The organism is Proteiniphilum sp. (assembly GCF_034331125.1).
GTDB classification, from domain to species: domain Bacteria; phylum Bacteroidota; class Bacteroidia; order Bacteroidales; family Dysgonomonadaceae; genus Proteiniphilum; species Proteiniphilum saccharofermentans.
Window position 1 is genome coordinate 123852 of record NZ_JAXQGC010000004.1, and the last position, 57033, is coordinate 180884.

The window sequence follows — 57033 nt, forward strand, 5'->3', positions numbered from 1 at the left end:
TTGCTCATTTAGCTTAACGAAAACGTTGATATTTTTAAACAATTTCCAAGCTGACAGTGTTTACAAATTGAGAAATTTGATTTCTCCAATTAATCAAAAAGTATTAATATTAAAAACAATTAATTATGGGTTGGTTATGGTGGATTATTGTAGGTGCTGTTGCCGGCTGGCTGGCGGGTAATTTGATGAGAGGCGGAGGTTTCGGTTTTCTTGTGAACCTCCTGGTAGGCATCGTGGGTGCCGTTATCGGAGGCTGGGTTTTCGGCCTGTTGGGAATCAGTACCGGAGATGGTATTATAGGCAGTCTTGTTACCGCGCTTGTAGGTGCTATATTGCTGCTCTGGGTCGTTTCTCTCTTTAAAAAGAACGGGTGACGGGATCCCTGGAAAATAATTAGAAAAATCGATGTGTTTTATTCGCATATCGGTTTTTCTGTTTAAAAAATAACCCAATCTATCTGATAAGTATATATATCATTGTGCCTTATGCAGAAAAAGTCGGTCGGTATCTTTTCCGGATCATTTAACCCCATCCACATCGGACATCTCATTCTGGCAAATTACATCTGTGAGTTCACTGATCTGGATGAGGTCTGGTTTGTGGTAAGTCCGCATAATCCGCTAAAAGAGGCAAAAGACCTCTTGGATGATGATCTGCGTCTGGAGATAGTACGTCTGGCACTGGAAGAATTCACTCTTATGAAGGTTTCCGATGTGGAATTTCATATGCCTCGCCCTTCCTATACCATAGATACCCTGACAAAATTGACGGGCGAATATCCTGATAACGTTTTTACACTGATTATAGGTGGTGATAACTGGAAGCAGTTCTACAGATGGAAAGAATTTGACCGGTTGATTAAAAATTACCAGATCTTTATTTACCCACGACTGGGTGAAGAGGTGGTGATTCCCACAGAATTACAAATATCTGCACGGCTTATTGATGCTCCTGTCGTGGAGATATCTTCTACTTTTATCCGGGAAAGCATCAGGAATGGGAAGAATATGCGCAGTTTCCTCCCTCCCAAAGTATATGATTTTATAACCAAAAAGGGGTTGTACCGTTAAAACTGGGTTACTCTTCCTTATCGTACCTAATCTTGTCCAGGATGACAGGCAAGATGGAGATGTCTACTCCTGCTTCTTGTAACTCATCTTCATCTTCGGCGAGCATCGTCTCGAATGTTTCAAAATTGCCTGCTTTCCCGAGTGACAGTTTGTATAGCTCCACCGATCTTTTTGTCTGTTCGAGACATAGTGCCACATGGCCGGCATTGAGATAGTCATGGGCATTGGGTTTTGTTTCCAATATGCGGGCGTAATATCTTTCGGCTACATCGAGTTTACGTGAAAGGAAAGCGCACCAGGCTATGGAGCGCCATGCCCGGGTATTGTTGCTGTTGAGCATCTCCACCTTGAAGTAATAGTTAAGTGCTTTCTCATACTCTTTCAATTCAAGATAACAGTGCCCGATGTTAAGCTGTATATTGAGATCGTCGGGACGGAACTGTTCCAGACGGCGGTAATATTCGAGAGCGGTTATGGGTTCTTTCAGTACCCTGTAACAATGCGCAATCCGTTGCAGTACCCATGTGTTGTTTTCTTCTATCAGATCGGCATGCAGGTAGGCTTCCAAAGCTCCTTTCATATCGGCCATCATCTGTCGGCAATAGCCGATCTTCTGCCAAATTTCGCTCTTGCCGTTCCTTGTTTCTGCGAGTAGGGTATAGGCACTGAGTGCTTCAGTGAAATTATTTTTCTCGAAATAGTAAAGCGCTATTTTCTCTAAATGGTTTGGCTGCATGACTACCGGTTGAAATGCGGGTAACCGGTGATAGTTGAGGGGCAGCTCGAAAATATCACGGAATTCGGCACGACGGGGAAACAGTTTAAAGAAGCGGTATAGATCCTGGATATACTGCTTGCTTATTGTCTCTTCCTTTTGGAAAGGCTTTAGCGCCTCCTCTTCGGCCTGCATATTCTTCAGTTCTGCACTTTCGGCTCCCAGTTGGGAGGCCATCATCTTCCGGTAATTCTCGGGCATCATCATGATGCTGAGGCAGAAAGAGTATTTATCGGAATTGCAGATAAGTGACGATCCCGAAAGGGCTTCCACGAGGGAATCTCTTTCCGACCGGTTGCTAAAGAGTTGTTGTACGCTGCTGTGTTGGGGTGTGAACGGAAGAAACCAATTGCTCATCTGTTGAAAGAAAGGGTAGGATTTAAGGTTCGAAAAAGTAGAATGGAACACGTCGGCACCCTCTAACTGTAATTCGGTAAACTCTTGTAATTTGTCCGTCAACCCGGTTTCATCCAGTATCTTCTGCCATTCGGGATTCTTCTCGTCAAACCCGGTCTCACCCATCCATTCGTCCAGTTTTATCTTCTTTCCTATCATCGGGCTCAGCTTCATCATTTCGGGAATAATCTCTTCGGTCAGCTTTTTTGTGATTTTTTCCGTCTCGTGTGCCTGGATGAAGCCAATAATAGCTGCAATAAAACGACGGCCAAAAGTCTTGTCATCGGACAATAACTTCAGGCGGTCGCTGCATCCGGAATACAATTCTAACCGTGAGCTATATATCTGGAAAATGGGTATGATGCCTGTCACCGCCCGGATTGCAAGTTCTGCCTCCGGGTGGTTGCAGAGATCAAGCAGGAATTCAATCTTACGCGCATCGAAGCGTTGTAGGATATTCATCATCAGTGCCGGGATAAACAGCGCTTTATCCTGTTGCGGGACTGACTCGTCTTCCATGAAATGACGGCAGGAGGCGATGAAATCATCGTTTGCCCGTGGAGAGACAAAAATTGTATAGAACAGGTCTTGTTGGGTATTTTCGTGGGTGATTGTTGTTTGCCTTATGCGTGACTCCTTTTCGGGGCCATCCTCCAGCAAGTCGATGAAAGAGATGGTGTCTGCCTGTTTGGTGATGATGCTCCTATACTCCTCCATGGTTATGGGAGTACGCACCCCCATCAATCTTATTTTATCGAAAAAGAGAGAGGTGCTCTCTTGCAGGAACAATTGTTCTGCAGCATCTTCAGCCACAATATATATGTCGCGGATCAATTTATTGTAAATACGTTGCTGTTCCGGGTCTTTTTTACCTTCAATCAGGTAGTGGAGCATAAACCGGTAATTGGTGGTCAGTTCGTTTATTTTTTCTGTCACCGCCCAATTCTGTTGTATGGATGAAAGCTCCTTGACACCCTCAAGGGCATCTTTGAGTTGCTTTTGTTCGATATATGAGTAGATGATTGCCAGTTTTTTTCTTATTTCGGATGAATTCATACGATTATTTTATTTTTTCTTGTCGGTGTATGGAACTCGCCGATATTGACTCCGTCGATTACAAAGTAATTCATGAACTCGGGAGAGAACGGTTATCATGCTCGTTTCATAATTGGATTGAATTTGTTGTCTCTTTGATGATCAGTGTCGACGGGAGACAGTCAGTCCATGGCAGTGGAGTACAAATCAATTTACCCCATCCTTCCGTACCGATGATAACAAGATCCTGATCGCGGATAAAGTCGCATCCTATCTTCTTGTTATTGTCCCATAGGTAGATACGTCCTTCTGTCTTCTTCGTGATGAACTGGTAGAGTTTTTGCATCTTCGCTTCCGATTCAATAATACCAATCGCATCCCAGATCATAATCTTCACATTCTCCCGTTGGGCGATCCGATAAAGATAAGTGAAGATATGTATATCGGATTTTTGCAGAATGGGAATAAATATTTTCCTGAACTGCATAGAGCCGTTATCAAAAAACAGGCCTGTAGACACGCTCTCCCGGTTGAATAGTGCGTTGAGGTTTTTCAACGTTTCGGCTTCCCTCTCCTCAAATTGCTCGAGTATGAAGATCTCGGAATGCGTGGGATCACTTTTGAGTTGACCATATTTTTTTACTAATCCGGGATCAAACTCTTTATTATTTATACCCAGTAAGATCAGATTTGATTCCTGCTCCTCCGAAATCCTTATAATATCGGCATAGTAATCGTCGGTAGATTGAATGAACAGACGCAGGGTGGTCTTATCCCTTTCCTCCGTGGAGAGGATATCGGAGATAATCCTATGCTTATATTCGTCCATCCCTTCGCTGAGTCGTATTTCCTCCGATTTATCAATAAAATAGAGGAGCGTGATGGACGACTTTTCCGATTTCGACCGTATAATCCGGGTGGCCAGCCTGCTCAATACTTTACCCGTTTCCAATGAAGAGAAACAGATCAATGCGCTATTGTTTTTTTTCATTTCCGCCTCGCCGTCGAAGCGATTTGATAACATATCTGCAAAATCCATACCACCCTGTTTTTAGTGATCAAATTAACTGTTGATAATTTCGCTGTCGAGCATCGAGTCCTTGTACCCAAGGAAATAGAGGATACCGTCAATACCTACCGTGGAGAGCGATTGTCCTGCATTTCGTTTTACCTTTGGTTTGGCATGAAAGGCGATACCCAAACCGGCTATTCCCAGCATGGGCAGGTCATTGGCTCCATCACCCACCGCCACCGTTTGGCGAAGGTCAATCCTTTCCACCTGCGCTATAAGCCTTAATAATTCCGCTTTTCGTTTACCGTCTACAATATCTCCCAAATAGTTCCCGGTGAGCTTCCCATTCTCAATTTCAAGTTCATTGGCATACATGTAGTCAAACCCGAATTTATCCTTCAGGTAGTTACCGAAGTAGGTAAATCCTCCTGACAATATGGCGGTTTTAAACCCTACTTTTTGTAATACTTTTACCAACCGGTCTACACCCTCGGTGATGGGGAGATTTTCCGCAATTTCTTTCATCACTGAAACATCCAGCCCTTTAAGCAATTTTACCCGTTGACGAAAACTTTCATTGAAATCTATTTCACCCTGCATGGCCTGCTCTGTGATGGTCTTTACCTGACTGCCCACACCTGCCCTTTCAGCCAGTTCATCGATCACCTCCGTTTGAATGAGTGTGGAGTCCATATCGAAACAGATAAGCCTACGCATACGCCTGAACATACTCTCTTCCTGGAAGGAAATGTCGAAGTTGAGTGTAGAGGCTAGTTCCAGAAAGGCTTGCTGCATCTGTTGGCGGTCGGTAGGCGTACCCCTTACCGACAATTCTACACACGACTGGGGCGCGCGCTGTTTCTCGTCGAGTGGGATACGGCCGGTCAGGCGCACTATATTATCGATATTGAGATTTTGTTCTGCTATGATTTTCGATACGGCTGCAATCTGTTTGGCAGTGAGTATCCTTCCTAAAAGGGTGATGATATAGCGGTTCTTGCCCTGCAGGCCCACCCAGTTGGAGTATTCTTCGTCAGAAATAGGAGTAAATCGGACATTCACATCCATCTCGTAGGCTTTGAAGAGCAGGTCCTTCATTATTTCACCGGAAATATTGGTCTTCGACCTGAATAGGATACCTAATGACAAATTCCGGTGTATATCCGATTGCCCAATGTCAAGAATAAATGCACCATGTCTGGCCAGAATTTCTGTAAGGGCAGCGGTCAGGCCTGGTTTGTCTTCTCCGTTGATATTGAGTAAAATAATTTCTGATTTTTCCATTATTATGATAATATTGTACTGTTATGGCATTGAACCTCGTTGCCGGTCTCTTTTCCCGTTTCAAATAACAGGCATGGATACCTGGGAGTAAATATCTTCAATGTCTTGTTTGCTGATTTTCTCAAAATCCTCTTCTCTTACACATATCACCAGTCCTGCCATATCAAGCGCACCGGGGCTGATAAGCAATTGTTTTTTCCCTTTTTCGTAATAATGCCCCGGACGGTGTGCTTTACGCGGAAAGACGTGGAGTTTATATTTATTATCTTCCGTAAAGGCGATTACATTCATCATGGGTTCCGCCTCTTCCGGTTGCAGTTGATGCAGGTATTGATATACATCCTCAAAAAGCTCTTGTGCTTCACTTCTTTTTTCACTTTCGATTTGCAGGCATGAACGAAGTTCGTTATCGCCTTGCATGAGCAAAGGAACTTTGAGTCCTGCCTGTAAATGGAAATGATCGGGTGCTGATGCGCCACATTTCGGGCCATTGTAAAAGATCAGATAATCGGGGAGTTGTTCAGCCAGTGTGAGCATGTCTTCCGTTTTTTTACGGATACGTTGGGGTACATGTGAATGGAGGGGGATTGTAATATGATTCCTAAGTATGGGAAACGGATTGCAGAGAATAATATATTTTTCCATGAACGGAATCCCTCTTTGTTGAGGAGGTCGGTTGCTTTCACATAAAAAACAGGGCCTCTTTTCAAGCGCTTCCTTAGTGATAGACGCTGAAGTAGAGACCATCCGTGCAGGATTGAACTGTAGTTTTACCTGGTAATCACCTCCCCATGCAAACTCTCTTTCCCGCAGATTATCCATCTGTAAAATACCATTTTTTAATTGCTCCCAGTCTGCCTGTTGTGCAGAAAATAAATGGCTTATTTCCGTTTGAAGATCCATTCAGTACTGATTTTTATAAAAGCAAAGATAAGGATATTTTCTTTTACTCTTTACGGATGTGGGAGGAAATAAAAATAGTGGGATTACTCTTTGATTATCATCCTAATTTTTATACCTTTGCGTTGTAATAACAAATAGTCGGAATCAAAACCGGATCAATAAAGGACTACTCAGCAATGAAAATTTCGAATCATATCTTTTTTTGCTTGCTTGCCTTTTTCATTTTCTCCTGCACGGAGGCTACGGAAAAGAAAGGGCGTGTGGCGGGTAAAGGAGGGACTGAAACGGAAGCAAACATGGCAGACAGTGGACAGGAAACTATCTCGGGTGAGGAGAATTTCGATCAGTTTATCCGTAAATTCAGTACCCAGGAGTCTTTCCAGTTGGAACGGATCAAGTTCCCGATCAACGTGATTGTCCCTGATGATGAAGATGAGGGGATGGCTCCTATGGAGGAGACAATCGGGAGATATGAATGGGAATTGCTCGATCTTACCTATGATAGTACTTACCTGACACGTCCTTACGATCAGTATTATCAAGGCGTGCGCTACGGGAAAGATACCGCTGTGGTGGAGATCCGAGGAATCAACAATGGTATTTATGCCGATTACTACTTTGCATTGATTGATAGAAAGTGGTATCTGGTAACACTTTATGAAGCGTCATTTTAACATCTCATCTCCGAAACTGAGCGGTAACAGGTCTTTTGCACTCCCGAGCATATAGACGCCCTTGTTGCCGTACATCAATACCTTCATAGGCTCCTTGAAGCGGTTCTCCGCCTCCAAGAGCACCTGTCGGCAACCACCGCAGGGCGTGATCACATCGTCGGTGAAGCACCCATTATGCCAGGCCGCTACGGCGATGGCTACAATTTTCTGATCAGGATAGGAGGCATTGGCAAAAAAAACGGTGGTCCGCTCAGCACACAATCCCGATGGGTAAGCTGCATTCTCCTGGTTGTTGCCTGAGATGATTTTGCCATTTGCCAACAAAACTGCGGCACCTACCCTAAACCCTGAATAGGGAGCATATGCATTTTTTGTGGCCTCTTTTGCCGCTTCGATAAGTTTTTTTTCCATTTCGGAGCATTCCTCTAAAAGATAAACAGCTATCTTTGTGGCTAAATTGATTTCTTTCATAATGCAAAATTTGTTTCGCAAATATAGATATATTTTACCGCTCTTTGTCGTTTTCTCCTTTTTATTTGCTCCTGCACATCACCTTTCAGCACAGGCCAGGGTGAGTACTTATGAGAATTACATTCGTAAATACAGCGACCTGGCGATAGAGCATATGGAGAAATATAAAATACCTGCATCCATTACACTGGCGCAGGGAATACTCGAGTCGGGAGCGGGAATGAGTGACCTGGCTCGCCGTTCTAACAACCATTTCGGGATTAAATGTCATCGCGGATGGGATGGTGGAACGGTATATGCAGCCGACGATACGCCCAATGATTGCTTTAGGAAATATAGAAATGTTGAGGATTCTTATCAGGATCACTCTGAGTTCTTGGCCTATGGCAGCCGTTATAAAACCTTGTTCGATCTCTCTGTTACTGATTACAAGGGATGGGCAAGGGGGCTTCAAAAGTTGGGTTATGCCACCGACAGGGCGTATGCCAATAAGTTGATAAAACTGATAGAGGATTATGAACTCTACCGTTTCGATGATAAAAAATACCGGAAAGGGGTCAGTCGGAAGGAACGGGATGAGCAACGCAAAAGAGAAGTGGCACGGGTAACTTGGACACATCAACCCTATATCACTCACGGTCTGGTATATGTGGTCGCGGTTGATGGTGATACATTCGCCAACATAGCCCGGGAATTCGGATTCAAGGAAAGAGACCTGTTGAAATTCAACGAAGTTCCTGAAGATTTTCCCCTGAGTGAAGGAGATATTGTATATTTCCAGAAAAAGAAAACACGTGCCGATAAGCCCTATGAATTCCATACCGTACAGGTAGGGGAATCCATGTACAGTATTTCTCAAAAATATGGTATTCAACTGCGTAATTTATACCGGCTTAACAAGAAGAGTTACGAATATATTCCTGAAGAGGGAGATGTGCTTAAATTGAGGTGAAAAGGAGAAAAAGTGCTTTGCACATAATTAACAATAACAACCGAACAACAATAGAATAACAATAGAAATATGCAATACAACACACAATTGAAAAAGCTGGCACTGCCGGAATATGGGCGTAATATCCAGAATATGGTGGATCACTGCGTGGGAATTGAAAATCCCGAAGAGCGCAAAAGGTGTGCCTATACCGTTATCGATATTATGGGGAGTATGTTTCCTCACCTTCGTGATGTGAACAATTTCAAACATATTCTGTGGGATCATCTGGCCATTATGTCCGATTTTAAGCTCGATATTGAATACCCCTATGAAGTGATTACCAGGGAGGAACTGAATACCCCTCCCGGACATCTTGATTATAGCAGGCCTACAATGCAATATCGCCATTATGGCAAGATCATGGAAAGAATGATCAAGATCGCCGCCAATATGGAGGAAGGGGAGAAGAAAAATTATCTGGTGAAGCTGTTACTCAGCCAGATGAAGCGCTCTTATTCCCAATGGAACAAGGAGGCGGATGATCAGAAGATATTTCACGACCTCTACCTACTATCGGAAGGCAAAATAAAGATTGACTCGGAAGAGTATGTGATTCCCGAGGTGAAAGTAAATACCAACCGGGATAAGCTGAAAAATATCAAATATCAACGTAGAAAATAAAAAGGTGATTTCCAGGAAAGATATCCTTCAGGTTGGGAGTACACAGAAACCATACGGGATAAAGGGTGAAATCATTATCCGGTTCCGTAAGGCTGAGTATGCCGATATAGATACGGAATACTATTTTCTGGAGATAGAGGGTATTCACGTACCCTTCTTTGTGGAGGAATTTACCTACTCAACCGATGTAACAGCCCGGGTGAAGTTCGAAGATGTCGACGATGAGACAGCGGCGGCACGATATGTCAACACAGATGTTTATCTTCCACGCGACCTGGTGAAATTACAGGCAGAGCAGGAGACGACCGATTGGGATTACTTTACGGGTTTTACAGTCATTGATCAGCATGGAAAGCGGCTGGGTATTATAGAAGAAGTGGACAATTCCACCATGAATGTACTCTTCGTGGTGAAAAATGATCAAAAGGAATATCTGATCCCGGCTACCGAGGATTTCATAGAAGCTATTGATGAAGAGGAGAATCTGATAGAGATGTTTCTTCCGGATGGACTGATCGAAGAGTGAATCCGGAAAGCTGCTAATAATCGTGGCTCTTCCGCAGATTAGGGAAAAAACCACACCAAATTTTTATTATCTTTGCAGGCTTTATAGTAGATAAGCAATCCCGATATGGAAGATGGAAAACGAAATATTGCCATTTTAGGTTCAACAGGTTCAATCGGCACGCAGGCGTTGGAAGTTATCTCCCGTCACCCGGACCGGTTTGGAGCTTATGCGCTGGTTGCCAATAACCGGGTTGAATTACTTATAGAGCAGGCTAGGATTTATCTCCCCGAAGTAGTGGTAATTGCCAACGAATCGAAATATGATCAATTGAAAGATGCGTTGAGTGACCTGCCCATTAAGGTGTGGTGTGGAAGCAAGGCCATCGAGCAGGTGGTGCAGGACGAACCGATCGATATGGTACTTACAGCTATGGTCGGTTTTTCGGGTCTGCAGCCTACAATAAATGCGATAAAAGCCGGAAAGACCATTGCTCTGGCCAATAAGGAGACATTGGTCGTAGCCGGAGAATTGATCACTTCGTTGGCACTAAAGCATAGAACACCTATCCTGCCGGTAGATTCGGAACATTCAGCTATTTTCCAGTGTTTGAACGGTGAGGGTGATAACAAGATCGAAAAAATATTGCTTACCGCTTCGGGAGGACCTTTCCGCACTTTCTCAAAAGAGCGGTTGCTACATGTGACCCGGAAAGAAGCGCTGGCTCATCCTAACTGGAGCATGGGTGAAAAAGTGACTATCGACTCATCTACCCTTATCAACAAAGGGTTAGAGGTGATTGAGGCGAAATGGTTGTTTGGGGTGGAACCGTCTCAGATTGAAGTACTCATACACCCCCAGTCCATCATTCACTCTATGGTACAGTTCGAAGACCGTTCTGTGATAGCCCAGTTGGGAGATCCCGATATGCGTATGCCTATCCAGTATGCCTTTTCATATCCGGTCAGGCTCAGGTCGGATGTCAGGCCGCTGGATTTCCTCGAATTGTCGCAGCTGACATTTGAAACGCCCGACACGGATAGATTTCCCGGTCTTTTGTTTGCTTATGAGGCGATTGCAGCAGGCGGGAATATGCCCTGTATACTGAACGCTGCCAACGAAGTGGCGGTGGAACTGTTCTTACAGGAAAAAATAGGCTATATGCAAATGAGCCATTTGATAGAAAAAACCATGCAGAAAGTATCGTTCATGCAATCACCGTCGTTAAGTGACTATCTGCAAAGCGATGCCGAAGCAAGAGTAATAGCAAGAGAACAAATAATTGAATTTACTAATTGATAAAAGTAGCACCACCGGTAAGGTGTGTGCAATAATAACTGAATGGAGACATTTTTAATTAAGGCGTTACAACTCATCTTGAGTTTGTCGATATTGGTGGTTGTACACGAGTTCGGACATTATATCTTTGCGAGGATGTTCAAGATAAGGGTCGAGAAATTTTATCTTTTCTTTGATCCCTGGTTCGCACTCTTCCGCTACAAACCCAAAAACAGCCATACCGAATATGGTATCGGTTGGTTACCCCTGGGTGGTTATGTGAAAATAGCAGGAATGATCGATGAGTCGATGGACAAGGAACAGATGTCGCGTCCCGCAGAGCCGTGGGAATTTCGCTCTAAACCTGCAGGCCAACGACTGCTGGTAATGGTTGCAGGTGTAGTTTTCAACCTGTTGCTGGCATTTTTTATCTACTCTATGGTGCTCTTTACCTGGAATGATACCTATCTTCCCCTGAAAAATGTGACTCAAGGGATGGAGTTCAGCCAGGCGGCACACCGGGCAGGCTTTCAGGACGGGGATATTTTGCTCAGGGCCGACAATAAGGAACTGCAACGCTTCGGTGTGCGTACACTGCTTGATGTAGCCAATGCAGAAAAGGTGACAGTATTGCGTAATGGTGAGGAAGTGCAACTGACCATGCAGGAAGGATTGATGGAAAACCTGCTGAAAGATAAAGAAGGGTTTGCCGTTGAGAGGATACCTGCCGTTGTATATCAGACAATGGAGGGAAGTGCCGCCGATCGGGCGGGACTGACTACCGGTGACAGTATTGTGGGGGTGAACGGTATGGCTACACCGGTTTTCAGTGACCTGCGGGCGGTCCTCGACGACAATCGCAACCAACAGGTTACGCTCGATTATTACCGGAACGGAACATTACAAACCGCAACTATAGAGGTGGATTCAGCCGGAACTTTAGGTTTCTATGCAATGGGATTGGGACAGGTTTATCAGACCGTTACGATTGAGTATGGATTCTTCGAGTCATTCCCGGCAGGGGTCAGATTGGGTATACAGACATTGAAGGATTACGTGGCACAGTTCAAATATGTGTTCACCAAAGCGGGTGCTTCTTCTTTAGGCGGATTCGGAGCGATCGGAAACCTCTTCCCTGCACAGTGGAACTGGCAGGCATTCTGGATGATGACCGCCTTCCTGTCGGTGATCCTTGCCTTTATGAATATACTGCCTATTCCGGCACTCGACGGAGGCCATGTGATGTTCCTTATTTATGAGGTGATCACCCGGCGGAAGCCCAACGAGAAATTTATGGAGTATGCCCAGGTGGCAGGTATGATCCTGCTTTTAGGATTGGTGCTGTATGCAAACGGTATGGATGTGGTCAGGGCTATTTTTAATTAGTGCTTTCGGATGATTTAGTGGTAAACAATCAAAAAAATCATCATAACTTGTCCCGGCTTGTCGGGATCATCAAATCAATGTAAGATGAGGGTTTCGGAATTAATTAACAATACAGGGAAGACTGCTTTTTCGTTCGAACTATTGCCCCCGTTAAAGGGAAACAGTATTCAGCAGGTGTACAATGCTATCGACCGCCTGAAGGAGTTCGACCCAAAATATATCAATATAACTACACACCACAGTGAAAGTATTTATAAGGAAGATGAGAACGGTACTTACCGGAAAGTGAATGTACGGAGACGTCCCGGATCAGTAGCTATCGCTGCAGCAATACAAAACAAATACGGGATACGGGCAGTGCCTCATATCATCTCCCAGGGTTTTTCGAGAGAAGAGACCGAATATGCATTGATCGACCTCTCCTTTTTGGGAGTTACCGATTTACTGTTACTTAGGGGTGATACAAAAAAACTGGATGCAGAACAGCGGAAAATGGACTGCCATCAACATGCTACCGGTCTTCAGGAGCAGGTGAATAACTTCAATGAAGGGATTACATTTGACGGATCCTCGTTCACTCCCCCTGAAGAGCCTTTCTCTTATGGTATGGCCTGCTATCCCGAAAAACATGAGGAGTCGCCCAATATGGAGTCGGAGATCTATTATACCAAAATGAAGGTGGATAATGGTGCCGAATATCTTGTGACTCAGATGTTTTTCGATAATAGCAAATACTTTGACTTCGTGAAACGCTGTCGTGAAGTAGGGATCAATGTACCTATTGTTCCCGGGATCAAACCAATCCACCTGAAGAATCAACTTACGGCACTGCCCCGTATCTTCCGTTCTGATATTCCCGAAGAACTGGCTGTAGCGCTTCGTAAGTGTAAAGATGATGATGAGGCAAAAGAGGTAGGTGTGGAATGGTGTATTACGCAGTGTAAGGAACTGATCCGCAATCAGGTTCCCAGCATTCATTTCTATTCATTGATGGCAACAGAGAGCGTACGTAGGGTAGCAAAGGAGATATACTGATGTATTTTCGCGATGTCATAGGGCTCCACGATGTAAAAGAACACCTGATCAATTCGGTGAGGAAGGGATTTATTCCTCATGCCCGTATCTTTTACGGACCGGAAGGAGTGGGGAAGTTGCCCCTGGCCATCGCTTACGCCAGATATCTGAATTGCAGCAACCGGGGTGCCGAAGATGCTTGTGGTGAATGTCCGTCGTGCCATAAATTCGACAAACTGGCACATCCCGACCTACACTTTGTATTTCCCGTAGTGAAATCGAAAGTGAGTGACCAGTACCTGCCTCAATGGAGGGAATTCTTGTCGGAGCATCGCTATTTCAATCTGAACGACTGGCTTAACTTTATTGATGCTCAAAATGCGCAGGGAATTATCTATTCCAAAGAGAGCGATGAGATCATCCGCAAACTCAATCTTAAAGTGTATGAGGCACCATACAAGATCATGGTCATATGGCTACCGGAGAAAATGCATGAGGCGTGTGCCAATAAGTTGCTGAAGCTGGTTGAGGAACCACCCGAGTATACAATTTTCCTTTTGGTTTCAGAGGATAGGGAAAATGTACTGCAGACCATCTGGTCGCGCTGCCAGCCGCTGCATATCCGTGCCATAGAAAAAGATGAGATGGTGGTGGCATTGCAACAGAAATTCGGATTGGACAATGAAAAAGCTCGCTCAACGGCGCATATAGCCAATGGAAGTTTCACCAAAGCTATCGAAATAATACAGGCATCCGAACATACCGAATACTTTTTTGAACTATTCAGGCAGATGATGCGCAACGCTTTCTCCGGCAAAATTAAGGCCATTAAAGAGATTGCTTTTGAGATTGCCGGGATCGGCCGGGAAATGCAGAAAAGCTACCTGCTCTATTCGTTGAGACTGTTCAGGGAATATTTTGTGAGTAATCTCCAAGAACCGGGAATGGTATACCTGAACAATGACGAGTGGCAGTTCGGCGAACGGTTTGCCCCTTTCATCAACGAAAAAAATATAGAATCTTTGAGCGAGGAGTTTTCTCTTGCTTACCGCCAGATAGAACAAAATGGCAATGCTAAAATTATTTTCCTTGATCTTTGTCTGAAAGTGACGATGTTTTTAAGAAAATAATTTTGTAACTTGCGTTCAGATTTAGGATTTTAGTTTTTAGATTTAGGAATTAGCAGCGCAAATTTTTATTGCGTCGATCCCTGATCCATTCAAATTTAATTCTCCCGCCAGGAAAAACAAGGCGGTTTATATATATGGACAAAGAACAATTAGCAGACAGATTAGCGGATATAGCGCCATTGAGTGCTACTACTATACGAAATACAAAGAGTTGCCGGGGATGTACCCGTCACAATAACAAACTTCACGTTTACGACTGGTTACACGATTTTCCCGAACTGCAAAAGGCCACAAAGATGGTGGAGGTGCAGTTTAAAAATACTCGTAAAGGTTATTATATCAACAGTAATGACCTTCAACTCGAACAGGGTGATGTAGTGGCTGTAGAAGCCTTACCCGGACACGATATTGGTACTGTGACACTGACCGGAAAGCTGGTCGAGTTGCAGATGAAGAAAAACAACTTCAGGGATGATGTCAACGGGGGACTGAAACGGATTTACCGGATAGCTCGTCCCGCCGACCTGGAGAAATATGAGCAGGCAAAAGCACGAGAACAGTCTACCATGATACGCTCCAGGGAAATCGCCGAAGAACTGGGGTTGAAAATGAAAATCGGTGATGTGGAATACCAGGGCGACGGGAACAAAGCCATTTTCTATTATATTGCCGATGAGAGAGTAGATTTCCGCCAACTTATCAAAGTGTTGGCTGCGGAATTCAGAGTGAAAATTGAGATGAAACAGATAGGCGCACGTCAGGAAGCCGGTCGTATCGGCGGAATCGGTCCGTGCGGGCGCGAGATGTGTTGCAGTCGCTGGATGTCGAGTTTTGTATCGGTCTCTACCTCTGCTGCCAGATGCCAGGATATATCTATCAATCCCCAGAAACTGGCAGGGCAGTGCGGAAAACTGAAGTGTTGCATGAACTATGAAGTGGATGCTTATGTGGAGGCACAACGTGCACTGCCTTCGCGTGAGATCGTGCTGGAAACAAAAGATGCCAGCTATTACCATTTCAAAACCGATGTCTTCGCCGGTAAGATCACCTATTCGTCAGATAAGTACAATGCCGCCAATTTAGTGACTATTGACAAGGATCGTGTGTTTGAAATCATCAAAATGAATAAGAAAGGGGAAAAACCGCTCAAACTGACTGTGGAAACCGAGGAAAAATCCGGTAATAATGGAGCGTATCCCGGAGATATTCTCGGAGACCAGAGCATTACCCGTTTCGATGGCCAGGGTGAAAACCAGGGTAGGAGAAGGAGGAAACCCCGGAAAAAACGCCCCGATAATTTTTCAGAAAACAGAAAACCCAGAAACAGAAAATCTCCGGGTGAGGACAAAGAGTAATATCTTTATACTATTTGCCGGCCTTCTTCTTGCTATTTTTGTCTCCTGTTCGGGAGGAGAGGCCTATTCCCGGTTTCACCATATTGAAGACGGGAAGTGGTATCGTGACTCTGTGCTTGTTTTTAAGATTGACTCATTGCTACCTCCTCCCGCTGTGGAATATAATGTGACGGTGGAGCTGACGACCAATCGCAGTTACCTTTACCGGGATCTCTGGTTATTTATAGATCACAACCTGACGGATTCTCTTTTCCATACCGATACCCTTCGTTGTATCTTAGCCGATGAACATGGGAAATGGCTGGGAGGTAGCGTCGGAGGATTGAACCAGTTGTCTTTGCCTTACCGTAGTTTCATTCCACGGGATTCGGCCTGTAACTACCAACTTGTAATCCGCCACGGAATGGAGGAAGAGTTGTTACGTGGGGTGGAAAGAGTAGGAATTAAGATGGCAGGGATGAATGGAAGTTATCGATAAATGTAATTCATTCGTGTTATGGAGATTGTAGTCCTGGGATCAGGTAATGTGGCTACCCATATGGCCATGGCGCTAAATAGAGCGGGTCACAAGATTGTACAGGTGTATAGTCGAACTATAAAGAATGCGGAACAGCTTGCCTCTAAGGTTGGGGCCGAGCCGATCAGTGGCTTGGATGCTATCCATTGCTCTGCCGGGCTTTATATTTTTTCAGTAAAGGATGATGCCCTGCCGGATATCGTATCTCAAATGCCGCCGACTACAGGTGTATGGGCACATACGGCGGGAAGTATCCCTGTCTCGGTACTTTCCCCGCATAAGGAAAGGGGAGTGCTTTATCCGTTACAGACATTCAGCAGGGACAGAGTATTGAATTTTAGGGATATTCCACTCTTTATAGAGGGGGAGAGTGAAGAGACAATTGCTCTATTGAAGGAATTGGCTGGAACGATATCCGGAAACGTCCATCTGCTTTCCGGCGATAAACGGCGTTTCCTTCACCTTGCAGCCGTTTTTGCCTGTAACTTTACCAATCACATGTATGCGCTTGCATCAGAAATAATGGTTGAAGAGGGAATTTCATATCATTTGTTGAATCCTTTGATCACTGAAACAGCTGCCAAAGCGACGAAGATGGATCCCCATACAGCACAAACAGGCCCTGCTGTCCGGTTCGATGAAAAAGTGATCCGGAAACATCAGGAGCTGTTAAATGACCCTCAGAAGAGGGAAATTTACGCCCTGCTGAGCAGAAGTATCCACAAGACTCATCAATAGAAACTTTTGCATCATCAGGGTAACTAAAGCGGAGGCCTTTAGTTACCCGAATAAACTATTAACATAAGATGAAAAATTAACATAGAAAAATTGAGTTGTTTGAAAACAACTGTTACTTTTGTAACAGACAATTAAAAAACCACATCTAATAATGGGAAAAGTCAAGGGTTATGTGGAGGTGAATACGGGTCGCTGTAAGGGTTGTAATCTCTGCGTTGTATCGTGTCCTACCGATACATTAGATTTACAGCCGCGCGAAGTGAATGACCGCGGATATCATTATGCCTATATGAAGAGTCCCGATGATTGTATCGGATGCGCGAACTGTGGATTTGTATGTCCGGAAGGATGTATTACAGTCTATCGGAAGAAGATGGTGTGATCATTTTCCGAAAGAGAACAGTAACAAAACTAATATTATGTCAGAAGAAATTTCTTTGATGAAAGGAAACGAAGCCATTGCCCATGCTGCTATACGCTATGGGGTAGATGGTTATTTCGGTTATCCTATCACCCCTCAGTCGGAAATAATAGAGACACTCATGGAAGCAGCTCCCTGGAAAACGACAGGAATGGTGGTACTACAGGCCGAAAGTGAGGTGGCTGCTATCAATATGGTGTATGGTGGAGCTGCCTGCGGTAAATATTCTATGACCAGCTCTTCCAGTCCGGGTATCAGCTTGAAGCAGGAAGGTATCTCCTATATGGCGGGAGCAGAGTTACCCTGTCTCATCGTGAATGTACAACGAGGCGGTCCCGGTCTGGGGACGATCCAGCCATCACAGGCCGACTATTTCCAGACGGTGAAAGGGGGTGGACATGGAGATTACAAGTTAATTACCCTTGCCCCCAACTCTGTGCAGGAGATGGCTGATTTCGTAGCGCTCGGTTTCGAACTGGCGTTTAAATACCGCAATCCGGCCATGATACTGACCGATGGTGTGATCGGACAGATGATGGAGAAGGTGAGGCTTCCTGAATTCCGGCGCAGACGGACCGATGAAGAGGTCAGATCCCAATGTCCATGGGCAACCCTCGGAAAAACACCGGACAGGGAACCTAATATCATCACATCCCTTGAACTCGATTCGGCACTGATGGAAAAGAATAACGAACGGTTCCAGGCGAAATACCGTGTCGTGGAAGAGAATGAAGTGCTGTATGAAGAGGTGAAATGCGACGATGCCGACTACCTGTTGGTCGCTTTCGGATCCGCAGCACGCATCTGTCTGAAGACGATTGAAATGGCGCGGGAAGAAGGAATCAAAGTCGGACTTCTCAGACCCATTACACTGTGGCCCTTCCCCGGTAAGATACTGCATAGTTATGCAGATAAAGTGAAAGGGATGCTTACCGTGGAACTCAATGCGGGACAGATGGTGGAGGATGTACGCCTTGCGGTGAACGGAAAAATACCCGTGGAGCACTACGGACGATTGGGAGGAATCGTACCTACACCCGATGGTGTGCTCGATGCGTTAAAAGAAAAAGTGGTCAAATAGATAAATTACGAAATATGGATCCCAAAATACGAAATATATTCATGGTGTTGTTTATGCTTGCCTTTGTGGGGACAATAATAGTCTATTTCTCCTCTAACCAGGATATGAAACTTACCTGGTATTTTGGTGGAGCAGCCATCCTGTTTTATCTGATATTTAGATTCAGTAAAAAGTGAGTTCACTAAAGTTAGATTTTTTCTACACTCGGCAAAGTAAATAAATTTACTCTGCTCCCGTTTAACGAAAAAGTTCCATACACCAACAAGAAAAAATAAATTAATCGTATGAATGCAAGCGATATAGTAAGTCCTGAAAACCTGGTCTATGCAAAACCGGAATTGATGAACGATAATCATATGCATTATTGCCCGGGATGTTCCCACGGAGTAGTGCATAAAGTGGTTGCGGAGGTGATCAAGGAATTAGGCTTACAGGAGAAGACCATCGGTGTCGCACCTGTAGGGTGTGCTGTTTTTGCCTATAAATATCTCGATATCGACTGGCAGGAAGCAGCCCACGGGCGTGCTCCCGCGGTGGCCACGGCTGTTAAGAGGTTGTTGCCCGACAGAATGGTATTTACTTACCAGGGTGATGGGGACTTGGCCGCGATCGGGACGGCAGAGACTATTCATGCAGCCAACCGTGGTGAAAATATAGCCATAGTCTTTATCAATAACGGTATTTACGGGATGACCGGTGGACAGATGGCTCCCACTACTTTAAGCAATATGGTTACATCGACCAGCCCCGACGGACGCGATGTGCAAACTATGGGTGGTCCTCTGAAGATACTCGATCTGCTGGCACTACTCGATGGTGTTTGTCTTGCCACCCGCGTGAGTGTACATACGGCAGCAGCGGTGAAAAAAACAAGACGGATGATCAAACTAGCTTTTGAAAATTCCATGGCAGGAAAAGGAACCTCTATCGTGGAAGTGGTTTCTACCTGTAATGCCGGGTGGAAAATGACACCTGCGGCTGCTAACGATTGGATGGTGGAAAATATGTTTCCGGTATACCCCATTGGTGATTTGAAAAACATCTAAAGTAAAGATATATAATGTTACAGGAGATAGTCATTTCAGGTTTTGGAGGGCAGGGTGTGCTCTCGATGGGGAAGATTCTCGCCTATTCGGGAATCATGGAGGATAAAGAAGTATCATGGTTTCCGGCTTACGGTCCGGAACAACGGGGCGGCACAGCCAATGTTACGGTCATCATTTCCGATGAACCCATCAGTTCGCCTGTGGTGAACCAGTACGATATTGCAATAGTATTAAACCAACCCTCACTCGAAAAATTTGAAGGAAGAGTAAAACCGGGTGGGACGCTGATCTATGATGGATATGGTATCCATAAGAAAGTAGAACGGACAGATATCAACGTCTTTCGCATCAATGCAATGGACGAATCTATGAAGATGAATAATACCAAAGTATTTAATATGATCGTGTTGGGTGGATTGCTCAAGATATCGCCTATGGTGGAGGTGGAAAATGTGATGGAAGGCCTGAAAAAATCTCTTCCGGAGCGTCATCATAAACTTTTACCCATGAACGAAGAGGCCATCCTTCGGGGGATGGAGATCATCCAACTGGAGCAGAAAGCGGTGTAATCAGTATTATCCCAATCATTTCTTCCCAAATGGCCACCAACTCCACCTTTTTGATTTCTTTCCATCAGTAGCTTGTTCCGGCGCTACATCAGCTTTTTGGGGTGTCAAAACTCGTTTTGTTTCTGAGAAGTTCCTCGTAGATGGATTTTTCTTGGAAGTATCTGTTGCCGGAGAATCGGAATTCCGTAGTGTCCTTTGTTTATGGGGTTTTTCTGAGTTACTTTGTTCACGGGATGATCCCTGCTCTCTTTCTCCGGACACCCTCTGTTGTTGTGGGATTCCTTCCCTTTTAGGTCCACGCTGTTTCTTTTGTGTGCCTTGTTTTTGGGATGCTTGTCCTTCTTTCAGGTTTCTCTCGGTGTGAGGAGCCTCGTTTGGTTGTGAATTGCCTTTGGGATGTAATGCTTCATTTTCCGGAGTTTGTCTCTCCGGGCGAGGTGTTCCGCCCTCTTTCCGGACATTCCGATCCGGATGTGATTTGTTACTTTTCCCAGATCCTCTTGAATTTTCTGGTTTTTCCGTATTTCTGGAGTCTCCTGATTTCTCAGTTTTTTCTCCCGATAATTTTTCACCTTTCTTACCTGAACCTGTTCCCTTTTTCCCGCTTCCTTTTGCTGAACGAGAGGATCCGCCTCCTCTTCTGTTATCACGGACAGGGTTATATTCCGGTGTTTCCCCCAATTCCGAAGGAACAGGAATCCGGTATATCTTTTTTCCCAGAAACTCTTCGATTTTGGAAAAACGGTACTGCTCTTCGGGCGATACAAAGGTGATGGCCATGCCCGAATCGCCGGCGCGGGCCGTACGACCGATACGGTGTACATAATCTTCCGCGTCGTAAGGTACATCAAAGTTGATTACCAAAGTGATATCATCAATGTCGATGCCGCGGGCAACAATATCAGTCGCCACCAGGATATTCACCCGTTCATTTTTGAACTCATGCATCACATGATTGCGCTGAGACTGATCGAGATCGGAGTGCATCTCTCCTGCCGATAGTCCCATATGTGTTAATATCTTGGCAATCTCTTTCACTTTCTGTTTTGAACCGGAAAAGAGAATTACCTTATTGGGCGCTTTCTCTTTGAAGAGATATTTGACAATATTGATCTTCTGTGCCTCATGGCAGATGTAGGCCGATTGCAGGATTGTTTCAGGCGGACGGGAAATGGCAATGGTGATGTCCACCGGATCGCGCAGGATGCTCTTTGCCAGTTGCTGTATCTTGGGCGGCATGGTAGCCGAGAACATGATGGTCTGCCGTTCTTTGGGAAGTAACTTTTCAATCTTCATGATGTCGTCATGGAATCCCATGTCCAGCATTCTGTCCGCCTCATCCAGGATAAAGTACTTCACCCCCGAAAAATCGATATTATAGAGATTGATATGCGACAGAAGCCTTCCCGGCGTAGCGATTACCACATCGGCACCGCTCATCAATCCTCTTTTCTGTATATCCCACGCCTCTCCGTCGTTACCACCATACACTGCGACCGAAGAGAAAGGTGTGAAATAGGAGAAACCCTCCATCTGCTGGTCAATCTGTTGGGCCAGTTCTCGTGTCGGAGCCATCACGATGGCATTGATCTTCCCTTCATCGTGTGCGTCAGTCTGCAGGTTATTCAGCAAAGGCAGCAGAAAAGCTGCCGTCTTTCCTGTACCGGTCTGGGCGCAGGCAATCACATCCTTTTTTTCAAGGATAACGGGAATAGCTTGCTCCTGTATTGGGGTAGTCTCTCTGAAGTTCATCGCCTGCAGGCCTTCCTGCAGGGTATCGCAAAGGGGAAGTTCGGTAAATAACATGACTCATTGATAGTTTACACAAAGATACAATGAATAATTGATTTTTTCGAAATCAGTGAAAAATAATGTGACATAGCTATTTTTTCTTTCCAAAAATAGTTATACCTTTGCACTCGCATTTTCGGAGAAATTGTAAGGAGAGATGGCAGAGTGGTCGATCGCGGCGGTCTTGAAAACCGTTGAAGTGAGAGCTTCCGGGGGTTCGAATCCCTCTCTCTCCGCTGAAAGATAAAGCCAAAAGGCGACAAAAATCAGACAAAACCTACAGGTTCAATAACTTGTAGGTTTTTTTTATTTCTTTTTGTAAGGTCTAATAGTCAATACTAAGACAGAAAAGGATATAATTTGCGCTCTAAATCGTACCCCTACCGGTTGTTTTGAAAAGGGGTACGATTTGTCTGAAATTGGCGTTATGCTGTCCATTATTGACGTACTCTCATGATGCTAAAATTGAGAAAGTTAAATTAGTTTTACACATTAAAATTTGAGTTATAAGAAGTACATTTAGAGTGCTCTTTTTCCTGAAAAGAGACAAACAAAAAGCTAATGGGAGCGTGCCAATTTTTTGTCGAATTACGATTAATAAAAAGGAAGTTCGTTTTGGAATAAAAAAAGAGATTGATCCTGCAATCTGGAGTGTTCAGGCAGGATGGGCTATTGGACGTACCAGTGAGGTTGTTGAAATCAATTCTGTAATTGATAAGATTAAAAACAACTTTATTCAATATTTATAATGAGATTCTTTTAAAAGAGGTAAACGTTACACCGGAAAAAGGGAAGAATCATTTTCTTACTGGTTTTGAGGTTTTCCTGTTAATCTCTTGTGGATGTAATTCAAACACAACTGCTAAATTTATGCAATTTTTCAAGCGTATTGTGATTATCGCTAAAAATAACGGCTGGATAACTGCCGATCCCTTTGCGAATTATAAAATCCGTATTAAGAAAGTTGGTAGGGGGTATTTGACTCAACAGGAAATATATATTATAATGAAGAAGAAGTTCTCCACAGAACGACTGGAACGTGTAAGGGATATATTTATTTTCAGTTGTTTTACAGGACTTGCATACATAGATGTCAAGAATTTGTGTAAATCCAATATCCGCACATCATTCGATGAAAAATTGTGGATTATGGGAAAAGGTGAAAAAACCGGTGTGAACTTTAATATACCTCTGTTGGATATACCTAAACAAATTCTTGACAAATATGATAGTACTTTACCTGATGATAAAGTTCTGCCTGTCTTGAGTAACCAAAAGATGAATGGATATCTTAAGGAAATTGGGGTTATATGCGGTATCGATAAAGAATTAACATTCCATACTGCGAGACCTAGTGTTTTGTCTTTCAGTCTGAAAACAAGGGAATTGCAAGAAGAAATTCTTTAGCAGCTAACGGTTTAGAAACGAGCGACCTTCAATCTTTTGCCCTATTTTGCATAAAATACAAAGAACGACTTTATTTTGCAAATTTACTAAATATTATTTTTACAGTAAAACTTTTGAAATTTTTCTTTCCATACAATAATATCCTATCCTCAATGCAGCAAACCAATTTGTATATTTCTATTTTATCATTCGCAATATTGCGAATGATAAAATTATTCGTATATTTGCGAACAATAAATATTGATTATGTCAAAAAAAGGATTAACAGACCAGCAAGAGCAGCTTGCACGCTTTGCCAAAGCATTGGGACACCCCATCCGTATTGCCATTCTGGAAATGCTTGTCAATCAATCATGCTGTTATCATGGTGATATGTCAGAAATATTGCCTATCGCTAAAAGTACGCTTTCACAGCATTTGAGTGAATTAAAAGATGCAGGATTAATACAAGGAACGATTACATTGCCAACTGTTAAATACTGTATTGATGAAAAAAATTGGAAGAAGGCGAAAAGCTTGTTCGCAGGCTTTTTCACCCAATTGCAGAAGACAGACGATATTTGCTGATATCATAAAGATGCCGGAAGGTTTATTCCGGTATTTTTGTACAATAGTAATTCGCTGTTCTACGAAATACGAATTATGGGTATAGATACAACAAAAAATGACTGAAATGAAAATTTTGATCCTTTGTACGGGCAATAGCTGCCGCAGCCAAATGGCACACGGTTTTTTACAATCTTTCGACTCCAAACTATTCGTCTATTCCGCAGGAACAAAAGCAAGCGGACGGGTAAATCCCAAAGCAATAGAGGTCATGCAGGATGCAGGTGTGGATATTTCGCTGCATACATCCGATAGTATAGAAAAATATAGCGATGATGAATGGGATTATGTGATTACCGTTTGCGGTGGTGCAAATGAAAGCTGCCCGACATTCTCAGGAAAAGTAAAGAACCGCTTACATATCGGTTTTGATGATCCGTCCGAAGCAACAGGAACGCCCGAATTTATACAATCCGAATACATCAGGGTAAGGGATGAAATAAAACAAGCATTCTACGAACTGTATCAAAACAAGATAAAGGGTCATGAGTAAAAAGAGAATGAATTTCCTGGATAAAAACCTGACTCTTTGGATATTTCTTGCAATGGCTGTCGGTGTCGGATTGGGCTATTTTATCCCTTCTTTCAGCAGTTATATCGATTCCATGTCGAGCGGGACAACCAACATCCCTTTGGCAATCGGCCTTATCCTGATGATGTACCCGCCATTGGCAAAAGTAGATTATAAACAACTGCCAAACGTATTTTCCAACGTAAAAATAGTATCTATTTCGTTAATCCTGAATTGGATTATCGGCCCTGTATTAATGTTTCTACTAGCTATTCTCTTTTTACACGATTATCCCGAATATATGGCAGGTGTTATCCTGATAGGTCTTGCACGGTGTATTGCAATGGTGCTTGTTTGGAACGAGCTGTCAGAAGGTAATACCGAATACGGCGCAGGGCTTGTCGCCCTGAACAGTATCTTTCAGGTATTCTTTTACAGTTTTTATGCCTGGATATTCATCACAAAACTACCGCCATTATTCGGATTTGAAGAGGCAATCGTAGATATATCCATGGGCACGATCGCCCAAACGGTTGCCGTCTATCTGGGCATTCCTTTCCTGATGGGTATCCTTAGCCGTTTGATATTAGTAAAGGTAAAAGGCGAACAATGGTATAAAGAAATATTTATTCCTGCCATATCGCCCATTACCCTGATAGCATTATTATCTACCATTGTGTTAATGTTCAGTCTGAAAGGGGAAATAATCGTACAAATACCATTGGATGTGGTGCGCATTGCCATGCCGCTGTTGATCTATTTCGTGGTGATGTTCTTCCTTAGTTTCTTTGCAGGCAAATTAATGGGTGCATCCTATGATAAAAATGCTTCGATAGCATTTACTGCCACAGGCAACAACTTTGAACTGGCTATTGCGGTTGCCATAGGTGTATTTGGCTTACATAGCGGACAAGCCTTTGCCGGTGTCGTCGGTCCGCTTGTCGAAGTGCCGGTACTTATCCTGTTGGTACATGTTGCTTTTTGGCTAAGAAAAAAATATTATATCTGGGAATCGGATTAATTGCTTTCATTAGAGTTCCGTATTTTTTAGACAAACAAGATAGATTCGACTAAGGGATGAACGAAAAGGATATGAGTAAGGATTCCGATGTGAAGGAGCTTGCAAAATTATTCCTGCGACTGGGTTTTACCGCCTTTGGCGGTCCAGCGGCACATATCGCCATGATGCAACATGAAGTGGTAACCAAACGTAAGTGGTTAAACGAGCAAGAATTTCTGGATCTGCTGGGTGCTACGAATTTAATACCCGGTCCCAACAGTACTGAAATGGCTATCCATATCGGGTATGCACGCGCAGGATGGAGAGGACTGATCGTAGCGGGAGCATGCTTTATCCTCCCCGCAGTCTTTATTACCCTCGTTTTTGCCGTATTGTACAAGCAATACGGACAGCTCCCGGAGGTGCAACCGTTTATCTACGGAATAAAACCTGCGATTATAGCCATTATCCTTTCGGCAGTATATCCACTGGCAAAGAAATCGCTGAAAACACCGGAGTTGATACTGATCGGAATCATTGTGCTGATCCTTTCATTATTGAACATCAATGAAATCTACCTGATGTTCGGGGCAGGGCTGTTTGCGCTGTTGTCGGCCATGAAAAGGAACAGGAAAGCCGACAAATTGCCTGGGCTTCTCCCGCTTCCTCTTTTGCAGGTTACAAGCTCCGCCTTCCTGTCGGCAACCAATCTGAACCTGTTCCTCTCGTTTTTAAAAATCGGAGCTATATTGTACGGTAGCGGCTATGTGCTGATCGCATTTCTCGACACGGAGTTAGTCGCCACGGGTCTTTTGAGCAGGCAACAACTGGTTGACTCCATTTCCGTGGGGCAATTTACCCCGGGACCGGTTTTTTCTTCGGTTACCTTTATCGGCTACCAGATCAACGGTATTGGGGGTGCTGTTGTCTCTACGATTGGCATTTTTCTTCCCTCCTTTGTCTTTGTAGCCCTGCTCAATCCATTGATTAAGCGAATGCGGAGTTCGGTCGGTTTTTCCGCATTTCTGGATGCGGTCAATGTCGCATCGGTTGCTATCATTGTCTCGGTCTGTTTTACAATGGGTCAGGAAATAATCACGGATTGGAGGACAATCCTGATTGCTGTTTTAAGTCTTGGCTTCACTTTTAAGTTTAACAAAATAAACAGTGCGTTCGTTGTCATAGCAGGATCGTTAATTGGCTATTTATTAACGTTTTTTTAGATTAAGCGTTTCTTAATTAGAAACGCTTAAAGTTGAGGTTTGGGCGATATTCTTGCCTTTAATGTGCATGATGTCCTCCTCCATGCTCCAAAATATCGTGCAGCGCCTCTATCGAATGAGTGTAATCCACATACGCCGCTACATACTCCCTCCCTTTTTCTACCGATTGATCTTTCACTTTGTCCAACGCAACTACTTTCTCGTATTTCTTTCGGAGGCTGGTACCGATATGACTGTTCAATTTTTCGAGCAAACCATCAATATCTTCATTCTTTAAGGCGTTGTCACTTAATTGAACAATCTTCTTTGTGCTGCCCGCGGGCTTTAATCCTGTGAATGGAGCCCCTTCTGTCTTTCTGTGCAGGCGGACAAGAGTTTCCAGGAAATGTTTTTCCACAATGGCATACACTTCCTTGTCACCATTACGCAGACTATAGGTTTTTTTGAACAGAGAGGTAATTTCCCCTTCCTGCTTTTTATCGATCCACTTCAACACCAAATTGACATTGTTGGTCTCAAGAGCCTTTAGGGCATCCTTAACGGTAGGGCCGTCATAAGAGTCGCAATGTGCAAAAGCGGGAAGAGAACCGGCAGCCATAAATAATACGGTTAGCATAACCGATAGGATTGTGCGTACATTACGTTTTCCTATTTGTGAGTTTCCCGATCTTTTTACATCAGAATTTGTTTTTTTTGCTTTCATACTTTCAATTAAAAAATGATTATTACTAAAAATGATTTATGATGCAAAGATAGTGGGAGAAAAACAGTCTTACGCCCCAGTTTATAAGTTGGCACTTGTTTTCCGGAACAAATAGAACCTTTTCTGTAAAGTGGCACGTTGAATTTTTCAACTGATGTTACGCTTGCGACTTTTTATATTCGCTTGGCGTCAATCCGGTCGTTTTTTTAAAGATACGGTTAAACGCCGATTTGGAATTGAAACCGCACTCAAAAGCAATGCCCAACAGAGAAAAATTATCATAGGCAGGGTCGAGAAGTTTTTTCTTTATCTCCTCCACCCTGTAGCCGTTGATGAAATCAAAAAAGTTGTGTTCGAACTGTTCGTTAATGACGCGCGAAAGATGATGTGCCGGAATAGCCAATTCCGATGCAAGCAGAGGAAGTGTCAGGTCGGGATTGAGAAAAGGCTTCTCCTGCTCCATGTAACGATTGATTTTTTTAACATATCCGGCAATTTTCTTTTCGGATAGAAAAAGGCTACTGTATTTTTCTTTGGTCACAGTAGTATATTCCCGGAGCGAATGATGGTCAGGATACTCAACCGTAAAATGAACGAAAATCTCTTTTTGCTTCAATCCGTAATAACCTACAAGGATAATAAATGCTGAAAGAGAAAGGAGCAAACCATTAATGCAGAAGTGTATGGATGAATAATGAAAAATATGATGTGTAACAGCAATGATGATCAGGAATGTCCAAATAATCCCGAAAATGTATAAAAGTATTCTCAACCAATTAAGGTTAATTTTTTCGGCGGTAGAAAAATTATCCATATACTCGCGCTTGTGTTTTTGGACTCTTACAATGGAAAGGATAAAATACAGGGGACCTGATGCGGCGGTCATCAACAGTAAGAAAACGAAAAACAAGGGTGGCCGGATATGCGTACTTACGTGGTCTAAACGTATTCCGGCGGAATAACCGGGGAAGCGGGAAGCGATTAAAAGATACAGCACAAATATCAGAAACGGCAGAAAATGGAGAAAATCCTGCGTTACAAGTTTTCTTTTCCCCAATGTCAGCGCCGATGTGTATAGATAGAGGAAAGGACCATGCAGCAAAAATAACGACACGATAAAAGCGGGGAATTGTTTTATTCTGTCAAAAAACTCTAAGGATGAAAACAAGTATAATCCTGTAAATAACCCTAAATAAACCAGCCAATAAACTAAAATCCGGTCGTGCAATGTTTTGGGCTTTTTCCCGAGAAGCAATGCAACAAAGAAGAAAGCGCTGAAAGATGCGATTGAAAAAATGTAATTCATTCCAAAAATAAAGTACAAAAATAATACATATTAAATGATTTTCAGGAGATGGCAATTCCGAAAACATAGCCAACCAAGGCGGTGGCAAGCATGGCGGCAGTCCCCCAAAAACAGATTCTCAAAACCGCTTTTTTAATACTTGAGCCACCGGTTTTTGCGGAAACAGCACCAAGCAATGCTAAAAACAATAATGAGAAAAAATATTGGTAATAAATCATCTCTTTTACAGGGGCAAGCAAGGTGACGATAAAAGGCAATATAGCTCCAATGATGAATGCGAGAAAAGACGAAAATGCCGCTTGAAACGGTTTTGCTTCCATAATCTCGTTGATACCCAGTTCGTCTCTCGCATGCGCTGCCAAGGCATCGTGCTCCGTGAGTTTTGTCGCGACCTGTAAAGCCAATTCTTCGTCCAATCCTCTTTTTTGATAGATTTCTGCCAATTCATTCAGCTCTATTTCAGGCATTTCGTCGATCGCTTTTTGTTCTCGCAGCAAGTCCGATCTCTCTATGTCAGCCTGCGAACTTACCGATACATACTCGCCCGCTGCCATGGACATGGCACCGGCAATGGCTCCTGCCAAAGCAGCCAGAATAATAGCCTGGCGTGATTCGCTGGCTGCCGCCACCCCAATGATGATGCTCGAAGTGGATAATATACCGTCATTTGCGCCCAAGACGGCGGCCCGCAACCAATTGGATTTTGTAACAAAATGCTTTTCCAATTCCATAATTTAGCTGTTTTCTCGATTATACCATATTGTTACATCACATCATACACACCTTTGAAGAGTACCTTAGTGTCGGAATTGATCGTATTGTCAGGAATAACTTCCAACCAATCTCCGTGTCTTTCGCCTGTTTTGACCAAGACCTTTCGAAAAGTGTAAATGTCCTTTTTCTGCGATTCAAGAACTAATAAAAAATTGTTCCCCTCTTCTGTTGTAACAGCATCAAAAGGCACACTCAATGCATTTCGGGAAGCGGCAACAAGTTGTGCTTCTACAAACATGCCTGTCAATAATTTTTGCTTGGCTCCAGCATCTAAAGAGGCATAAACGTGGATAACACGATCACTTCCTTCGACAGATTTCCCTATTTGAGAAACTTGTGCCCCAAATTCCTCCGAACCTATTTGTGGAACAGTAAATTTTATATTCTGTCCATTTCTCAGATTGAATACATCTTTTTCGAAAACGGCCAATTCCAGATGCATTGCCTGTGTTTCCACTATTTCCATAATAACATCTGTTGGAGTGATTGCCATACCTATATTCGCATTGATAGCTGTAATATCTCCCGAAATGGGAGAATAAACAGTAATATAGGAAGAAAATGTCCCCTGCTCCACTTGGAGTGGGTTAATGCGCAGCATATTCAGTTTCTGGCGGAGGCTCTCATAGCTGGCTTTTGTGCGTTTGTAATCGCTCTCGGCTTCGAGGTATTTCTTTTGGGAAGATATTTTTTCATCAAAAAGGGTCTTTTGTCTTTCGTATTCCGATTTCAGATACCCCATTTGGCCTGCTATTTCCAGATAAGATTGTTGCAAGTCAATATATTCCGGACTTTCCAGGGTTAGTAACGGCTGACCTTTAGTTACCTTGTTACCTACCTGCAAAGAAACAGACTTAACATACCCACCGATAAATGAAGTCACTTTCGCTCTGCTTTTTGGCGGTACATCTATTCTGCCCGATGCTTTTACCGTATTGTCAAATTCCCTTTCCTGCAAAGCGCTAATCTCCATTTTCATGGAAGAGAACTGTTCCTGCGTAATCTCAACTAAAGAGGAATCCTCTTGTTCGGAATTATCTGTCTTCAAAGATTTACCCTCCCCTGTGCAGGAACTTAAAAAGCCAACGGTCAATACAAATAGTATATAAGAATATTTCTTCATTGCTTATTCGTTAAAGTTGAAATAATGTAACTCCAGATATGATTGATTATAAGAAAGGACGCTATCCAGATAATCAGATTCTATACTGATCGCATTCTCCAGGCTCTGAATGTACTGGAAAAAGTCTATTTCGCCATTCTTATAACTCATATCGGCGGTTTTGATAATTTCTTTTGACAGTATCTGTCCGTTCTCTGTGTAATAATTAATCATTTCCTTATGTTGGTTCAGTTCAGCCTGTTTTTGCATATAGAAACTTTCCATTTGTATCTCGCGGTCGCTGCGCATCGCTTCCCAGCTTTGTTGCTCCAACTTAGCTGTTTTCCTTTTTGACGTGTTTCCGCTAAAGAGTAACGGAATAGCCACTCCTATCTGAAAGCCGTTTTGCCTGTATCCCAAACCTCTGTTTGTTCCTGTAAATAACTCCATGCTCAAGTCGGGTAACCAGCTTTGATTTTGTAACTTCAATTGAGAAGAATAAGTTTTACTGATGGTCTCCATATAATTTTTTTGCAATGTTTTACCCGTAGCAGCGCCATCTATATGCAACATTTCCAGCTGATTGTCAGATACCTGAAAGTCTTCTTGGCTTTGCGCCAACGATTTCAGCTGTCCGTACAAAGCCTGTTTTTGATTTTTTAATTGGATTAAGGTTGTATGAATTTGTTTCGATTTGGCTTCTGCCGTAATTTTCTCCAGATAATTAGATTCACCTAACTCAAATTTACGGTTTCCTGCCTTTGAAAAAGCAGAATAGAGGCTATCGAGTTGGGTATATAGCACTTCTTTGTTTTGTGTATAAACAATCCGGTCGTAGACAAGAGATACGGCAAGCGCCAGTTTGTTTTTTTGAATTTCATACAGCACCTTATTTTGCTCCCACTGCGATTTGTATACCTTTTTCCGAGCGCCATAAACAGTAGGGAATGAAAATGTCTGTTCAATGCCAAACACCCTTAAGGCCTTGTCGTTGGGCGCAACATTATTTTCATCGTATCCATAATAAACAGTCGTTTTATCAAAATCAAAAGCTGTTCCGATATTTGCTTTAGAAGCCTTGGTCTGCAAATAATACGAACTTAATTCTTTATTATTGGCAAATGCCGTCTCGATCAACTTATTCAATTCAGGGTTAATGTTTTGCGAATAAATACTCGAACTGTATATAAGTAGAATGGTAAATACTATATTTTTAAACCTTTTCTTCATCTTTCGTCAGGTTTTTATCAAACATTTTGAACAAAGCAGGAAGCACCACCATTGTAAGTAGGGTTGCAGTAAATAATCCTCCGATAACTACCGTTGCCAAAGGACGTTGTACCTCTGCGCCCGCCGATGAAGAGATGGCCATCGGCAAAAATCCGAGTGCTGCTGCGGCAGCAGTAAGCGTTACAGGACGAAGCCTATCGGTAGTCCCTTTCAGAATCAGTTCATCTACATTTCTCATTCCTTTGTTTTTCAATTTTTTGAGATGCTCCACCAGCACAATACCATTCAGTACGGCAATACCAAACAAAGCGATAAAACCTACTCCCGCCGAAATACTGAAAGGCATCCCTCTCAACCAAAGAAGTAATATTCCGCCTACAGCCGAAAGAGGGATGGCTGTAAAGACCAGCAAGGTTTCCCTCACCGAACCAAAGGCAAAATACAAGAAGATAAATATGAGGCATAGAGCTATAGGAACGGCTATCATCAGACGGTCTTTCGCATTCTGTAAGTTTTCGAACTGTCCCCCGTAAGTAATATAATATCCGGGAGGCAGGTTGATTGTTTCATTTATGATGGCCGAAACATCTTTCACCACACTTTCCATATCCCTGCTCCTTACATTTACACCTATCACCACACGGCGTTTGGTGTCGTCTCGCGATATCTTGGCAGGCCCTTCGGTATATTCCACCCTAGCCAATTCACGCAGGGGGATCTGCCCACCATCGGGAAGCGGGACATACAGATTCCGCAAATCATCGATGTCATTCCGAAGATTCTCCTCCAGGCGGATCACCAGATCGAAGCGGCGTTCCCCTTCAAACACATTCCCTACGGTGGTTCCGGCAAAAGACAGGGCTACAATATCGTTGATGTCCGAGATATTCAGTCCATACTGGGCAATACGGGTACGGTTGTAATCGACAGTCATTTGCGGGAGTCCGTCAATCTTTTCCACAATAATATCGGCCGCTCCTTCCACATGTGCGATTGCCTGCCTTATCTGTTCTGCCTTTTCGGCCAAAACACTCAGGTCTTCACCAAAAACCTTGATGGCCACGTCGGAGCGCGTACCCGAAATGAGCTCGTTAAAACGCATCTCGATGGGTTGTGTAAATTCAATTTCCATGTTGGGGATAGTAGTCTCCAGAGCTTCTTTTATCTTATCCGCCAATTCATCTTTTGAACTTGCCGATACCCATTCACTTTTGGGTTTCACTTTCACGATAATATCGCTTTCCTCCATCGACATGGGATCGGTAGGTACTTCGGCTGCACCGATCCGGCTGACGATTTGCTCCACTTCTGGAAATTTATCCAGAATTGTTTTCTCTATCAATGTAGTGGTCTCTATCGTCTTTGTCAGTGAAGTCCCCGTTTTCAGCACAGGCTGAATAACAAAATCTCCTTCATCCAGTTGAGGGATAAATTCGCCCCCCATGCGGGAGAATATCACAACGGACAGAATCAGTAATCCGGTTGCTCCTGCCAAAGTCTTTTTTGTGTTCTTCAATGCCCATGTAATAACAGGCGAATAACATTTTGTTAATATGCGCATCAAATGGGCAGTGATACTGTTTGTTTTCTGTGCCTGAGGTTTTATCAGCAGAGAGGAGGCCACAGGGACATAGGTCAAACAAAGCAGCATGGCACCAATGAGAGCGAAACTGAATGTGAGAGCCATTGGGCGGAACATTTTACCTTCCACACCTGATAATGACAGGATGGGAATAAATACAATGAGGATTATTAATTGCCCGAAGATGGCCGAATTCATCATGGTGGATGAGCTGCCCAGTGTTATTCTGTCTGTTTCCTTTTTTCTCTCAGACAGAGGTAAATTGCTAAGTTTGGAAGCATTTGCCGTGATCTGAGCTGAGACGAACTCCACAATAATAATCGCACCATCTATAATAATACCAAAATCAATTGCTCCCAAGCTCATCAGATTGGCATCTATTCCGAATATCCTCATCAGGGAAATGGCAAACAGGAGCGAAAGAGGTATTACAGATGCAACAACCAGCCCTGAACGAAAACTCCCGAGTAAAAGTACCACAACGAATATCACAATCAGACATCCTAAAATAAGATTTTCGGTAATGGTAAATGTCGTTTTGGCAACGAGTTCACTACGTTCCAGAAAGGCATTGATATACACGCCTTCAGGCAGTGATTGCTGCACTTCCTCTACACGTTCTTTCACGGCATTGATGGTTTGCTTGGAGTCAGCTCCCTTGAGCATCATTATCTGGCCAAGAACTTTTTCTCCTTCCCCGTTCCCTGTAATTGCGCCAAAACGATTGGCGCTTCCGAAACGAACCGTTGCTATATCTTTTACCAGAACAGGGATTCCATCCACATTCTTGACAACAATATTTTGTATATCTTCGATCGAACTTATCTTTCCTTCCCCACGAATAAAATAGCTCTGATTGACTTTCTCAATATAGGCTCCTCCCGCTATACTGTTATTTTTTTCTAAGGCTGTTACTAAATCTCCCGTTGTTATGGACATGGCTTTCAATCGGGATGGGTTAACAGCGACTTCGTATTGCTTCAGGTAGCCTCCCCATGTATTGATCTCAACGACTCCCGGGATACCCGATAATTGACGTTTGACTATCCAGTCCTGTATGGTACGCAAATCCGATACTGAATATCTGTCTTTGTATCCGGGCTTTACATCAAGTATATATTGATAGATCTCACCTAAGCCTGTCGATATGGGACCCATTTCAGGAGATCCGAAACCTTCTGGGATAATTTCAGATGCTGTTTTTATTTTTTCGGCTATTAGCTGCCGGGGAAGATAGGTTCCCATATCTTCGTCAAAAACAATGGTAACCACAGACAACCCAAATTTAGAAATAGAGCGGATCTCCTGTACTCCCGGTAGATTGGCCATCTCCATTTCTATTGGATAAGTAATAAATTGTTCAATATCCTCAGTAGAAAGATGGGTGGATGTGGTAATAATCTGTACTTGATTGTTTGTTATATCTGGAACTGCACCAATAGGGATATGGAACACAGAATAAATCCCATACGCAAATATGGCCGATGTGAACAGCAATACAATGAGTTTGCGATTGAGGCTGAACCGTATAATCTTTTCTAACATTTACCTTCCTTTTACCTGGTTTTCTGATTACAGGCAAAAGTAGAGATTTGTTAAAACAGTTTGCTTAAGATTTGCTTAAGATTGAGGAATTTGAAGTTTTATTATAGTGCCTGAACTCAGTTTGCTTACTACCTCTATATGGATATTAAGAAATAAACAGAATCTTTTTACGATAGGCAAGCCCAATCCGAAGCCCTTAATATCGGAATGCTCTGTAGATCGGTAAAATTTATCGAAAATCTTTTCTAAATCCTCTTGAGAAATACCTATACCATTATCTTTTATTTCACAATGTATGACAGAATCAGATTTGAATAAATCGATGTTTACCTCTCCATTCTGATAAGAATATTTGATAGCATTGGATAAAAGGTTGCTAATGATCGTTGAGAATAGATAAGTGTCGGTCTTGAAAAGAATATCCTCGGATGAAAAATTTGTTTTTACCCTTATACTCTTCTCTTCGATGTTTCTTGACAGATATTTTAGGCTCTCTTCAATCAGCGCTTTTGCTGAGACGACTTCTAGATTAAGTGACTGCTTCTGATTTTCGAAACGGGTAAGGATGAGCAGTTCATCTACCAAATGGTTTAAACGATCGATTTCTTTGACACAGTATCTTACTTTTTCTTCGTATTCTTCCTGTTGGCGGGGTTTTCGTATCAACACTTCAAGAGTTCCCTTCAATATAGCCAATGGAGTCCGGAATTCATGCGAAGCATAAGAGGTAAAAGACTTTTCGCGTTCTATTGTTTTTTCTATCCTATCAAGAAGTTGATTGATAGTATCCGAAAGAATATACAGTTCGTCTTTATTGTTAGGTAATGGGATACGTTCAGTAAGATTATCACGTGAGATATTATTCGATGTATCAATAATGTCATTGATAGGTTTAATACTTCTTCCTGCAATAAAACGTGCAACAAAGAACAATATAATAAGAATGACAGGGAAGGTAATGAATAGGATATGCCGTAAAGTTTCTAAAACCACTTCTGAACCTTCGCGTGCAACTGCCACCAAAAGATGACCTACGCGCTTTCCGTTCTCATCCAAAATGGGAACCTGTACCTGCCTTATCCTTTTTTCGGCAAGTTCACCATTGTAAAATACATTATCTCTTTGATTGGGATCGTAAAGCAAGTGGCTGTCTTTCAGGTTGGGGGATTTATCAATCAGATTCCCCTCTATGTCCAAAAATTCAATGAATACAGGATCGACACCGACTGTATTATGCTCACGCTCCATCCACTCCTTATGTCTTTTTAGAGCTATTGTTCCGTTTTTCACTTCCACTTCCTGAGAGTGACGGTCGACTTCTTGTTGCAGATCTTCATTCAAATGGTCGGACACACTGAACTCTACTACCAGATAGATAGTAAAAAATACGCAACCAATCAACAATGCTGTTGTGATGATGTAGTTCAGTGCAATTCTGTTCCTGAAAGATAGATTGTTCATATTCAGTCGTTAGCTATATATCCCACTCCCCGAATGGTTTTGATGTATCCATTATCTTTATCCAGATTAAGCTTCTTGCGAATAGCATTAATAAAAACATCAATTACACCTGTATCGTACTCAAAGTTAATCCCCCAGACTTTTTCTATAATTTCGTCTCTTTTACAGACACGTCCTTTATTTCTGATTAAAAACTCGAGCAACTCAAACTCACGTTGGGTAAGAGCAACATCAAGTGAGTCTACATTTACTTCGTATGTCCTTAAATGAAGAAAAATATTACCCAAAGTAAGAGTGTCCGGTTCCGTCTTGTTACGGAAATGAATCTTTATACGTTCTAATAATTCCTCAAAACTGAAAGGCTTTTTGATATAGTCGTTTGCTCCACTTTGTAATCCCTCAATCGTCTCTTGCAGAGTGTCTTTTGCTGTCAAAAATAGTATAGGCGTTTCCGAATCTTTTTCTCTGATAGCTTTGCACACGTCTATTCCGTTCATTTTAGGAAGCATCCAGTCCAGAAGGATAAGATCGGGCTTCTGCGATTGAAAAAGCCCTATCCCTTGTTTCCCATCAACGGCAATAGAGGTACTATAACCTTCTTCTTCCAGTCCCTGTTTTAGAAAGTTATAGATTCCTGATTCGTCTTCTATGATCAGAATGTGTCGCATAATATGTGCAAAGATAGGATAAATAGTTTCACCCTCTTATTTGCAGTCTTGATATATTGGAGAAATCAAAGATTCTTTAGTAAGTCTATGAAATAAGTGATAAATGGGCAAAAGTTTATTCTTGTTTCACAAAAGCATTAAAAAGCATCATTTGATACTGATTGTGCCATAATTATTATGAATTTAGTTTGTAGTTTTTTAGAGCCTTAATCCCTTTCATTTCTTCTTTTTCCTCCTTCGTTCTTCGGCTTGTAATCGCTGACGTTCCGCTTGGTCGGAATCGTAATCCGTTGCTGATGGTTGAATGCCTATACGACGCGGTATCCCATATCTGCCATTCCTGCTACGAGATTTCCCGAAAGACTATTTGTTGTATCTTTGGTCTTTTCTGGAATAGATATTGCAGTTGTAGGAGTTGGAATCGGTGATTAATGGCATATTGAAAGATTTTCCTGATAAGATGGGAGAAATTTTCATGATGCTCCACCGGGATGGGTATACCGTCAGGGAAACGGCCGAAATACTGAATATGAATGAAAGGACGGTCAAATACAAATCGAAACAGGCCGTCGCCGCCCTGAAGAAAATGATGGAAAAAGAGGGTATGGATGCCAGGTCGTTCAAAGTGATCAGGGATGTTTCTTCCTCTGTCCTATACATTGTATTTATAGCGGACAAGTTGATTTAGAAGGATTTATTTCTTCTATTCCGGCTTTTGCCTCTCAATAACGATACCTTGCCTGTGATGTTCCTCTATCAGTAACGCATAGTCGTTCTGCTGTTTCATGCAAAACAAGGTGAGTAAAAATACCAGCAAGCCAAGTATGGTTATCACGAAAGAAGTTTTTCTGACTTTGAACATTTTAAAATTAAAGCAGGATTTTTCATTTCCTTCCTGTGATTCAACATATATTTTTAACCGGTCTTCAGTCTCCCGGATGTGCTTTGAAACCAGAAGGATATTCTTATTGAGCAGCTGAATATTCTCCCTGTTGGCTCCGAAATTACTGTCGTTATGTTTGCCAAGCAAAGCGGTTTGTTGCCTTATTTCCGTAATTATAGCGTCTTTCGCCCCTTCAAAACCAGACATGTTTTCGTCTTTTTCCCCTGCTATATCCTGTGATTTCTGCATTACAGCAAGCCCGTCCAGTTTCTTTTCCATTTCCGAGAGCTTTTCCCATAAAGCGTCGTTCGATACCGATTGTACCATATTTCTTTTGTTTTTAAGCCGTTAATAATTCATTTTAGTGTCTTAACCCCTTGCGTTTTTTCTTCTTTTTCTTCCGGGTTAACGCCTGTTGACGCAATGCTTCCGCTTCATCCGGATCGTAACCCGAAGGCTGGAAATCCAGCAGCCCGCTTAAACCCGATACGGTTCCGGCTACACCTGTTGCAATCGTTTCCGCAAGGGTATTTCCTGTTGTCTTCGCCGGTGGAGCTTGTTGTACCTGTTGCTCCTGCGGTGTTTGACGGTGGCTGTTTCCTCCCAAAATTGCATCCAGTCTGGAATAACTGAACTGCCGGTCGATGTCCGAGCCTTTGAAACAGTGTTCCCCTTTCCGGAATGAGATACCCTGCACTTCATCTGTTTGTCCTTTATATTTATAGTTTATGGATATTCCTTGTTTACCCAATAGGGATTCAAACTGTTGCCAATTCTTAGCTTTGGGCAGTATATTGTTCACAGCATGATAAATTTCATATTTGGTTTGCTCCGCTCCTTTTAAGTGTTGGATGTTGACTTTATCTTTTCCTGTTCCGTAAGTCAGGTTATACCTGTCTTTTAGTTGTTTGCATACTTTCTCGTTCCGGTAACGGTCGTTCTTGTCGGAGATAGTCTTGCCATCGTTATCCACCCGGTTAAATACGATATGGCAATGGGGATGGTTTGTATTGTTATGCCGGACAATAATGTATTGGGTATTTTCTATCCCCATTGCTTTCATATACTCTTTGGCTAATCGTTCCATGAATTGATCTGTCAACCGTTCTTTATCATCGGGCGAGAATGCCAACGGGATATGCCCGACACATTTCGATAACTTGGGATTGAGCAGGCTTTGCATGTGAAAACTATTGATGATGGATTTTACGTCCGTCTCCAATACACCTTCGCTTGCCAGGATTTTCGCATTTTTATCTCCTAAAACATACGAAATACATCCCTTAAAACTTCTTCCTTTTACTATTTTTCCAATCATCCGACAGCTTGTTTATGATATCCTGTATGCTTTCCAATAGGGGTAATGCCTGGTTTTCGAGCCGTTTTTCACTTAAAAACTTCGCTATTTTTGTGAGCTGGTTCAGGTTATTGCCCATATTGGAAAGGCTTCTTAATACGTCCAGTTCCTCTTTTTTTAGCGGTTCTTTGATTATCCCGTCCAGGACGGCATCATGACAATAGATACTTAGCGGAAGATTGGCCTGTTTTGCCCGGTGCCGGATGGCATAGAGTTCCGGCTCGGAAAAGCAGACCCCGATGGTCTTGCTTTTGCGATGAACGGGACTCTTCTTCGGGCGTCCGCCTTTCTTCCTGTTATCATTATTATCCTGATTCAATTTTTCGATTGTCGGTTTACTGATAAAATCGATAATAATAGGGTCTATGACCCCGACCCAAAACTGTGACCAACGGGAGCGGTTTTCCCTTTGGCGGTAAGCCAAAGCGAGGGTTTCCATGCAATGGAAACATAACCTCGCTACGCTCCACGAACATTTATGTTCCGCTCAAAAGCTAAGTCGTAGATACTGAACGGACTTACCATACAATGGACAGAAGCTACACTTTATAGCTTCTTCCACATTTCCACATCATCCCGGTAGATTTCCAGATGATGGCGGGCAAGGTTCTCGATAAAGCCCGATACACTCATTCGGCGTCCTCCCAGTTTGCGGGCTATCTCGTCCAACTGATCCCGCACCTCCCGGCTGATAAATACAGGCTTGCGGTCTTCGAGCTTTGGAACGGTAAGAAACGCCTGCCGGTATTCCTCCAGTGATTCTTTCCGTTGTTTACTGCTGATCCGTCTGGATGCAGTTTGTACAGATTGCTCCTGTGATTCAGTCTTTACGGTATCTTTTCTATTTTCAGTTGCAACAGTCAGTACAGCATCCACACTGCCAATGGTGTCCGCATTATTGATATTGGCGGTATTGTTTGTCGTATCGACACTCACAACGGAAGGTTCTTCAATAATATCTTCCCGGAGAAATTCCCGGATGATTTTACTCTTGTTCCCATCGGTTGGACTCTTGCCTTTGCCCTTCCCGTCATCAGGTAACCAATCCTGTACAGATTGTTTCTTAGTTTGACTTTCGCCGGTTTGTTTACTATCCATATAATACTGTATTAAAAAAGTGAATATTCCGGTTCCTGTTGATACAGGAACCCGCTTGTCGGTTGCAAATAAACAACTATTAGTCAGGATAGTACATTAACCGGGTTTACATGGATGATTCTGTATTGTCTTGCTACTGTAAAGATTGAATGAACGGTGCAGACTGCACCGATTCGCTTATCGGGATATACTGTGCTACCGGAGTGATGTCTGCTAAAAAACCGCTCCCATTTCAGAAAACCGGAGGGAAATATCGAAAGTAAAAACCTGCTTTTTTAGATTTAAAACAGCACCCGAAATAAGAAATCTGTCCTTTACCCCTACCAAACCGGTGCCACAAGCTGCCACCTGGTTATCAATCCATTGTGGTGTGGTTTATTCTGTTTTACTTCGTGGCGGAAAGGTGCAGTTTGCACCGGAAAGGAAGTCCTGACTTACATTAAGAATAACATAAAAATATCAAGTAATGGAAACAAAGTTCGGCGTATGCCAAATAGTAAATATTGATGCACAGACATTCGAGCAGATGCTCTCGAAGTTTGAACGTTTTGCTGAACGTATGGAACAGCTTTGCCGCCTCCATGGCGACAAAGATTCAAATGAATGGCTCGACAACCAGGATGTATGCCTGCTGTTGAACATCTCGCCCCGGACGTTACAGACACTCCGGGATAACGGCACACTCGCCTTTAGCCGTATCAACCACAAGATCTACTATAAAGCCCAGGATGTAGAAAAGATCGTCCCGGTGGTGGAAGACAAACGCAAACAGGCCAAATATAAAGGCAAACGGATATGAATACAAAAGGAGATCCCATAAACAATGGCTTTCCTGCCCGATTACAGGGCGGCTGGGAAAGCGTGGACGGCAATCCCGACATCTATATCTTCCGGGATTACGACGGCAACTATTCCCTGCTTGCCTACAGTTATGACACCGAATGCAGGCGGGGAGGTTTCTCCTGCCATGCGGTAGAACCGGACGAAGACAGTTATTATATCCGTATGGGAATAAAACGCTGCCGGTTGACGGAAGAAAAATCGCCTTACGGACTGCATATTGCGGGCTGGGGCAGTTATATGAAGAATTAAAAAACGATATAAAATTTTGAGTTTATGAGCAATCAGTTAATTACACCGGAAAACAACGAAAGGGTCAAGTCCTTTTTCCTTTCACTGGATCGCCTTTCTACCTTGATGGAACGCCTGTTTGCATCCCGCAAACCGACACTCGGTGGAGAGGGTTTCTACACGGACGAAGAATTGTCGAAAAAACTAAAGATCAGTCGGCGGAGTTTACAAGACTATCGCAATGAAGGGCGTATCCCCTATATCAAATTAGGTGGCAAAATACTCTACCGGGCTTCGGATATCGGCAAATTGCTGGAAGAAGGATACAAGGAGAGTTTCAGGTAATGGCGTGGGCTGACAGCCATTTACCGGGAAAGTTATCCCCGGACAACCGGTTATTCTGCGCATCTTCCGCCCTCCAAAACGGGCTGGGAAGCCATGAGCGGAAATAACCGTAGGCAGGACGGGAGATAACTTTTGCGCATTAAAAAACCGGCAGGATTTCAATAGCGAATAGCCTGCCTCTTGTTATAGAATACGATTTGTTTTATTTCAGCAATTTACGGTTCTCAACTTCCTGCAATACACGCATCTGCTGGATAGCTATTTGGTTAAGCTTTTGCAGTCGTTCCCTTTGGGGTATTTTTTCATTAATCAGCACGGCATTGATATTTTCCATGTTCGACAGGCATATCAGCTCGTTGATCGTAGCGTAATCACGGATATTGCCTTTCAGGTCGGGGTTGGCTTCGCGCCATTGTTTTGCCGTTATCCCGAAAAGAGCCATGTTCAGCACATCGGCTTCACTGGCATACACGATTGAAATTTGCTGTGGGGTAAGTTCAGCCGGGATCAGGTTGTGTTTCACGGCATCGGTATGGATATGGTAGTTGATTTTCGAGAGTTCCCGTTTGGCTGACCAACCGATTTGTTGCTGCTCCTGTTCTTTGAGGCGTTGGAACTCGGTAATCAAATACAATTTGAATTCGGTATTAACCCATGAGGCAAACTCGAAAGCTATATCCCTATGTGCGTATGTTCCGCCATTAGCTCCATTTTTAGTAACAATTCCAGTTGCGTTCGTCAATTCAACCCAACGTGTCGGACTCATCGTAAATGCGTTTGTACCTGCTTCGTACATAAGGGGGTCGAATTCGACCCCCTTGAAAGTCGGATTGTTCAACTTTTCCCATAACCCCAGGAACATCAGGGTGTTTTTACTCCGCATCCAGTTTTTAACTACATCCTTTGGTTCTATAGGATTGCGTATTTTCGCAATATCGGTAATAGATATGTAATCTGTATTATTGATATGCAGCATTTTAACTTTTGTCCCTTGCACATCTAAATCTTTTTTTGCCATAATCTTATTCTGTTTTTAATTGTGCCGGATTCGGCACAATCAGATTCTACAAATTTAGTTGAAAATATTGATATTCTTAATGGTAGATAAGTCCCGAAAATCTAAACCCCTCATAAATGTGGAGTTTAATTTAACATTAAGTTTTGCAAAGACAGAAAAATGGTTTGAGATAAACCATGCCTTGTAATTCTGTGAACTAACCATTTTCTAAAGATATCCGCATTTGCCGACCGTACCCTGAAAGCAATAGCAATAACCATTTCCAGCCCATAATAATCAGGATAAACGTTCAATCCCTCAACGGAGCCACCCTTCGAATCATCGCCTCTGGCAATCCCTGCCTTTTCAATAGCCCGGATATGCCTTTTTGCCGTCAGATAGTAGATACCGAACAAATCGGCAATCTCTGAAATGCTCATTTTTGTTTCACCCGGAACGATTACCGTTCCATTATCTGTGATCGTTATTATTTGGCTATCGCCGATTTTCAATTTTCTTTTCATCGTTACTATGGTTTATTTTGCGTTGTTTTTCATTGTTTTTCTTCGCTCCATCAGCTTGTCCATATCCTCCGAGATTTTATCGTCCGTTATTTTGGCATACCCCTGTGTGGTGGAGATATTGGCATGCCCCATCATTTTGGCGATGCTTTCAATGGAGATACCCGCTGAAAGTAAGAGGGTTCCGAACGAATGGCGGCTTTTATGGTAGGAGAGGTTCTCTTTCAATCCCGCAACAACACCTATCTGGTTGATGTCGTTCCATATCACATCCCGGTTCTTGGGCAACGGAAATACAGGCCGGCTGTCATCGGCAGTGTTGTAAAGTGAAAGTATCTGTTCGGCTACCGGGTGCAGCGGGATGAACGCTTCCACATTGGTTTTTACCCGCTTCTTACGGATATACAACCTGCCTGCGGCTGTCTTTCCGATATGGCGGGGATAGAGCCGCTGCATGTCCACATAGGCTAACCCGCTGAAAGAGGAAAAAATGAACATCCGGCGTACCAGCTCCAGCATCCGGCTGTGCATGGGGGTTTCCATAATCCGTTTCAATTCGCTCCTTGTTATGTATTTCAGTTTAGGCGGCTCTTTCTTTTCGTAAGCAACGTCTTCCAACGGGTTAGCCCTGAGTATTTCCTGGTCTACAGCAATATAGACAAGCCTGTTCAGCCAGCAGAGGCAGTGGTTGATATGACCGGATTTGTATCCCAAGTCCCTCTTAAGAAAGAGTTTAAACGACTCACCGAACTCCCCGGTAATTTCTGTAAAGGCAATATCCTTTTTGCCTCTTGACAGGATAAAGTCGCGCAAATTGGCTTGGGTGGTTTTCGAACCCCGGAAAGTGGAGGTTGACTTAATTTCCAAAGAGCGTAGCCGTAACCGCTCGCGCTCTGCTTCTCCTGCCTGTAACAGCATGGCCGGAACGGAGTTCACTCCTGCGATTGTATTTTTTAGCAGTTCGGCACTGACAACCCCCTGCTCTTTGAGGATATTTTCATAGGTTTGTTCAATCCGTAAACGGTATGCTTTGAGCCGGTTATCACTTCGCTCATTCTTAATTTCTCCTTTTCGGGCATTCCAGTCATCTGGACTGCAATAAATACCTGTCGATATTACTGTTTGTTTGCCATCTATGGAAATCCGGCATAGGATAGCTGTCGTGCCGTCCGCCTTTACTTTATTCCTGTTTATATAGAATAATATTCTGAATGTACTGCGCATATTTTTTTGTTGTTTGTTTTGTTTGAAAATTAAAGAACTAATTGTAAATCCCCGGTTGTTCCGATGAATTTATCCATATCCTCGAAAAGTTTCTTCGGGGTAACACGGGCATATATCTGGGTGGTGGTGATGTTATTGTGTCCGAGCATCCGGCTGATGGTTTCTATCGGCACGCCCTCTTCGAGCGTGACCAAACTGGCAAACGAGTGCCTTCCGGCATGGTAGACCAGGTCTTGCGAGATACCCGCCATAATCCGCAAGCCTTTCATGTTGGATCGTAAAGTAGCATAGAGTTGTTTCGGGAACAGCGTTTCCCGATTCTTATCCCTGTACTTTTCAATCAGGGCGATTGCTTCGGGCAGCAGCTTGACACGCCCCAACAACTCGTTTTTCTTCCGGCGGTATTTCAGCCACAGGCTGCCTTTATCATCGGTAAAGATATTTTCTTGTGTGATGGAAACGGTATCGGCATACGAAGTACCCGTATAGCATGCAAAAAGAAACAAATCCCGTGTAATGACATGGGAAATGCGTTTTTCGGGTATTTCCAAGTCCCGGATCTTCTCGAAATCTTCACGGCTCAATGCTTTGGGGGTGGTTTCTTTCTGCTTGGGCAGCTTGTAATGGGCAAAATGGAATTTCTCGGAGATACCTTCCTTGAAAGCGATCTTACAGATCTTTTTCAGGATGGCAAGGTAATGGCGTACGGTATCCATCGCATATCCCTGTTCTGTCAAGACAAAATCCTGATACTCCCGGATAAACTGTTCGTTCAGTTGTCCGAAAGCCACATCTTTGGTTTTGAACTTCTTTTTGATAAACTTGCCGAGTGAACGGTGGGTGTACACGTAGGTGCTTAAGGTGGTCGGGGCAACGTCTATTCCGATGCGGGCTTTCAACTCCTCCATATGTCGGTCGAGAAGGGCAAGCAGGCTCATCTGTGCACTCATACTTCCCTGAAACAGGTCTTTAACCGTTCCGGCATCGAATGATTGCTTGCGTTCGATCAAAGAATCGAATGCGGCATGAACGGCCAACAGCAACTTTTCGATTTTCTGATTTATTTCTACCGCTTCACGGCTTTTGCCGTCCAACCGGCTCTCGCGGGGATTCCATAAGTCGGGCGTACAGGATAGCTTACAGCTAAACTGCGCCATTGAGTGGTCCAGGGTAATGCGCCCCATGATGGGGGCTTTGCCCAACTTGTCCAGACTGCTTTTTTTAAGGTAAAGCAAGACCTTGAATTTTTCTATTTGCATAACACTTATTTTTGTGGGCTTTGCCGAAAGGCAAAGTTACCGGTTATATAAGTGCCCTTTGTTATGCAAAATGCTGTGATTCAGAACAAAAGAACCCGGTTCGGAATGCGTTGTTACCTGTCGGTATTCCGGTAACTAACCGGCTAACGGATTGGTAACAGAAATCCTGCAATATTTTGCCGGAATTTGATTTCAGACAACATACAGAAAAGAGAAAAACAATTCATTATAAACCGTTTACGTTACAATTGCCGTGACCTGCTTTTTCTTGTTTGAGACTGAATTACTCATACTGCAAGGCATACATTTGCCACTTTTACTCTAACAAAAGGAGTTTCTATTGAAAGTGTTTCCAAAATGTTAGAGCACACCAATATCAATATCATCATGCGATGCCACGAAGATAAATTGAATCTGAGGGGAGGACTGATATCGTCGTTGGATGAAAATCAGTCTTATGATAATGAATGATTTACGATTATACTTTCTGATACGATTTCGTAGTACGGTCGTAGTCGATGGGGATAAAACGGATAATCATAGACTTTCTAACAAGCCTATTTCTGTGTATTTTTTTCGTTATTAGTTCCGTTTTAATTTACTCTTTGCAAATGAGACAATATTTTTTGTTTTTACATTATTTATTTCTGCCTTATTTTTATGAAAAAATATAAGAACCAAAATAACAAAACAATTCAGATATAAATCTTTCAAATCAAAAACAAACAATGGTTTTAGATATACATAATCCCAGCTTCCACCAAAAAAGATATTGTCGGATAAAGAGCATAGTAATCCTGCAAAACCAAATATAAACGCTGTATCAAGCAATTTCCCTTTCTTTGATATGGCCTTCATATAAAGATAAAAAAGACATAATACACCGAAAAATATAATGCCTGTTGCTAAACGTGCCCAACGTCCTACATTAATATTCATTAAGCTAAGCCAATAAAAGGATTTATCGTTGAGTGTTGGTTTAAACTCTAATAAAGACGGTATAATTTCAAAATTTATATCCCGATAGTTTGTGCTAATTACCAATTTAATAACTTGCTCGATTGCTACCAATACGATTGTCCATAATATGACTGTCCTGATTTTCATGTTATTCATTTTTTTAGAATTTGTATTCGTTGAATACTATTTTGTAGGTATCGATAAATTTTTCTCTTCTGCATTCTTCAAAATTCTGACCTATTGAGATATGATAACGAGATTCGAAGAATGATCTTATCTTCGGGTCTTTTCCGGGTAGAAAATATTTGTTGTCCATCAGGGCAACAAGAAATGTGACAAGTCTTTTTATATCCGGCTTCCCATTATTATGCGTAGAGATCCAGTGAAGTTCAGTGTTCAGGTATTTGTCGGGGATAAGTTTTTGTTCTAAAATAAGCAGATTCTCATATTTGTCTGTCCTGAAAATCATATCTGGTTCTATCTCGGTTTGTAGTTCTTGTTCCGGCTCTGATATTTTGGTAATAGATTCAGATGTAGGTGTATTTTCTTTTTCAATAGGAAAATAGTTATCCAACAGGGAGATAAAGGTGTACCCTAATTCGTAAATCCTTCCAAATACATTTTCAAGGTATTTGGATGCATGATTATCAGATTCTTTCTGTTGCTCATAAAAAACACTCAATTTCTCTTGCTCCTTTTTATAGGCTTGTTCAAGCCGTTCTTCATCTTTGGTTAAGCGTTGTGTTGCCATTTTATCGTCTTGCCAGCTTGCCGACTCCAAAGAGTTCCTGACTTGCGTAAGCTCCTTCCATAGTTTATTGGTATTCTTTAGCTGTCCGTCTATTTCGATATTAAGTGGCTTACGCCTACTTGAACAAACTTTGATAATATCCACTTTATCAAAGAAGTCCTTATTTGCGGAATAGAATTCAAGATTCTTACTTATTTCCGTTCGCAAATTAGAGATAATCTGTCCTTGTTTTTCTTTATCCGTTGAAAGATAAAAGTTTAGAATGATTTTTTCAAATATCTGTATATCATTGAAGTCACGATAGAAATCTGTGATGCTACATTGTGTATCGAAACTCAATACGGACTTATTTACGGCTTCTTGGTATAGTATATTAACTGACCTGTATCGGGGAAGTAGGTCGGTGAGTAGGGAAACATGTTCGTTAGGAGTTTGCATTTTCGTCTAACTCTTTTATTTCTCGTTTCAATTCCGTCAATAATTGTTTTTCTGTTGGTAAATAGAGCTGGTATTTACTTGCCATTATTGTTTTATTCTCCTCTGGTAAAGAATATTTAACTACTGCGTTATTTTTGTCAGCACAAAGCAAAACGCCAATGGTTGGATTCTCGTCTGCTGTTTTCTCGTATCTGTTGTAATAATTCACATACATTTGCAGTTGTCCGATGTCGGCATGTGTAATTTTATGTGTTTTTATTTCGAAAATTACAAATGAGCGCAACAAACGATTATAAAAAACCAAATCAATAAAGAATTCATCATCCTCCAGTAAGATTCGCTTTTGCCGTGCAACAAATGAAAATCCATTGCCCAACTCCAAAAGAAACGATTGCAGATTGGTTATCAATGCACTCTCCAAATCTTTTTCGTAATATGTGGCATCACGCTTCAAACCTAAAAACTCTAATACCATCGGGTCTTTTATGATTTCCGTTGGTAGTTCCGCAGTTCTTTGTTTTCGTGCAATTGCTAAAACCGCTTCTTTGTCATTACTTAACAGCAACCTTTCGTACAAGCCTGAATTTATTTGCCTTTCTAGTTCACGCCCTGTCCATCCATTGTTTGCGGATTCTAATTCATAATATTCTCTTTTGTCTTCATTATCAATCTGAATCAAAAGGCGATATTGCGACCAATTAAATTGTGAACGCAGTGCGTTCATATTTGGATAAGTTCGGTAGAACTGTCTGCAAAATGCTAATTGGCGATACGAAAAACCACTTCCAAATTCAGGTTCTATACTTGCTGACAGGTTGTGTATTAGAAAACTTCCATATTCGGCACGCTCTTTTCCTTCTTGCTCTTCGACAAAAATACGTTCGCCTAATCTCCAATACATTCTCACTCGCTCAAAGTCAACGCTTCTTATTGCAGATGTTCTTGCGGACGATATGATTTGTTTTATATCGGAAATGAAATCTTTCCGAAGTTCTATATTTCTGTCGCTCATATAGTTGTTGATAATTGTTGAGATACAAAGATAGTCTGTTTTTTTATAACTGATTGAATTTATCCATTGCATTTGCTCTAATGTCATCGGCAATGTCAATATAGGGTTTCATGGCTTTATAGTCGCTATGCCCAGTCCATTTCATTACAACCTGTGCAGGAATACCGAAAGACAAGGCGTTGCATATAAAGGTTCTTCGCCTCACATGAGTTCCGAGCAAAGCATATTTAGGTGTTGTCTCATCAATCCTTTGATTTCCTTTATAGTAGGTCTTTCGAACAGATTCGTTTATTTCCGCCAACTCTGCCAACTCTTTCAAATAATCGTTCATTTTCTGATTCTTCAAATTGTGTATATAGCTCTTTTAATTCATCGAGGGTTTTTTTGTAATTCCGGCTCAAAAAACGTCTTATTATCAAAAAGTAAATGACAAGACCGATGGGAATAATAAAGAGAGTTAATAAACTCGGAGTTATTTTTCCAACTACCTGATATAAGATATAGAAACCTATTGCGCAAAGGAAAGAAAAGCCATATATGAGCAAATCATATTTAGTATAAAAATTGACACTTTTCTCAACTTCTCTTATTCGATATTCCAACCATTCTTTCACAGGTATACCGTAACTGTATTTTTGCATTTTATATGCAGAACGCTCCCAAAAAAAATAGGATACAGATACTATGATCAATGCACAGAAATCGACGAGCATTACTTCTTTGCTTCTATTACCCCAAACCAATATTACAATAATGAGTATCGCTACTCCAATGATAATAAGTCGGAAAGTTCCCGAATAGATTGCTTTCATTGAGCTTTGTGCGGACTTGATAACTATTTTATTCAATTTTGAATTGGAATAGGGTTTAATATTTTCCTCTATTCCTTCTTTCCAGATATTTTTAATGTCATTTGTTTCCATTGATATTGCTATTAAAATGTTTCTGTAATTGATTTTTGAGTCGATGAACCTTGACGCCGATGTTAGAACTGTTCATTCCAACAATTTCGGCGATCTCATGATAATTATATTCCTCCATATAAAGTAGCATAATGGATCGGTCTATTTCGTTCAATTCGTAGAGGGCATCTATCAGTCTTTGATAATTTTCATTCTGTTCGATATGTTCGTAAGGATCAATCATATCGACGTCAGGTACCGAATCCCGGAAATCTAGAAGACTGTCCTTTCTGATTTTGGAAATAGAGGTATTTATGGCTACTGTATAGATCCATGAAGCCGGCTTTTCTCTGTTTTGTAATGAATGGAAAGAACGCCAAAGCTGGTAGGCCGTTTCCTGAAAATTCTCCTCTTTGTCAGCTTTCGACTTAAAATAAATCTGATTTACCTTGTGGATAATACCTTGGTAAGCGGATAGCATCTTTAGGAATTCTTCCTGGTTTCTCTTCATTTCTATTTGAATTTATTTTATAGTCGAAGAAGAAGCGGTTTTATTACAAAACTGATGAAAAAATGTTTCTCATTTTTTTGTAGGATTTGTCGTCTCTTTCAATAGGAATACCCGATTTCACATCTATGAGAGATGTAAAACCGGGTATTTTTTAGTATCTCTGTTCGGGATCTACCTGTTGGTTCCCTCAAACATGTCGTGATTTGGACCTTCTGCTTTCCTCTGTTGTTTGAAATTATTGAAAGTGTAGGTCAATGTCAGGGTGAACAAGGGTGAACGCGGATAAATTTTGGTGAGGGTTTCCATTCCAATGCCGGAACGCGTGTTGATATACTCTGCTGTGGAGAGAATATCCCTGACTACAAGGCTGGCCGTCAATTTCTGTTTGGGGAATTGCTGACGGGCAGCGATATTCAGGTAGAAAAATCCGTCTACACGTCCTTGTGTACTCACCATTGGGCCTACGTAATAAGCTTCCAGCCGAACACGGGTGTTCTTCGCTACATCAAAGTTGTTGTTGACGGATAACTGCCAGTTCCAGCTCTCTTCGTCATCATCTATCTTAAACTGGTTTTTAATCCTATAGAAATAGTAACTTGTATTTGCATCCAGGTTCCAGTATTTGTTGAATTGCAGGTTCGCAGCCAATTCTATACCGGAGGAATAGTCGTTACCTACATTTGCCATCGAGTCGAGTGTTACACTTGAATGGTAGGGGACACGAAGACGTTCGATTTTATCTTTCCTGGCACGGTGGAAGAGCGTAGCGGAAATCGTATTGCCATTCTTAAAATTATAATTATAACCTGCTTCCACAGAATTCGTGTATTCCGGTTTGATAAACGGGTTTCCCATCTGGGCAGTGTTATAGTCCACATATACCACATAAGGCTCCATGTAAAACAGTTCCGGTTGGGTGATCCTGCGTGTATAGGCTGCCCGTATCTGTGAATGGTCATTTAAAGTATAGGAAACATGTACCGACGGGAAGAGGTCGAAACGGTGGCGACTATGACGTGCCCATTCGAAGTTATTCCCGAGTTTACGATAGGTGTATTCTCCCCTTAAGCCTAACTGATATCCGAAGCGTTGATGTACATCGGATATCAATGCATATATCGCGTGTATATCCCGGCGAAAGAGGTATTTGTTGTATAGGTCGTCACGCCTGATAAAAGCATCCTGTTCCTGATCAAACATATCGATTGTGTAATCTCCGTCTTCGGTGTAAGAGAACAACTGATAGCCCGATTCAAACTTTCCGGTTTCATTGTCAAAAGGATAGACATAATCCGCATTTACCTGGCCGGTAAACCGGTACTCATATTCCCATGCACGATGACCATTTACCTGTTTTCCCTGCATATCCCACAGGTCGGTCTGGAAATTTTCCATTGCTCCCCCTTCGTATAATCCATACAAAGAGGCGGTCAATTTATGTCCCTCCCTTCCGGAGAAGTTATGCTCCACTCCCAGATCACCTCGTAAATGATATTCGTATAGGTTCACGAAATCCTTGCCATCAAACGATCCGTACGTTTTTTCTCCTGTGGCTACAGTCTCGTATATGTCTTCATAATGAAGCTCTCCGCCTCTCCAACGGTCCCTGTAACCTCCTGTAATACCTGCCGACCAGGTGGTGTTCTCTTTGAACCAGTCGAATGACGAAGTGAGGTAATACCATGCCGTATGTCTTTTCCTTAAGCCGGTGGAATGGTCTGTGGTCAATAATTCGGGAGTGATGATTGTCTTTAGTTGATCGTAATCACTCAGCACAAAACGGCGTGACGCTTCGCCTGATAATTGCCACCGGAAATCTTTTTTGCGGAGTGCCACCAGAAAATCGATATTTCTCGACCAAACGGAACTTCCCATCAGGTTGACCATTCCGCTCCATCCCTCCATATCACTTTTCTTTGTGTTGATATTGATAATACCGACCGCACCGTCCGCATCGTTTCTGGCAGAAGGGGTAGTCAATACCTCAATATTATCGATCTGTCCGGCAGAGATTTGTTCCAGAGCGGCAGCACCGTTCAAGGAACCCGGTTTTCCGTCGATATATACTTTAAACCCGGAACTACCCCGGAAGGTTATTTCACCTTCTGCATCTACACGAATTGAAGGAGTCTGCATCAGAATGTCTGCAGCAGTGCCTCCCGCAGCAGAGAGAAATTCTGCCGCTTCGATCACTTGTTTGTCCAGCTTATATACGACTTGTCGCTTGCGTCCCGTTACCACAACTTCAGATAAGAGTTGCTCGCTCTCTTCTAACAGGATATCGGGTAATACAATTTTTCTTTTTTCAGTTGAAATTTCAAATGGACTGGTTTTGAGTGGTTCATATCCGATAAAGCTGACCGCGATGAAATACCCTCCTTTGTTCCTGGGAGTGAGGCTAAAATTTCCTGAGATATCGGTAGCTGTATAATCGACAGGTGTACTGTCATTTGCATTGTATAAAACAAGACTGGCAAATTCTACGGGCGTATTGTCGGTCTTGCTGATAATCCGGCCTTTTACCTGATAGGTTGATGCAGCCTCGTTGCTTTGTGCAAAGATATTTGTGACTGCCGGAAAGAAGAGTAATATCAGAATAACGAAAACATTTAATAAAAATCTATTAAGGGACAATTGCTGTAAATCCGATGTATAACTAAATGAAAGAAGATGGGATACTATTACTCGAAAAATTCGCATATGATATTATTCTAATTGGGGTGCAAATATAAGTATTATTAATCTATCGAAAAATGACATATACCAGATATTTAAAGATATTCTATATGATTTCTCAATTCAGATGCTAGTTTGTCAAGGAATCCAAACAATTTGTCATTCATTTCAGTGTAGTTATAGCTTCGTATTTCATTGGGCTTTTGTACGTATTTGTAAGTTGTATTGTTTGTTAAAAATTCAACTTCTTCTGCAATAAGTAATTCAACAACTTCGGGTGTGAATTCCATATGGCATTGAAAACCATACACCAAATTGCTGTATGCTACAATCTGTCTTGGACAGCCCATGCTTGTTGCCAATACTTTACTTTGAGGTGTAAGCCCGGGCATATCGTTGTGCCAATGTCCCACAGGTAAAGTTAGACCGAAATGGTTTATTTTTTTGTCTTTTAATCCGTCCTCTGTAAGTCGTATGGGAAATATGCCGATTTCCTTTTCAGGGCTATGTTGAACGGCTGCACCCAATGCATCACCAATGAGCTGCGAACCAAGGCACACCCCTATCACTGCTTTGCCGGCATTGACAGCTTTTTTTATCAAAGCCTTTTCAGCCTGTGCGTCGAAATAAGGACATTCTTCTTTTGTAGTATCGGGACTTTGAGGCCCGCCCATTACGATCAGTAAATCTATATTGTCCGTCGTTTCAGGCAAAGGTTGGTTTTTATATACCTTTGAAAAAGTAATAGTATGATTTTTTTGTTTTGCCCATTCAAGATAGGCTCCCGGAGCTTCAAAAACTTCGTGCTGTATAAAATGAATATTCATTATTCTTCAATTATAATAGTTCTTTCACTTAATATTATTAATATGCCTGTTTTATTCCGATATAATAGCCGGAGCTCCTATAATGGCGTTGCCCGAGGCCGGATGTTCCGGTTCTCACGATGATTATATTCCTGATATAGCTGATTCCACTGGATACCATTCATCGCTCAGTGTTATTTTCACAAAAGTACTTTTTTTATATTGACAGATAAAATAGTTTATTAGAATTAGTCGTTTTGAGTCGCCTTCGCTCCTCGATTGTTAATTGAGTCGCCTTCGCTCCTCGATTGTTAATTGAGTCGCCTTCGCTCCTCGATTTTCAATTCTACGCTCAACAGAGGCAAAACTTGTTTTGCCTCTGTATTCGCTTAACGAAATAGTTCATTGTTTTTCCTTTGTAGGATTCTTGAAATATTGATGCATATAGATTGTCCTTTTGGTATAAATAATATTTATTTGAACTAACTTTGCGATATTGAAACAAATCAGTATGAAACGAACATGAAAACCGTATGAAGAAATTAATTATTGCCGTTTCGTTAATAGCTTTATTTCTTTCCTGTACAGGAAATTCAGGGGAAAACAGCAACTTGGATAAAGAAGTAGCGTTCAGTTTTGCATTTCTGACAGATGTGCATATGAACAGCAATAATATCGATGTCAGTGCTGCCGGACTAAAACAGGCATTGGAACATGCAAAATCGCAAAACATAGATTTTGTGATTTTTGGCGGCGACCTTGCAGATCTGGTTCACTTGCAGCCCCAAGACTCATTCAGAGCCGATTCACTCATGAGCGTATTTAAATCGGTTGTAACCGGGTCCGGAGTAAAGCCATATTTTGCCATTGGTAATCACGATAGATATTACACATTTAATAATGAACCCGATGTGTCGGGATTTAAATTTTTTGAAAAATATTTTGGTGAAACCTATTATTCTTTTGATCACAAGGGAATTCATTTTGTGATATTAAACAGCGTGCAAATCAATGATTCAACGGGGAAATACTGCGTAGGTCCCGAACAGGTGGAATGGCTAAAATCCGATTTGGCAACCATATCCCGGGAAACTCCGCTGGTGGTTGTTACGCATGTTCCTTTTCAGTCGCTATATTACCCTGCTATGGAAGGTGTAGTCAAAGATGCGGATATGTTCTCCAATTTCAAGGAGGTATGGGATATCCTGCTGGATTATAATTTGAAAGTCATTCTTCAGGGACACCAACATTTACATGAAGAGTTGTTGGTAAATAATACTTATTTTGTTACAGGTGGCGCTGTTTCTGCAGGATGGTGGGGAGGTCCGCTACTCGATACAGAAGAGGGATATATGCTCGTCCGGGTGGATAACGAAGGGAACATGTCATGGAATTATATTGATTACGGTTGGGAGGCAGCCAACAAACAAGAAAATAGATAAAGAAACTCTGTATTAAATTCTTATAACTTTATCAACCACCCCTTCAAAGTCTTTCAGGTGGGTAGCCATCAGAATGGTGATGTCAGGGTACTGTGATTTAATATTACGGAAAATATCAATTGCGTTTTCGGAACTGATACCGGCGGTGGGTTCGTCGACGACCAACAACTGGGGCTCTTTGAGGAGCGCCTGTGCCAACAGTAACTTCTTCCGCTGTCCGCCACTCAACGTTTCACCGTTTTCACCCAGCCAGCTTCCCAGACCATCGGGAAGTGATGACCGCCAGCCTGAGAGATCGACTGTTTTCAACACCTGTTCAATCGCTTCATCTGGATAGCCTTCGAAGTTTTCACGTAACGTGCCGGTAAGCAGGTAGGCTTTTTGAGTGACATAGACAGCTTCAGGCACGGGTAAATGAGTCAACTCCTTGTCACTGTTCCAGGTCAATGAGCCGCTACGCCGGTACTCAGGGTAAAAAAGGCTGTTCAGCAGGGTGGTTTTCCCTTTCCCTGTTTCGCCAAAGAGTGCGATCCATTCTCCCTTTTTAATCTCTAACGACACATCGGCAGTGCGTACGGGCGTATCGGGGATTTTTGCACTTACACCATTCAGGGTTAGATTTTCCAGGGCAGAACTTACCTGTACCGTCTCAACGGGTTGTTCACCTTGCTTGATAATCGACTCCACATCGCTGATCTGCTGCTTGACCGCACTTTTTTCCGATTTTCCCGAGAAAAGCATCTCCGATAATTCGGCTTGTGCCATGATTCCAAAGAAAATCCCGATGGCGGTGGAAGCCTCAATACCGTAATTCCCCGAATTCCAGAGCAGGAAAGCGGCTATATAGCTAAATCCGAGTCCGGCAATCAGTTGCAGATAGAATGAGTTGGTTTGCAGTTTATTTTCCAATCGTTCAAGTTGTTCCAATCTTTGCTCATATTGCCCGATCACCTTCTCCTCCATATTGTATTTTGAGATCTCTATCCGCCCCCGGAAACTTTGGATAAGTTCCTGGTTGTTTTCGTCCCGATATGTTTTCAGTGACTCGTAGAGTTTTCCGTTTTTCCGGAAAAAGAGTTGGGGGACAATGAACAGGAGTATGGCGGCAGAAATCAAAAACTCTATGGCTATGACCTGTGAGAACAGGATAAGAAAAACAAAGTAGATGACAAGGGAAACTACCAATGCCGTGAGCGGTAAAAGCCATAAGAGGATGTAATTCAGTATCTGTTCAACACCTTGTGTGCTGTTCTCCAACAATGTCGAGTTGTTGTTGACCTGTTTCTTGAAATAGGGAAATTTAGCTACCGCCCGGAATATCCTTAACTGGATACGCTGCTGTGCGTCGAGGGTGGTTTTGTGATTTTCTATCCGCTCGAAATACCTTGTCGCAGTGCGTAGCAGCGCCAATAGACGGATGATGGCAGACGGGATCAGATAGGAGAATGTAGTGCTGGCCGTGATGAATGCTACGCTACAGATGGCCAGAAACCACCCCGAGATAGCCGGAAGGGCTATAAATGCCGCCGTCCATAGGGCGAGCAGCAAGAAACCTCTTACCCATTTACCTGCGAAGGGTTGCAATATATGTTCTAC

Annotated in this window: 59 protein-coding genes, 1 tRNA gene and 3 pseudogenes (1 of these 63 cut by a window edge); 31 read left to right on the forward strand and 32 right to left on the reverse strand. The window is 42.5% G+C overall.

Annotation, left to right across the window (positions count from 1 at the left end; all coding sequences use genetic code 11):
* The first annotated feature begins 125 nt into the window (after positions 1-125).
* Both U2P89_RS00945 and nadD read left to right on the forward strand, forming a co-directional pair.
* Positions 126-374: a GlsB/YeaQ/YmgE family stress response membrane protein gene (locus tag U2P89_RS00945; RefSeq protein WP_091908594.1), complete on the forward strand. Its 249-nt coding sequence runs from the start codon at positions 126-128 to the stop codon at positions 372-374.
* Between the two features lie 111 nt (positions 375-485).
* The gene (gene nadD / locus U2P89_RS00950; RefSeq protein WP_091908624.1) at positions 486-1070 is read left to right on the forward strand and encodes a nicotinate (nicotinamide) nucleotide adenylyltransferase; all 585 of its coding nucleotides are present in this window, start codon (positions 486-488) and stop codon (positions 1068-1070) included.
* A gap of 7 nt (positions 1071-1077) precedes the next feature.
* Here nadD and U2P89_RS00955 read toward each other — a convergent pair whose 3' ends face one another.
* The 4 genes from U2P89_RS00955 to U2P89_RS00970 form a co-directional block, all read right to left on the reverse strand.
* Entirely contained in the window at positions 1078-3297 is a 2220-nt protein-coding gene (locus U2P89_RS00955) for a tetratricopeptide repeat protein (RefSeq protein ID WP_091908592.1), read from the reverse strand.
* Positions 3298-3403: 106 nt separating this feature from the next.
* Positions 3404-4315, reverse strand: a complete 912-nt coding sequence (locus tag U2P89_RS00960) for a hypothetical protein (RefSeq protein WP_091908591.1) — start codon at positions 4313-4315, stop codon at positions 3404-3406.
* Between the two features lie 24 nt (positions 4316-4339).
* The gene (gene serB / locus U2P89_RS00965) at positions 4340-5572 is read right to left on the reverse strand and encodes a phosphoserine phosphatase SerB (protein ID WP_173823111.1); all 1233 of its coding nucleotides are present in this window, start codon (positions 5570-5572) and stop codon (positions 4340-4342) included.
* Positions 5573-5632: 60 nt separating this feature from the next.
* Entirely contained in the window at positions 5633-6475 is an 843-nt protein-coding gene (locus U2P89_RS00970; RefSeq protein WP_091908587.1) for a DUF4922 domain-containing protein, read from the reverse strand.
* 176 nt (positions 6476-6651) lie between these two features.
* Here U2P89_RS00970 and U2P89_RS00975 point away from each other — a divergent pair, with 176 nt between their 5' ends.
* Positions 6652-7149: a DUF4348 domain-containing protein gene (locus U2P89_RS00975; protein ID WP_091908585.1), complete on the forward strand. Its 498-nt coding sequence runs from the start codon at positions 6652-6654 to the stop codon at positions 7147-7149.
* Here the strand turns inward: U2P89_RS00975 and cdd are convergent.
* Positions 7141-7620, reverse strand: a complete 480-nt coding sequence (gene cdd / locus U2P89_RS00980; protein ID WP_076928876.1) for a cytidine deaminase — start codon at positions 7618-7620, stop codon at positions 7141-7143. The two genes, U2P89_RS00975 and cdd, sit on opposite strands and share 9 nt — an antisense overlap.
* Before the next feature lies 1 nt (position 7621).
* Here cdd and U2P89_RS00985 point away from each other — a divergent pair, with 1 nt between their 5' ends.
* The 15 genes and pseudogenes from U2P89_RS00985 (at position 7622) to U2P89_RS01055 (ending at position 20275) form a co-directional block, all read left to right on the forward strand.
* Complete coding sequence (locus U2P89_RS00985) at positions 7622-8572, forward strand: glucosaminidase domain-containing protein (RefSeq protein WP_313381689.1); 951 nt, start codon at positions 7622-7624, stop codon at positions 8570-8572.
* A gap of 69 nt (positions 8573-8641) precedes the next feature.
* Positions 8642-9235, forward strand: a complete 594-nt coding sequence (locus tag U2P89_RS00990) for a DUF4290 domain-containing protein (RefSeq protein ID WP_076928880.1) — start codon at positions 8642-8644, stop codon at positions 9233-9235.
* Positions 9236-9239: 4 nt separating this feature from the next.
* The gene (gene rimM, locus U2P89_RS00995; protein ID WP_322190368.1) at positions 9240-9761 is read left to right on the forward strand and encodes a ribosome maturation factor RimM; all 522 of its coding nucleotides are present in this window, start codon (positions 9240-9242) and stop codon (positions 9759-9761) included.
* Positions 9762-9866: 105 nt separating this feature from the next.
* Complete coding sequence (locus U2P89_RS01000; protein WP_091908582.1) at positions 9867-11039, forward strand: 1-deoxy-D-xylulose-5-phosphate reductoisomerase; 1173 nt, start codon at positions 9867-9869, stop codon at positions 11037-11039.
* Between the two features lie 42 nt (positions 11040-11081).
* Positions 11082-12404 carry an RIP metalloprotease RseP gene (rseP, locus tag U2P89_RS01005; protein ID WP_076928889.1) on the forward strand — a complete coding sequence of 441 codons (1323 nt, stop codon included), beginning with the start codon at positions 11082-11084 and terminating at the stop codon, positions 12402-12404.
* 84 nt (positions 12405-12488) lie between these two features.
* A complete protein-coding gene (locus U2P89_RS01010) occupies positions 12489-13439 on the forward strand; it encodes a methylenetetrahydrofolate reductase (RefSeq protein ID WP_091908580.1) in 951 nt (316 codons plus the stop codon).
* Positions 13439-14548, forward strand: a complete 1110-nt coding sequence (locus U2P89_RS01015; RefSeq protein WP_091908579.1) for an ATP-binding protein — start codon at positions 13439-13441, stop codon at positions 14546-14548. Before U2P89_RS01010 ends, U2P89_RS01015 begins: the two co-directional genes overlap by 1 nt.
* Positions 14549-14727: 179 nt before the next feature.
* Positions 14728-15846: pseudogene (locus U2P89_RS01020) on the forward strand (PSP1 domain-containing protein); the annotation flags it as partial.
* A gap of 40 nt (positions 15847-15886) precedes the next feature.
* Positions 15887-16381, forward strand: a complete 495-nt coding sequence (locus U2P89_RS01025) for a gliding motility lipoprotein GldH (protein WP_313381687.1) — start codon at positions 15887-15889, stop codon at positions 16379-16381.
* 18 nt (positions 16382-16399) lie between these two features.
* Entirely contained in the window at positions 16400-17158 is a 759-nt protein-coding gene (locus U2P89_RS01030) for a Rossmann-like and DUF2520 domain-containing protein (RefSeq protein WP_313381686.1), read from the forward strand.
* A gap of 151 nt (positions 17159-17309) precedes the next feature.
* A complete protein-coding gene (locus U2P89_RS01035; RefSeq protein ID WP_076928900.1) occupies positions 17310-17540 on the forward strand; it encodes a 4Fe-4S dicluster domain-containing protein in 231 nt (76 codons plus the stop codon).
* 37 nt (positions 17541-17577) lie between these two features.
* On the forward strand, positions 17578-18660 hold the full coding sequence (locus U2P89_RS01040; protein ID WP_091908576.1) for a 3-methyl-2-oxobutanoate dehydrogenase subunit VorB: 1083 nt from the start codon (positions 17578-17580) through the stop codon (positions 18658-18660).
* Between the two features lie 14 nt (positions 18661-18674).
* Positions 18675-18836, forward strand: coding sequence for a hypothetical protein (locus U2P89_RS01045; protein ID WP_173823114.1), 162 nt, complete (start codon positions 18675-18677; stop codon positions 18834-18836).
* Between the two features lie 108 nt (positions 18837-18944).
* Complete coding sequence (locus tag U2P89_RS01050) at positions 18945-19706, forward strand: thiamine pyrophosphate-dependent enzyme (protein ID WP_313381685.1); 762 nt, start codon at positions 18945-18947, stop codon at positions 19704-19706.
* A 14-nt stretch (positions 19707-19720) separates the two neighbouring features.
* A complete protein-coding gene (locus U2P89_RS01055; RefSeq protein ID WP_091908574.1) occupies positions 19721-20275 on the forward strand; it encodes a 2-oxoacid:acceptor oxidoreductase family protein in 555 nt (184 codons plus the stop codon).
* Between the two features lie 549 nt (positions 20276-20824).
* On the opposite strand, the pseudogene U2P89_RS01060 reads toward U2P89_RS01055, so the two are convergent.
* Positions 20825-22081 (reverse strand): annotated as a pseudogene (locus U2P89_RS01060) (DEAD/DEAH box helicase); the annotation flags it as partial.
* 136 nt (positions 22082-22217) lie between these two features.
* Here U2P89_RS01060 and U2P89_RS01065 point away from each other — a divergent pair.
* From U2P89_RS01065 to chrA, 7 genes are all read left to right on the forward strand, one after another.
* Positions 22218-22302 (forward strand) — tRNA-Ser (locus U2P89_RS01065).
* Between the two features lie 333 nt (positions 22303-22635).
* Complete coding sequence (locus tag U2P89_RS01070) at positions 22636-22815, forward strand: hypothetical protein (RefSeq protein WP_322190393.1); 180 nt, start codon at positions 22636-22638, stop codon at positions 22813-22815.
* Positions 22778-23473, forward strand: coding sequence for a site-specific integrase (locus tag U2P89_RS01075; RefSeq protein ID WP_322190370.1), 696 nt, complete (start codon positions 22778-22780; stop codon positions 23471-23473). Before U2P89_RS01070 ends, U2P89_RS01075 begins: the two co-directional genes overlap by 38 nt.
* A gap of 246 nt (positions 23474-23719) precedes the next feature.
* Complete coding sequence (locus U2P89_RS01080; RefSeq protein WP_313382014.1) at positions 23720-24040, forward strand: ArsR/SmtB family transcription factor; 321 nt, start codon at positions 23720-23722, stop codon at positions 24038-24040.
* 106 nt (positions 24041-24146) lie between these two features.
* Positions 24147-24572 (forward strand): arsenate reductase ArsC, encoded by a 426-nt coding sequence (locus U2P89_RS01085; protein WP_313382013.1) that lies wholly within the window; start codon positions 24147-24149, stop codon positions 24570-24572.
* Positions 24565-25611, forward strand: a complete 1047-nt coding sequence (gene arsB, locus U2P89_RS01090) for an ACR3 family arsenite efflux transporter (RefSeq protein WP_313382011.1) — start codon at positions 24565-24567, stop codon at positions 25609-25611. Before U2P89_RS01085 ends, arsB begins: the two co-directional genes overlap by 8 nt.
* Positions 25612-25682: 71 nt before the next feature.
* Entirely contained in the window at positions 25683-26813 is a 1131-nt protein-coding gene (chrA, locus tag U2P89_RS01095) for a chromate efflux transporter (protein ID WP_322190372.1), read from the forward strand.
* Positions 26814-26871: 58 nt separating this feature from the next.
* Here the strand turns inward: chrA and U2P89_RS01100 are convergent, their stop codons facing one another.
* From U2P89_RS01100 to U2P89_RS01135, 8 genes are all read right to left on the reverse strand, one after another.
* Positions 26872-27516: a DUF6448 family protein gene (locus U2P89_RS01100; protein WP_313382007.1), complete on the reverse strand. Its 645-nt coding sequence runs from the start codon at positions 27514-27516 to the stop codon at positions 26872-26874.
* Positions 27517-27673: 157 nt separating this feature from the next.
* Positions 27674-28822 carry a helix-turn-helix domain-containing protein gene (locus U2P89_RS01105; protein ID WP_313382004.1) on the reverse strand — a complete coding sequence of 383 codons (1149 nt, stop codon included), beginning with the start codon at positions 28820-28822 and terminating at the stop codon, positions 27674-27676.
* Positions 28823-28863: 41 nt separating this feature from the next.
* Positions 28864-29553 (reverse strand): VIT1/CCC1 transporter family protein, encoded by a 690-nt coding sequence (locus U2P89_RS01110; protein WP_313382002.1) that lies wholly within the window; start codon positions 29551-29553, stop codon positions 28864-28866.
* A gap of 32 nt (positions 29554-29585) precedes the next feature.
* Entirely contained in the window at positions 29586-30719 is a 1134-nt protein-coding gene (locus U2P89_RS01115; protein ID WP_313382000.1) for an efflux RND transporter periplasmic adaptor subunit, read from the reverse strand.
* 3 nt (positions 30720-30722) lie between these two features.
* Complete coding sequence (locus tag U2P89_RS01120; RefSeq protein WP_313381998.1) at positions 30723-31928, reverse strand: TolC family protein; 1206 nt, start codon at positions 31926-31928, stop codon at positions 30723-30725.
* Positions 31912-35055 (reverse strand): CusA/CzcA family heavy metal efflux RND transporter, encoded by a 3144-nt coding sequence (locus tag U2P89_RS01125; protein WP_322190373.1) that lies wholly within the window; start codon positions 35053-35055, stop codon positions 31912-31914. Before U2P89_RS01125 ends, U2P89_RS01120 begins: the two co-directional genes overlap by 17 nt.
* Before the next feature lie 75 nt (positions 35056-35130).
* Positions 35131-36516: a sensor histidine kinase gene (locus U2P89_RS01130; protein WP_313381995.1), complete on the reverse strand. Its 1386-nt coding sequence runs from the start codon at positions 36514-36516 to the stop codon at positions 35131-35133.
* Positions 36517-36518: 2 nt separating this feature from the next.
* Positions 36519-37184, reverse strand: a complete 666-nt coding sequence (locus tag U2P89_RS01135) for a response regulator transcription factor (RefSeq protein WP_313381993.1) — start codon at positions 37182-37184, stop codon at positions 36519-36521.
* Positions 37185-37644: 460 nt separating this feature from the next.
* On the opposite strand from U2P89_RS01135, the gene U2P89_RS01140 reads away from it, so the two are divergent.
* On the forward strand, positions 37645-37872 hold the full coding sequence (locus U2P89_RS01140) for an RNA polymerase sigma factor (RefSeq protein WP_313381992.1): 228 nt from the start codon (positions 37645-37647) through the stop codon (positions 37870-37872).
* A gap of 15 nt (positions 37873-37887) precedes the next feature.
* Here U2P89_RS01140 and U2P89_RS01145 read toward each other — a convergent pair whose 3' ends face one another.
* From U2P89_RS01145 to U2P89_RS01160, 4 genes are all read right to left on the reverse strand, one after another.
* A complete protein-coding gene (locus U2P89_RS01145; protein ID WP_313381991.1) occupies positions 37888-38394 on the reverse strand; it encodes a hypothetical protein in 507 nt (168 codons plus the stop codon).
* 34 nt (positions 38395-38428) lie between these two features.
* A complete protein-coding gene (locus U2P89_RS01150) occupies positions 38429-39385 on the reverse strand; it encodes a relaxase/mobilization nuclease domain-containing protein (RefSeq protein WP_313381990.1) in 957 nt (318 codons plus the stop codon).
* Positions 39351-39863, reverse strand: coding sequence for a plasmid mobilization protein (locus tag U2P89_RS01155; protein ID WP_313381987.1), 513 nt, complete (start codon positions 39861-39863; stop codon positions 39351-39353). Before U2P89_RS01155 ends, U2P89_RS01150 begins: the two co-directional genes overlap by 35 nt.
* Positions 39864-39970: 107 nt before the next feature.
* Complete coding sequence (locus U2P89_RS01160; RefSeq protein ID WP_313381984.1) at positions 39971-40522, reverse strand: DUF3408 domain-containing protein; 552 nt, start codon at positions 40520-40522, stop codon at positions 39971-39973.
* 466 nt (positions 40523-40988) lie between these two features.
* Here U2P89_RS01160 and U2P89_RS01165 point away from each other — a divergent pair, with 466 nt between their 5' ends.
* The 3 genes from U2P89_RS01165 to U2P89_RS01175 are packed head-to-tail and all read left to right on the forward strand — an operon-like array spanning position 40989 to position 41938.
* Entirely contained in the window at positions 40989-41321 is a 333-nt protein-coding gene (locus tag U2P89_RS01165) for a helix-turn-helix domain-containing protein (protein WP_313381983.1), read from the forward strand.
* The gene (locus tag U2P89_RS01170) at positions 41318-41614 is read left to right on the forward strand and encodes a DUF3876 domain-containing protein (protein ID WP_313381982.1); all 297 of its coding nucleotides are present in this window, start codon (positions 41318-41320) and stop codon (positions 41612-41614) included. Before U2P89_RS01165 ends, U2P89_RS01170 begins: the two co-directional genes overlap by 4 nt.
* Before the next feature lie 24 nt (positions 41615-41638).
* Positions 41639-41938, forward strand: coding sequence for a helix-turn-helix domain-containing protein (locus U2P89_RS01175; protein WP_313381981.1), 300 nt, complete (start codon positions 41639-41641; stop codon positions 41936-41938).
* A 202-nt stretch (positions 41939-42140) separates the two neighbouring features.
* Here the strand turns inward: U2P89_RS01175 and U2P89_RS01180 are convergent, their stop codons facing one another.
* The 4 genes from U2P89_RS01180 to U2P89_RS01195 form a co-directional block, all read right to left on the reverse strand.
* A complete protein-coding gene (locus tag U2P89_RS01180; RefSeq protein WP_313381980.1) occupies positions 42141-42956 on the reverse strand; it encodes a KilA-N domain-containing protein in 816 nt (271 codons plus the stop codon).
* 125 nt (positions 42957-43081) lie between these two features.
* Positions 43082-43459, reverse strand: a complete 378-nt coding sequence (locus U2P89_RS01185; protein ID WP_313381979.1) for a hypothetical protein — start codon at positions 43457-43459, stop codon at positions 43082-43084.
* Positions 43460-43471: 12 nt separating this feature from the next.
* A complete protein-coding gene (locus U2P89_RS01190; RefSeq protein ID WP_313381978.1) occupies positions 43472-44680 on the reverse strand; it encodes a site-specific integrase in 1209 nt (402 codons plus the stop codon).
* A gap of 29 nt (positions 44681-44709) precedes the next feature.
* Positions 44710-45939 carry a site-specific integrase gene (locus U2P89_RS01195; RefSeq protein WP_313381977.1) on the reverse strand — a complete coding sequence of 410 codons (1230 nt, stop codon included), beginning with the start codon at positions 45937-45939 and terminating at the stop codon, positions 44710-44712.
* Between the two features lie 282 nt (positions 45940-46221).
* On the opposite strand from U2P89_RS01195, the gene U2P89_RS15210 reads away from it, so the two are divergent.
* Positions 46222-46410, forward strand: a complete 189-nt coding sequence (locus tag U2P89_RS15210; RefSeq protein ID WP_409568075.1) for a tyrosine-type recombinase/integrase — start codon at positions 46222-46224, stop codon at positions 46408-46410.
* Positions 46411-46521: 111 nt separating this feature from the next.
* Here U2P89_RS15210 and U2P89_RS01205 read toward each other — a convergent pair whose 3' ends face one another.
* From U2P89_RS01205 to U2P89_RS01245, 9 genes and pseudogenes are all read right to left on the reverse strand, one after another.
* Positions 46522-47046: a signal peptidase II gene (locus U2P89_RS01205; RefSeq protein WP_175456855.1), complete on the reverse strand. Its 525-nt coding sequence runs from the start codon at positions 47044-47046 to the stop codon at positions 46522-46524.
* A gap of 13 nt (positions 47047-47059) precedes the next feature.
* A complete protein-coding gene (locus U2P89_RS01210; RefSeq protein WP_139224142.1) occupies positions 47060-48088 on the reverse strand; it encodes a hypothetical protein in 1029 nt (342 codons plus the stop codon).
* The gene (locus tag U2P89_RS01215; RefSeq protein ID WP_313381976.1) at positions 48075-49187 is read right to left on the reverse strand and encodes a PDDEXK nuclease domain-containing protein; all 1113 of its coding nucleotides are present in this window, start codon (positions 49185-49187) and stop codon (positions 48075-48077) included. The genes U2P89_RS01210 and U2P89_RS01215 overlap by 14 nt, the downstream gene beginning before the upstream one ends.
* Positions 49144-49446 (reverse strand): annotated as a pseudogene (locus U2P89_RS01220) (site-specific integrase); the annotation flags it as partial. The gene U2P89_RS01215 and the pseudogene U2P89_RS01220, both read right to left, overlap by 44 nt.
* Positions 49361-50023, reverse strand: a complete 663-nt coding sequence (locus U2P89_RS01225) for a hypothetical protein (protein WP_313381975.1) — start codon at positions 50021-50023, stop codon at positions 49361-49363. The gene U2P89_RS01225 and the pseudogene U2P89_RS01220, both read right to left, overlap by 86 nt.
* A complete protein-coding gene (locus U2P89_RS01230) occupies positions 50010-50513 on the reverse strand; it encodes an RNA polymerase sigma factor (RefSeq protein ID WP_091909463.1) in 504 nt (167 codons plus the stop codon). Before U2P89_RS01230 ends, U2P89_RS01225 begins: the two co-directional genes overlap by 14 nt.
* A gap of 171 nt (positions 50514-50684) precedes the next feature.
* The gene (locus tag U2P89_RS01235; RefSeq protein ID WP_322190374.1) at positions 50685-53213 is read right to left on the reverse strand and encodes an outer membrane beta-barrel family protein; all 2529 of its coding nucleotides are present in this window, start codon (positions 53211-53213) and stop codon (positions 50685-50687) included.
* A 71-nt stretch (positions 53214-53284) separates the two neighbouring features.
* Positions 53285-54016 (reverse strand): type 1 glutamine amidotransferase, encoded by a 732-nt coding sequence (locus tag U2P89_RS01240; protein WP_322190375.1) that lies wholly within the window; start codon positions 54014-54016, stop codon positions 53285-53287.
* Positions 54017-54053: 37 nt separating this feature from the next.
* On the reverse strand, positions 54054-54176 hold the full coding sequence (locus U2P89_RS01245) for a hypothetical protein (protein WP_322190376.1): 123 nt from the start codon (positions 54174-54176) through the stop codon (positions 54054-54056).
* Between the two features lie 352 nt (positions 54177-54528).
* Here U2P89_RS01245 and U2P89_RS01250 point away from each other — a divergent pair, with 352 nt between their 5' ends.
* On the forward strand, positions 54529-55437 hold the full coding sequence (locus U2P89_RS01250; protein ID WP_322190377.1) for a metallophosphoesterase family protein: 909 nt from the start codon (positions 54529-54531) through the stop codon (positions 55435-55437).
* A 12-nt stretch (positions 55438-55449) separates the two neighbouring features.
* On the opposite strand, the gene U2P89_RS01255 is transcribed toward U2P89_RS01250, so the two are convergent.
* Positions 55450-57033: the 3' portion of an ATP-binding cassette domain-containing protein gene (locus U2P89_RS01255; RefSeq protein WP_322190378.1), read on the reverse strand. It continues 15 nt past the right edge of the window; 1584 of the gene's 1599 nt are visible here — the last part of the coding sequence; the start codon falls outside the window, past its right edge — the gene reads right to left on this strand; the stop codon is at positions 55450-55452.

Bases quoted from the DNA above. Each gene is read 5' to 3' on its own strand.
- U2P89_RS00945 (WP_091908594.1), top strand. From the start codon at position 126: ATGGGTTGGTTATGGTGGATTATTGTAGGTGCTGTTGCCGGCTGGCTG.
- U2P89_RS01195 (WP_313381977.1), bottom strand. From the start codon at position 45,939: ATGCAAATAGAAAAATTCAAGGTCTTGCTTTACCTTAAAAAAAGCAGT.
- U2P89_RS01120 (WP_313381998.1), bottom strand. From the start codon at position 31,928: ATGAAGAAAAGGTTTAAAAATATAGTATTTACCATTCTACTTATATAC.
- U2P89_RS01215 (WP_313381976.1), bottom strand. From the start codon at position 49,187: ATGACATTAGAGCAAATGCAATGGATAAATTCAATCAGTTATAAAAAA.
- U2P89_RS01035 (WP_076928900.1), top strand. From the start codon at position 17,310: ATGGGAAAAGTCAAGGGTTATGTGGAGGTGAATACGGGTCGCTGTAAG.
- U2P89_RS01115 (WP_313382000.1), bottom strand. From the start codon at position 30,719: ATGAAGAAATATTCTTATATACTATTTGTATTGACCGTTGGCTTTTTA.
- U2P89_RS01015 (WP_091908579.1), top strand. From the start codon at position 13,439: ATGTATTTTCGCGATGTCATAGGGCTCCACGATGTAAAAGAACACCTG.
- U2P89_RS01235 (WP_322190374.1), bottom strand. From the start codon at position 53,213: ATGCGAATTTTTCGAGTAATAGTATCCCATCTTCTTTCATTTAGTTAT.
- U2P89_RS01000 (WP_091908582.1), top strand. From the start codon at position 9,867: ATGGAAGATGGAAAACGAAATATTGCCATTTTAGGTTCAACAGGTTCA.
- arsB (WP_313382011.1), top strand. From the start codon at position 24,565: ATGAGTAAAAAGAGAATGAATTTCCTGGATAAAAACCTGACTCTTTGG.
- U2P89_RS01250 (WP_322190377.1), top strand. From the start codon at position 54,529: ATGAAGAAATTAATTATTGCCGTTTCGTTAATAGCTTTATTTCTTTCC.
- U2P89_RS01080 (WP_313382014.1), top strand. From the start codon at position 23,720: ATGTCAAAAAAAGGATTAACAGACCAGCAAGAGCAGCTTGCACGCTTT.
- U2P89_RS01175 (WP_313381981.1), top strand. From the start codon at position 41,639: ATGAGCAATCAGTTAATTACACCGGAAAACAACGAAAGGGTCAAGTCC.
- U2P89_RS01170 (WP_313381982.1), top strand. From the start codon at position 41,318: ATGAATACAAAAGGAGATCCCATAAACAATGGCTTTCCTGCCCGATTA.
- chrA (WP_322190372.1), top strand. From the start codon at position 25,683: ATGAGTAAGGATTCCGATGTGAAGGAGCTTGCAAAATTATTCCTGCGA.
- U2P89_RS01160 (WP_313381984.1), bottom strand. From the start codon at position 40,522: ATGGATAGTAAACAAACCGGCGAAAGTCAAACTAAGAAACAATCTGTA.
- U2P89_RS01050 (WP_313381685.1), top strand. From the start codon at position 18,945: ATGAATGCAAGCGATATAGTAAGTCCTGAAAACCTGGTCTATGCAAAA.
- U2P89_RS01205 (WP_175456855.1), bottom strand. From the start codon at position 47,046: ATGAAAATCAGGACAGTCATATTATGGACAATCGTATTGGTAGCAATC.
- U2P89_RS01010 (WP_091908580.1), top strand. From the start codon at position 12,489: ATGAGGGTTTCGGAATTAATTAACAATACAGGGAAGACTGCTTTTTCG.
- U2P89_RS00985 (WP_313381689.1), top strand. From the start codon at position 7,622: ATGCAAAATTTGTTTCGCAAATATAGATATATTTTACCGCTCTTTGTC.
- U2P89_RS01055 (WP_091908574.1), top strand. From the start codon at position 19,721: ATGTTACAGGAGATAGTCATTTCAGGTTTTGGAGGGCAGGGTGTGCTC.
- U2P89_RS01150 (WP_313381990.1), bottom strand. From the start codon at position 39,385: ATGATTGGAAAAATAGTAAAAGGAAGAAGTTTTAAGGGATGTATTTCG.
- U2P89_RS01110 (WP_313382002.1), bottom strand. From the start codon at position 29,553: ATGGAATTGGAAAAGCATTTTGTTACAAAATCCAATTGGTTGCGGGCC.
- U2P89_RS00970 (WP_091908587.1), bottom strand. From the start codon at position 6,475: ATGGATCTTCAAACGGAAATAAGCCATTTATTTTCTGCACAACAGGCA.
- U2P89_RS01165 (WP_313381983.1), top strand. From the start codon at position 40,989: ATGGAAACAAAGTTCGGCGTATGCCAAATAGTAAATATTGATGCACAG.
- U2P89_RS01045 (WP_173823114.1), top strand. From the start codon at position 18,675: ATGGATCCCAAAATACGAAATATATTCATGGTGTTGTTTATGCTTGCC.
- U2P89_RS01210 (WP_139224142.1), bottom strand. From the start codon at position 48,088: ATGCAAACTCCTAACGAACATGTTTCCCTACTCACCGACCTACTTCCC.
- U2P89_RS01085 (WP_313382013.1), top strand. From the start codon at position 24,147: ATGAAAATTTTGATCCTTTGTACGGGCAATAGCTGCCGCAGCCAAATG.
- U2P89_RS01240 (WP_322190375.1), bottom strand. From the start codon at position 54,016: ATGAATATTCATTTTATACAGCACGAAGTTTTTGAAGCTCCGGGAGCC.
- U2P89_RS00975 (WP_091908585.1), top strand. From the start codon at position 6,652: ATGAAAATTTCGAATCATATCTTTTTTTGCTTGCTTGCCTTTTTCATT.
- U2P89_RS01130 (WP_313381995.1), bottom strand. From the start codon at position 36,516: ATGAACAATCTATCTTTCAGGAACAGAATTGCACTGAACTACATCATC.
- U2P89_RS01105 (WP_313382004.1), bottom strand. From the start codon at position 28,822: ATGAATTACATTTTTTCAATCGCATCTTTCAGCGCTTTCTTCTTTGTT.
- U2P89_RS01030 (WP_313381686.1), top strand. From the start codon at position 16,400: ATGGAGATTGTAGTCCTGGGATCAGGTAATGTGGCTACCCATATGGCC.
- nadD (WP_091908624.1), top strand. From the start codon at position 486: ATGCAGAAAAAGTCGGTCGGTATCTTTTCCGGATCATTTAACCCCATC.
- U2P89_RS00990 (WP_076928880.1), top strand. From the start codon at position 8,642: ATGCAATACAACACACAATTGAAAAAGCTGGCACTGCCGGAATATGGG.
- U2P89_RS01225 (WP_313381975.1), bottom strand. From the start codon at position 50,023: ATGGAAACAAATGACATTAAAAATATCTGGAAAGAAGGAATAGAGGAA.
- U2P89_RS01185 (WP_313381979.1), bottom strand. From the start codon at position 43,459: ATGAAAAGAAAATTGAAAATCGGCGATAGCCAAATAATAACGATCACA.
- U2P89_RS01100 (WP_313382007.1), bottom strand. From the start codon at position 27,516: ATGAAAGCAAAAAAAACAAATTCTGATGTAAAAAGATCGGGAAACTCA.
- U2P89_RS01140 (WP_313381992.1), top strand. From the start codon at position 37,645: ATGGGAGAAATTTTCATGATGCTCCACCGGGATGGGTATACCGTCAGG.
- U2P89_RS01135 (WP_313381993.1), bottom strand. From the start codon at position 37,184: ATGCGACACATTCTGATCATAGAAGACGAATCAGGAATCTATAACTTT.
- U2P89_RS01230 (WP_091909463.1), bottom strand. From the start codon at position 50,513: ATGAAGAGAAACCAGGAAGAATTCCTAAAGATGCTATCCGCTTACCAA.
- serB (WP_173823111.1), bottom strand. From the start codon at position 5,572: ATGGAAAAATCAGAAATTATTTTACTCAATATCAACGGAGAAGACAAA.
- U2P89_RS01180 (WP_313381980.1), bottom strand. From the start codon at position 42,956: ATGGCAAAAAAAGATTTAGATGTGCAAGGGACAAAAGTTAAAATGCTG.
- U2P89_RS00960 (WP_091908591.1), bottom strand. From the start codon at position 4,315: ATGGATTTTGCAGATATGTTATCAAATCGCTTCGACGGCGAGGCGGAA.
- U2P89_RS01245 (WP_322190376.1), bottom strand. From the start codon at position 54,176: ATGGTATCCAGTGGAATCAGCTATATCAGGAATATAATCATCGTGAGA.
- U2P89_RS01190 (WP_313381978.1), bottom strand. From the start codon at position 44,680: ATGCGCAGTACATTCAGAATATTATTCTATATAAACAGGAATAAAGTA.
- cdd (WP_076928876.1), bottom strand. From the start codon at position 7,620: ATGAAAGAAATCAATTTAGCCACAAAGATAGCTGTTTATCTTTTAGAG.
- rseP (WP_076928889.1), top strand. From the start codon at position 11,082: ATGGAGACATTTTTAATTAAGGCGTTACAACTCATCTTGAGTTTGTCG.
- U2P89_RS01125 (WP_322190373.1), bottom strand. From the start codon at position 35,055: ATGTTAGAAAAGATTATACGGTTCAGCCTCAATCGCAAACTCATTGTA.
- U2P89_RS01145 (WP_313381991.1), bottom strand. From the start codon at position 38,394: ATGGTACAATCGGTATCGAACGACGCTTTATGGGAAAAGCTCTCGGAA.
- U2P89_RS01040 (WP_091908576.1), top strand. From the start codon at position 17,578: ATGTCAGAAGAAATTTCTTTGATGAAAGGAAACGAAGCCATTGCCCAT.
- U2P89_RS01155 (WP_313381987.1), bottom strand. From the start codon at position 39,863: ATGGAAACCCTCGCTTTGGCTTACCGCCAAAGGGAAAACCGCTCCCGT.
- U2P89_RS00955 (WP_091908592.1), bottom strand. From the start codon at position 3,297: ATGAATTCATCCGAAATAAGAAAAAAACTGGCAATCATCTACTCATAT.